This window comes from Phaeobacter inhibens DSM 16374 (assembly GCF_000473105.1).
Classification (GTDB): Bacteria; Pseudomonadota; Alphaproteobacteria; order Rhodobacterales; family Rhodobacteraceae; genus Phaeobacter; species Phaeobacter inhibens.
On the sequence record NZ_KI421498.1, the window covers coordinates 2682713 to 2740106 of the forward strand.

The window sequence follows — 57394 nt, forward strand, 5'->3', positions numbered from 1 at the left end:
TTCACCCTGGCCGAGATCGGCGGTGAAAGTCACCACTTCGCAACCGTATTCGGTCTGCAGCCATTTCAGAATGATTGACGTATCAAGACCGCCGGAGTAGGCGAGGACAACTTTCTTGGGCGCGGACATTGTATTTCCTCTTGATCAGAACGCCTGCGGCCTACCCGGTTTTTGTCAGAAGGGCAAGGTTTTCCCCGGATCGGAACCTGAACGCGCACATTATGGTCACGCGCGGCGATTGAGCAGTATTGGAGTATGAATAAATGATTGGCTGGAAGCTATTTCTACACTCGGTAAGCATGGTGCAGCGGAATGTCCCGCAGCTGATGCGGATCTTTCTTGTTCCGGCGTTGATCGTGTTGGCGATCGCCTATTTGGCCATCGGTGGCTTGCTTGGCGATATTGGGCTTCAGGCGCGCGGGTTTGACGGCAACATGTTCTTTTCAGTTCTCTGGCGCATCGTTGGACTGTGGCTGGTGATTGGCTTGATTGGCACGTGGACCGTGGTGGCCTGGCATCGCTACATTCTGCTGGAAGAGCATCCTCGCGGCTGGCTTCCAGCATTGCATAAAGCGGAGGTGGGCAACTATATCTTGGGTTTGATCAAGCTGCTTTTTATCGCCATTCTGTTCTACGGTGTCCTAGCATTTATCGGGTCTGCATTGGTTCAGAGTATCGGGATGGTTGGCCTGTACCTGTTGTTGGCCGTTGGCGCGCTGATCACGATATTCATGTACAGGTTTGCATTGATCCTACCGGCGGCGGCGCTTGGTAAACCCATTGGTGTGAGCGAGTCACTGGCACTGACAACCGGTGCATTCGGAACCTTGTTCGTCCTCGGCCTTTGTCTTTTTGGTCTGCAGCTCGTGGCTGAACTGATCCTGTTCCTTGTGGCTGATGCTGTGCTGATCGCGATAGTGCTTGATATAGCTTTCTCTGTCGTGCTTGCGATCCTGAATATCAGCGCTTTCACCACGCTTTATGGCTACTACGTGGAGAAACGGCCGATCTGATCGGCGGTATTCTTCAGTATGCTTTGACCTTGCCCCCTTGTCTTGGGGGCGGGGTTGGGTCACTCAAGTGACATGAGTGATTTTCAGACCCAGGCCCGGGCGGCCGAACAGGCCATGCGCGCGATTTTTCCTGCCACACCGCTGCAGCGCAGCGCGCTATTGTCAGAGCGGTTTGGCGCTGAGATTTACCTCAAGCGAGAAGACCTGAGCCCGGTACGGTCCTACAAGATCCGTGGCGCGTTCAACGCAATGCGTAAGCAGCTGGAACAATCACTGTTTGTTTGCGCGTCAGCGGGCAATCACGCGCAGGGCGTCGCCTATATGTGCCGCGAGTTGGGCAAGCGGGGCGTGATCTTTATGCCGGTGACCACACCACAGCAGAAGATCCAGAAAACCCGGATGTTTGGCGGCGATAGTGTCGAGATCCATCTGGTTGGCGATTATTTCGATGACACTTTGGCTGCGGCGCAGAAGTGGTGTGCGGATGAGGGTGGTCATTTCCTGTCACCGTTTGACGATGATGACGTGATTGAGGGGCAAAGTTCCATCGCGGTGGAGATTGAGGCTCAGCTGGGTGCGGCCCCGGACCATGTGATCCTGCCGGTTGGTGGCGGCGGCATGTCGTCAGGCGTTGCGCGTTGGTTCGGAGATCGGGTGCATTGCCTGTTTGCGGAACCGTCTGGCGGGGCATGCCTGCGGGCGGCGCTGGCTGCAGGACATCCCGTTGCATTGGATCATGTTGATACATTTGTCGACGGCGCCGCTGTTGGTCGTGTTGGCGCACGGCCGTTTGAGGTCCTGAAACAAGTCCCATTGCCCGATGTGCTGTCGATTGCCGAAGATCGCATCTGTACAACAATACTTGAGATGCTGAACGTCGAAGGTGTGGTGCTTGAACCTGCCGGGGCGCTGGCGATTGAGGCTCTGCGTGATGTACGTTCCTGGATCCGCGGCAAAACCGTGGTCTGCCTGACCTCCGGCGGCAATTTTGATTTCGAGCGCCTGCCGGAAGTGAAGGAACGCGCGCAGCGCTACATGGGGTTGAAGAAGTATTTTCTCCTACGCCTGCCGCAGCGGCCCGGCGCGCTGAAGGAGTTTCTGGGCATTCTGGGTCCTGAGGATGATATCGCCCGGTTCGAATATATGAAGAAATCGGCGCGCAACTTTGGCTCGGTGCTGATTGGGATTGAAACCAAGCGTCCTGAGAATTTCGCTGATCTCTATGCCCGGCTGGATGCTGCTGGATTTGCCTATACCGACATCACCAGCGACGAGACCTTGGCACAGTTTGTGATCTGAGCCGGTATCGGCTCAGAGTTGGCTGCTCATATCGCGCAGAAACTCTTCCTTGGAATTTTCATAGCTGGCAATGATGGCACCGGTGTCTACGTCTTTGGCCTCTCCTTGGGCAGAGCGGCGCTCGCCCTCTTGGCAGAGACGGGAAAACTGACGAAACCCGAGGTTTAATGCGCTGCCTTTCAGGAAGTGAAGGTCCTGTTCCAATGTTGCCAGATCGGGTGATCGCAGCTTTTCGATAACACCTTCGACCTCTTCCAGGAAAATTTCGACAACTTCGGAGAAGTCCTCAGCGCCGACTTCCTCGTGCAGCTCTTTAGCGCGTGACCAATCAATCATCTTTGCAAACCTTGTTTTGATATCGCATTTTACGATTGCTTTACTTATAAACTCGTAAATCACCGATTAACGCGAGGCTAGGCTGATAATTCGCAAACTTCACCTCCTGTTAAGCGAAGAGCGCGATAGTGACTTGCGTTTAAGGTATCTTGCGCCGTTTTTTGTGGGGTTCACTCGGTGTTGCCAGACAGTTCGATCGAAATAAACCAAGAGGTTGCGACCAATTCGATCCGCCGTGTTCTGGTGGTCGATGACAGCCGTCTGCAACGGCGAATCTTGGTCGCATCGCTGAAAAAATGGGGATTCGAGGTTGTCGAAGCCGAGAGCGGCGAGGCAGCGATGGAGATTTGCGAGAGTGATCCGCCGGATTTGATTCTCAGCGACTGGATGATGCCGGGGATGAACGGCCTGGAGTTCTGCCGGGCGTTTCGCACAAAGTCTCAGGACAACTACAGCTATTTTATCCTGCTAACCTCGAAGAGCGAAAAGAACGAGGTGGCACAGGGCCTGGATGCGGGTGCGGATGATTTCCTGACCAAGCCGGTCAGTTCGGACGAGTTGCGCGCCCGGATTTCTGCGGGGGAGCGCATTCTGCGGATGCAGCGCGAGCTTTCTGAGAAAAACCGGATTGTATCAGACACGCTTGATGAACTGCAGCGGGTCTATGACGCGATTGACAAGGATCTGATTCAGGCCCGGAAAATTCAGGAGTCCTTGGTCCCCGAACTCTCCCGCGATTTCGGGTCCTCCACCGTAAGCCTGCTGCTGAAACCCTGCGGCCACATCGGAGGCGATCTGGTCGGTATGTTCTCACCCGGTGTGAACCGGATCGGGTTCTATTCGGTCGATGTCTCCGGGCACGGCATCACATCTGCGATGATGACGGCGCGGCTCGGCGGGTATCTGTCGTCGACCTATTTTGATCAGAATGTCGGGATGGAGAAGCGGTTCAACCGCTTCTATGCTCTGCGTCAGCCGGAAGAGGTCGCCAGTCTGCTGAACGCGCGGCTGATCGCGGATACCGGGATCGAAGAATATTTTACCATGGCCTATTGCATCGTCGATCTGCGCAGCGGCGTGCTGAAGATGGTGCAGGCAGGTCATCCGCATCCGCTGTTGATCCGCAAAGATGGCAGCACCGAGTTTATTGGCAAGGGTGGCGTTCCAGTTGGTCTGGTGCCGGACATCACATATTCGCAGGAAGATGTGGTGATGGAGAAGGGCGACCGCCTGCTGCTGTATTCCGATGGCTTTACAGAGGCCCGTCTGGAAAATGGCGAGATGCTTGAGGCGGAAGGTCTGGTTGAGCTTATTGGAAAGTGCAATGCGGAGCAGACCGGTCAGGAATTCCTGGATGACCTTTATTGGAACCTGACACAGGTGATGTCCTCGCAATACGGACTGGAGGATGACGTCTCCGCAACCTTGTTTGAGTATGAAGGTCCATAAAGCGTCAGGGCGGGCACCACAGATGCTGGTTTTTGTACCATTACCTGACCGGTTAGCTCTGCCCCATCAATCGCGCAATAATGCTAGCGAAATGCCGATCTCCAGCATTGCCGAGGATTTCACATGCGACGTCCGCGCGCATCCACACCGCATCATGCAACGGCTCGGTGGGTGGGCAGACCTGACGCGCCGGACGCGCGATATAGATATGGCAGAGTTTCTCTGCCCAGAGATCATACTCTGGCATATAGGCAAATCGGCGAAACGTGCCCAGCTTGCGTGGCTGAGAGATGGTCCAACCGGTTTCTTCCATCACCTCACGGTGTAACGCCGGAATGGGCGATTCTCCCGGGTCAATGCCCCCTCCTGGCAGCTGAATATCCGGGCCGGGCTCACGCTGACAGGTCAGCAACAGCTTGCCAGTGCGCGGCAATAGCGCGTAGACCCCTGGCCGCCGTCGGTAGCTTTGCGATTTTTCCGGCGTATCGCCAAAACGTCTGATCACGGCGCTGACCTCTTCACTCTGATGATGTAAACCCTATATAGGCCCGATATGCCAATCCACGGCGCGTAAGGAAACCCCATGACACTTGTATCGAAAATCGCGTGGGACGATACCGTCCTGCCCTTCCAGCTTGATGTATCGGACATGCGCGGCCGCGTCGCGCGGTTGGATGGTGTGCTGGATGGCATTCTGAAGCAGCATAATTACCCGCCTGTTGTTGAAGCGCTGGTTGCTGAAATGGCGTTGCTGACGGCATTGATTGGCCAGACCATGAAACTGCAGTGGAAACTGTCGTTGCAGGTCCAGTCCAAAGGGGCGGTGCGCATGATTGCCACCGATTATTATGCGCCCGCAGCTGAGGGAGAGCCCGCACGTATTCGTGCCTATGCCAGCTTCGATGATTCACGGCTCACCAATGGTGCGCCGTTTGATCAGGTGGGCGAGGGATATTTCGCCATTCTCGTTGACCAGGGAGAGGGTATGAAGCCCTACCAGGGGATTACACCGCTTGCTGATGGCTCTCTGGCGTCCTGTGCCGAGGCGTATTTCGCGCAGTCGGAGCAGCTTCCGACACGTTTCTCGCTCAGCTTTGGGCGCTCGGCTGAACCTGGGGTTCCAGAACACTGGCGCGCTGGTGGCATCATGTTGCAGCAGATGCCAAAGGCCTCCCCGTTCGTTGCGGGTGGCGAAGGCACCGGTGCTACGCTTGCCGCAGAGGATCTGGTCAGTGGCGAAGAGGGGGAGAACTGGAACCGTGTGATGCACCTGCTGGCGACCGTAGAAGACATGGAGTTGATCGGCCCCTCGGTGACGCCGACAGATCTGCTTTTGCGATTGTTTCACGAGGAACAACCGCGAGTCTTTGATGCGCAGGCGGTCAAATTCGGCTGCACGTGTTCCACCGACCGGGTGCGCGAAAGCCTGTCGATCTATTCGGCAAAGGATATTGCGACCATGACAACAGATGAGGGGCGCGTGACAGCCGATTGCCAGTTTTGCGGTGCGCATTACGACCTTGATCCTGCGACGCTGGGATTTGAGGCAGATGCAGGCGATAGCGAACAGGGTGAGAGTGCCTGATCTTCGGGCACAGCTGACCGCCGCGCTCGGCGCAAAGGGGGAAGGTTCCTCAGATTTCGACCTGAACCCCGACGTCGTCCTTCCCGTTGATCGTAAACTGCGACCAGCCGGTGTCCTCGTGGCGATCAGCACTGCAGCGGGCGCGCCGCGTGTTATTCTGACCAAACGCTCATCTGCATTGAATCACCATCCGGGTCAGATCGCCTTCGCCGGCGGGAAACAGGACGCCGCAGATGCAAGCGTGACGGATGCCGCCCTGAGGGAAGCGTGGGAGGAGATCGGTCTGCCGCGCCACCTGCCGCAGATCGTCGGACAACTGCCGATACATGAAACCGTCACTGGGTTCACGGTGACGCCTGTAGTTGCCCTGATTGATCAACCGTTTGATATTCTGGCCGAAGCGGGCGAGGTGGCTGAAGTCTTCAGCGTGCCGCTCTCGCATCTTTGCGAACCGTCGAACTATCAGATCCAGTCCCGGCGTTGGCGGGGAATACGGCGGCACTACTTTGCAGTGCCCTACGGCCCCTATTACATCTGGGGCGCCACCGCACGCATGTTGCGCGGCCTTGCCGAACGGATGCAAGCATGACCCGTGTCAAAGCAAAATGGCTGGAAGATCCAGCTGTGCAGCACGTTTGCGAGGTCCTGACAAAGGGTGGGGCGGAGGTCTATTTTGTCGGCGGCTGTGTACGCAACGCGCTATTGGGGGTACCGGTTTCGGATCTTGATCTCTCGACCAATGTAGCTCCACAGCGTGTCATGGCCCTCGCCGAAGAGGCCGGGATCAAGGCCGTACCAACAGGCATTGACCATGGCACCGTGACATTGGTCTATCGCGGGACCCCTTATGAGATCACCACGTTTCGCCGTGATGTGGCTACCGATGGGCGGCGCGCCGTCGTCGCATTTGCCGACCGGATCGAGGAGGACGCTGCGCGGCGCGATTTCACAATGAATGCACTCTATGCCCGCCCCGATGGGGTGCTGGTGGACCCGCTGAATGGCCTGCCAGATTTGCATGCACGGGCGGTCCGGTTCATTGGCAGTGCCGCACAGCGGATCCGTGAGGATTACCTCCGCTCACTGCGCTATTTCAGATTTCATGCCTGGTATGGCAACTCAGATGCCGGATTCGACCCGGACGCATTATCGGCTATCGCCGAAAACCTGGATGGGATTGGTAGCCTCTCGCGCGAACGGGTGGGCAGTGAAGTGCTGAAGCTGCTCGCAGCGCCTGATCCGGCGCCGGCGATCGCGGTGATGCGGCAGGTTGGCCTGCTATCTCTGATTCTTCCGGGGAGTGATGATCGTGCGCTGGGGCCGCTCATCCATCTGGAGGGAGGCATATCTGCCGACCCGCTTTGCCGTCTGGCCGCGCTGGGCGGGGATGCGCCATGGGAGGCGCTGCGCCTGAGTAAATCCCAAGCTGCGGATGTGCGCCTGCTGCGTGCAGGTGCGGAAGGAACGGACGGACCGGCGACACTGGCCTACCATCACGGCGTGAGCACGGCGCGCAATGTGATGCTGTTGCGATCCGCCTTATTCGAGGCGCCGATAGCACCTGATGTAGAGACTGAAATTACCAAAGGAGCCGCAGCGGTATTTCCGCTCTCTGCCAAGGATTTGATGCCGGATCTGCAGGGACCAGCGCTGGGTGCGGCGCTCAAAACCCTGCAAAAGGACTGGATCAGATCTGGGTTCATGCTCGACCGCGATGCGTTGTTGAAACGGCTGCTCTAGTCTGCCCTTTTTGGCGCGCCCCACCAAAAAGGGGTGACAGAGCGGATTTTTTTTCCTACCCATAAGAGACCATCTTATGACGGGAGGAATACGCATGTACCACGGGATCTGGCACGACTGACGCCTGACCTGTCCGACATATGTCGGGAGGCCACGGCGATGGCCTCTATTCGCATGACTATTCCCTATGCTCAATTATTGGAGCACCCGTATGTTTCGTTTCTTCGAAAACCTTGTCGACCCTTATTGTGACTACCTGGAAACAGACACGCCGCCGCGGCAGCTGTGGCCGTTTCTGAAGGACTACTCACAGCCTTTCAAAAAAGTGTTCGCAGTCACCGCGCTTATGTCAGTGATTGTGGCTGGCGTGGAAATTGGCCTGATTCATTACATGGGGCGGGTGGTCGACCTGTTGTCTGGTGAACCAGCCAAGGTGTGGCAGGACCACGGCACGGAATTCATCCTGTTGGCGGTTTTCATTCTGACTGTGCGTCCACTGTTACAGCTGTTCGATGTGTTGTTGCTGAACAATGCGATCTTGCCGAATTTCGGCACGCTTATCCGCTGGAGGTCGCATAAACATGTTCTTCGGCAATCGGTTGGCTGGTTCGAGAATGATTTTGCGGGTCGGATCGCCAACCGGATTATGCAGACCCCGCCCGCCGCTGGCGAGGTGGTGTTTCAGGTTTTTGACGCGATCACCTTTGCGCTCGCTTATTTGGTGGGGGCCGCGCTGTTGTTGTGGCTTGCGGACGTCCGGTTGTTGCTGCCGCTCTTGGTTTGGTTCGCGCTCTATGCGGTGCTGATCCGCTGGACCGTGCGCCGGGTTGGACCAGCCAGCCAGGCGGCATCTGATGCGCGCTCTACCGTGACGGGCCGGGTTGTGGACAGCTATTCCAATATTCATTCGGTGAAGATGTTCGCTCATCACAATACCGAACTCACCTATGCCAAAGAGGCAATCGAGGGCACGCGCAAGACGTTCCAGGCGGAGATGAGGCTCTACACCATTATGGATGCCGCGCTGGTGACGTTGAATGGATTGTTGATTGTTGGTGTTGTCGGTTGGGCAATCCTGCTGTGGATGCAGGGTCTTGCCTCGGTCGGGGTGGTTGCGGCTGCGACTGCGCTGACGCTGCGCCTCAACGCGATGACGGGTTGGATTATGTGGGCGCTGACCACGTTTTTCCGACAGCTTGGTGTTGTGGCGGAGGGGATGGAAACCATCGCCCAGCCGATTGATCTGGTGGATGCGGCCAATGCAACACCGCTTGATCTGCGTGAAGGCGCGGTGGAGCTGCGTGAGCTTTCACATCACTACGGGCGCGGCTCTGGTGGTCTGGATCGGATTACCCTGAACATCCGCGCAGGTGAGAAGATCGGCCTGATCGGGCGTTCCGGCGCCGGAAAATCCACGCTGGTGAAGCTGTTGCTGCGGTTCTACGATCCTGAGGGCGGTGCGATCCTGATCGACGGTCAGGACATTCGCATGGCGACGCAGGATAGTCTGCGTAGTCAGATCGGCATGGTGCAGCAGGATAGCGCATTGCTGCACCGCTCAGTCCGCGACAATCTGCTTTATGGTCGGCCTGATGCCACTGAGGCGGAGATGATTGAGGCGGCAAAGCAAGCACGGGCGCATGAGTTCATTCTGGATCTGGAAGACCCCGAGGGACGTCGCGGCTACGACGCGCATGTCGGGGAGCGCGGGGTGAAATTGTCGGGTGGCCAGCGTCAGCGGGTCACTTTGGCCCGTGTTATTCTGAAAGATGCGCCCATTCTGATCCTGGATGAGGCCACATCTGCTCTGGATTCTGAGGTGGAGGCTGAAATTCAGCAAACGCTTTATGGGATGATGCAGGGCAAAACGGTGATCGCGATTGCGCATCGCCTGTCCACCATTGCTCAGATGGATCGCATCCTGGTGCTGGATGATGGGCGGATTGTTGAAGAGGGGACACACGACGTGCTTTTGCGCTCGGAGGGCCTATATGCCCAATTCTGGGCGCGCCAATCCGGCGGGTTCCTGAATATCGAGGCAGCAGAATGAAACTCGGCAATCTGATCGACGCATTTCAACCCGCCAAGGGCCCCCCGCCCAATCGGCTTGGGGGCTTCCTGCGCTGGTGCCTCTCTGGTGCCTGGCCGATGCTTGCACTTGCCGCGTTCTGTTCGGCGCTGGCTGGCGGGATGGAGGCGGGGACGGCCTATATATTGGGTCTGGTGATTGATACCGCGATTTCCAGCGGACCGGGGCAGTTCTTCTCTACCGGTAACCTTGTGATCATTGCCAGTGCGCTGGGGTTTTTCCTGCTGCTGCGGCCGATCTTGTTTGGCCTGTCTGCGGCATCCAATGCAATCATCGTGCAGCCAAACGTCAACCCGCTGGTTTTGTCGCGGCTCAATCGCTGGACCATGGGCCAATCGGTGCGCTTCTTCGACGATGATTTCGCGGGCCGTATCGCGCAGAAGCAGATGCAGACAGCCAATGCCGTCACTTCGGTTGCGGTTGAGATGATCAATGTGGTTGCCTTTGCGCTGGCTTCGCTTCTGGGGGCCCTGGCGCTCTTGGGGGCGATTGATTGGAGGATTACCGGTCTGTTTGTGGTTTGGCTGGTTGGCTATTTCGCTACAATCCGCTGGTTTCTGCCACGCGTTCGCAAACGCTCCGCTGCGCGCGCTGGGGCGCGGGCAATGGTGTCGGGGCAGGTGGTTGACACGATCACCAACATCAAAACGGTGAAGCTGTTTGCTCATGCTGATTTTGAGGAGCGTACCGCGCAGGACTCCATGGCGGATTTCCGCACCAAAGCACTGCATTTCGGGTATCTTTCGGCCAGCTTCCGGTTTTGTCTGATGACACTTGCGGGCGTCCTGCCAGTCTTTTTGATTGGTGCGACGCTGGTGCTGTGGCGCGACGGGATCGCAAGCGAAGGTGATATCGTCGCAGCTGGTGCGGTGTCCGTGCGCATTGCCCAGATGACTGGGTGGGTCAGTTTTACCCTCATGGCGATCTATTCCAATATTGGTGAGATTGAGAACGGCATGACGACCCTGACCCGTCCCGACCGTGTTGAGGATCAAACTGCCGCTGAGGTGCTGAGCGTTACCGATGGGCAGATTGAGTTTCGCGAGGTCGGTTTTGCCTATGGTCGCGATATCGGGGGCATCCAGGGTGTTTCGCTGACCATTGCATCGGGTGAAAAGCTTGGGATCGTTGGCGCCTCCGGGGCGGGGAAGTCGACACTCGTTTCGCTATTACTACGGCTCTATGATGGGGAATCTGGTCAGATCCTGATCGATGGGAAGGATATCGCAAAGGTCACCCAGAACTCGTTGCGCAGTCAGATCGGCATGGTCACGCAGGAAACTGCGATGTTCAATCGTTCGGCGCGAGACAACATCCTGTATGGTCGACCTGACGCCAGCGAACTGGAGCTGATCGCCGCCGCGCAAAAAGCCGAAGCGCATGAATTTATCCACGATCTTGAGGATGGTCAGGGCCGCACCGGCTATGACGCTCATCTCGGCGAACGCGGGGTGAAGCTTTCTGGTGGGCAGCGGCAGCGTATCGCGCTGGCGCGCGCGATCCTGAAAGATGCTCCTATTCTTGTACTGGATGAGGCGACCTCGGCCCTTGATTCAGAGGTGGAAGCAGCCATTCAGTCTGCGCTTGAGCGCGTAATGCAGGGAAAAACCGTTCTGGCGATTGCGCATCGTCTGTCCACGTTGAGTGAAATGGACCGGATCATCGTCATGGATCAAGGGCGCATCGCCGAGGCAGGCACGCATGACGCACTGCTGGAGCAGGGCGGTCTGTATGCGCAGTTCTGGGCGCGGCAGTCTGGCGGTTTCATCCGGACGGATGCCGATGATCAGGCGAGCAGTTCACTGCCGTCGCGGGATGCTGCGGAATAGGCGCGGTATGACCCATCGCAGCCGTCGTTCACGCGGGGGCTGCGCATTTTTCTTTTGCATGCGGCAGTCGCAGGGTATGCAGCGGCCATGACACATGCAGCTAGAACCACAGCCACAATCATTCGTCTGGGCCATCAGGGCGACGGGGTCGCCGAGGGCCCGCTTTTTGCACCGCGTATTCTGCCGGGAGAGACCGTCAGCGGCATTCGCGACGGGCACCAGCTCAGCGATATCCGCATCGAGAACCCGTCGGAGGCACGCGTCCAGGCGCCTTGTCGGCACTATAAATCCTGTGGTGGCTGTCAGCTGCAACATGCGACGGATGATTTTGTCGCGGGCTGGAAAATCGACATCGTTCGTAACGCGCTGGCGGCGCAGGGGCTTGAGACAGAGTTTCGCCCGATCCACACCTCACCGCCACAATCGCGCCGTCGCGCCACGCTGTCAGTGCGCCGCACCAAAAAGGGGGCGATGGCCGGGTTCCACGGGCGCGCCTCCGGGGTGATCACTGAAATTCCTGACTGCCAATTGCTGGCGCCGCAGCTGCTGTCCGCCATCCCCATGGCTGAGGCATTGGCCATGGTCGGCGCCAGTCGCAAGGCGCCGCTGTCGGTGACCGTGACCCTGTCGGAAGTCGGCGTGGACGTGCTGGTTACCAATGGCAAACCGCTGGACGGTCCGTTGCGTATTGCGCTGGCACAGGTTGTTGATGCCCATCATATCGCACGTCTGACCTGGGAGGACGAGTTGATCGGTATGGAGCAGGCGCCAACCCAACCGTTTGGACCGGCCCATGTCTGCCCGCCGCCTGGTGCGTTTCTGCAGGCCACGCGCGACGGTGAAGCGGCGCTTCTTGCGGCGGTTAAGGACTGTGTGGTCGGTGCGAAACGTATCGTTGATCTATTTGCCGGCTGCGGCACCTTCACTCTGCCACTTGCGAAAAATGCAGAGGTGCACGCGGTCGAGAGCGAAAGCAGCATGCTGCGGGCGCTTGACGCTGGCTGGCGACAGGCCAAGGGGCTGAAAAAGGTCACAACCGAAACCCGCGATCTGTTTCGCAATCCGCTGCTGGCAGAGGATCTCAATCCCTTTGGGGCGGCGTTTGATGTCGCCGTGATTGACCCGCCCCGTGCGGGTGCCGAAGCACAGGCAACGCAGCTGGTTACTGCACGGACCAAGCGGGTTGCCTATGTGTCCTGCAATCCCGTTACCTTTGCCCGTGATGCCAAGATTCTGACGGATGGCGGCTACCGTCTGGATTGGGTACAGGTGGTCGATCAATTCCGCTGGTCTTCGCATTGCGAACTGGCGGCCAGCTTTTCCTACGTGGGGTGAAACCGGTGAGCATCAGCGCAAAACAATCCCTGACCCAGCGGCTCGGGACTCTTATTTCCAGCGATGGCTTTGGCAACTTCATCACGGCTGTGATCCTGATCAATGCGGTCACTCTGGGGATGGAAACCTCGGATACGATCATGTCCCGGTTTGGGGCTGCTGTTCTCTTCATTGATCAGCTGTGCCTGGCGATTTTTGTAGTCGAGCTGTTGGCGAAAATTTGGGTGCAGCGGCTGCGGTTTTTCCTGCGCGGCTGGAATATCTTCGACTTTGTGATTGTCAGCATCGCCTTTCTGCCTGGTGCGCAGGGAATGTCGGTGCTGCGGGCGCTGCGCATCCTGCGGGTGCTGCGCGTCATCTCCGTCGCGCCGCGTCTGCGCCGCGTGGTTGAAGGTTTCATCACCGCATTGCCGGGCATGGGGTCGGTGTTCCTGCTTATGGCGATCATTTTCTACATCGGGTCAGTGATTGCGACGAAGCTCTTTGCAGAGAGTTTTCCTGACTGGTTCGGCAATCTTGCGCTAAGCGCCTATTCGCTGTTCCAGATCATGACCTTGGAAAGCTGGTCCATGGGGATCGTGCGCCCGGTGATGGAGATCTACCCCTATGCCTGGGCTTTCTTCGTGCCGTTCATCATGGTGACCACCTTTGCGGTTGTGAACCTGTTGGTTGGTCTGATCGTGAATTCCATGCAGGATGCCCATCACGAGGAAGAGGGTGAGCGCACCGATGCCTATCGCGATCTGGTTTTGGCCCGGTTAGAGGCAATTGAGCAGCAGATCTCGGCCTTGCAGCCGCCGCACGAGAAGAAGTGATTTTGATTTTTCCGACGAAGATAGTAGTTGGAAATTGAGGCAAATCAGGCAGAGACCTAATACAATGGACAGACGTACATTCGGACTGGGCGCCGCGGCGACCCTTGGGCTGGCGGGCTGCAGCTCCGGTCCAAGCAAATTTCGCAGCTACAACGGGCCCGAGGTGACCTCGGTCGTCGTGAACAAGGGCGCGCGTAAGGTCTATCTTCTGCATCATGAGGATGTTCTGCGCGAATATGATATGGAGCTGGGCTTTGCTCCACTTGGTCACAAGCAGATCGAAGGTGATGGTAAAACACCCGAGGGCACCTATCTGATTGACCGGCGCAATCCAAATAGCCGCTATCACCTCTCAATCGGGATCTCCTATCCCAACGGGCAGGACCGGGCAAAAGCTGCGGCAATGGGCAAAAAACCGGGAGGTGAGATTTTCATCCATGGTGAGCCCAATAATGCAAAAGAGCGTAAGCGTGCGGCGCGCGTGGACGACTGGACCGCGGGCTGCATTGCTGTCACCAATGATGAGATCGAAGAGATCTATGCGATGGTGCGCGATGGAACGGTGATCACCCTGCGCCCCTGATCACATGGGCAGCATCATCTTCAACGCTGACCGTAGTTTAATGAAGAAGGCCCGATTGCCTTATGGCAGATCGGGCCTTCTTCATTTTTGGCTAAGTGCGAAGACGCTGGATCAGCTGCCCATTACCAGGGTCCACCAGATCTTGCCGTTGGATTCTTGAAACCAGGAAAAGCCCATCGTGCGTGCTTTGGGGTCCATGATGACAGACCGGGTTGCTTCCTGTTCCATCCAAGCTGTCAGCGTCTGCAGCTCGGACTCATAGGTTTCCGAAATTGTCTCGCCAATCATGGTGCCGGCGAAGCCTGCGCGGGCCACGCGGTCCAGCGGCGAAGAGCCATCGGAGCCAAAATGCCAGGGTCGGTTCTGCACCGACATGTCGCGCGAATGGGTGGCCGCCGCAGCGGTCAGCTGCGGGTTCAGCTGAACGGTGGGACGACCTGCGGCTTCACGGAGGGCGTTGACCGAATCGAGCATCCGCAGCTGCACCTTGTCGGCGTTGCGGATCCGGTACACGTTGCCGCCTGTGCTGCCATCGGGTGCAGGGGCACAGGCCGCGACAAGGGTCATCAGCCCGGCGATAAGGATCAGAAATACACGTGTCATACTACACCTTGCTTCATTTGCTGGCTGCTCCAATACCCCGGCTGTGACATAGGCGCAAACCTGTCAGCGGTGAATTGATCATCGCTGGATTGTTTGATTTGCGACTGAGGCATTCGCGCCATAAGATACGGCATAACGAATGCATATCTCCGCAGTTTGGAAAAGTCATGACCCGCAGCCCCTTCGATACTCTCTCAAGACGGCAGTTTATTGCCGGTTCCGCGTTTGCCGGCGCCTCGCTGATTGGCGGTGGTGTTGCCAGCACAGGCTGGGCTCAGGATGCAGCGGATACCGTCGCGGAGGGGTTTGATCCCCTGCGTCCGCCGCCTGAGCCCGAACCGCCGGTGCAGCGCAATATCTCCGCCTTCCGATCCAAGGACTGGCGTCCCTACTTCGACAGCCTGCGCAACGGCGCGGTGCTGGTTGATATCGACAGTCGTGCCCTGCATTTCTGGTCTGAAGATCAAAGCGTCTATAAGTTGTTCCCATCGTCGGTACCGCTCTCTGATGATCTGACGCGGCGCGGCCGGACGAAGATCATTCGCAAGGTTGATGGACCAGGCTGGGCCCCCACACCGAACATGCGCAAACGTAATCCTGAGTGGCCGGCCTATATCCCACCGGGGCCGGACAATCCGCTCGGAACCCACGCTTTGTATCTCAGCTGGAAGTATTACCGAATCCACGGAACCCACGACACACGCAAGATCGGACGTAAGTCATCAAATGGCTGTATTGGCCTTTATAATGAGCATATTTCAGAGCTATTTGGGCTGACGAAAGTGGGCACTCAAGTGTTGCTAATTTGACGACATCGACCCATTCCGGGGGCCGAATCATGCAACAAGCAATTGCAATGCCGGGATTTTGCTGATTAGAAAAATATCACGAGGTAAGTCTTGGGCGCGTGGTTCAGGTGGACTGAACTGCGCATATTTTTGGAGGTTAACATGAAAAAACTCGTTATCGCTGCTGCTCTGACTGCTGCTGCTTCGACCGCTTCCGCGGGCAACCTGGCTGAGCCGATCGTTGAGGCGCCGGTTATCGTTGAGCAGACCGAAAGCTCCTCCAGCGGCATCCTTCTGCCGCTGCTGCTGCTGGTTGTTGTCGGCGCGGCTGTTGCAAGCAACTAATTGCTTGTATCAGAACGTTAAGAAAGGCGGTGGATTTCCACCGCCTTTTTTCGTGGCGACTGGTGCCATCCGCATCGGCTGGGGCCGATGCAGGCTGAGTGTGGCCTAGCTATCAGACAACTCTGACAAGATGCTGTCGAGTGTTTTCAGAATCATTTCGATCCCTTCTGCATCTATGGTCAGCGGCGGGCGGATTTTCAGAATATTGTCTTTGGGGCCTTCGCTGCCGATCAGGATGCGGTGGTCCCGCATCCGGTTTTTGACATAGGCGCAGATCTCGGAGGCCTCTGATCCGTCGGTACGGATCAACTCGACCCCGATGAATAGCCCCATGCCTCGTACATCGCCGATTGCCTGATGGCGCGACTGCAAGTCACGCAGACCGTTGAGCAAATCTGCTCCGCGCTGGCGGGCGTTTTCCTGCAGTCCTTCGTCGTCGACAATATTCAGCACTTCAGTACCAATCCGGCAGGACAGGGTAGAGCCGCCAAAGGTTGAGAAAAACTCCGGCCCCTGTGCAAAGCTATCGGCGATGGCACGGGTGGTGACCAGGACGCCAAGCGGATGACCATTGCCAATCGGCTTGCCCAGAACAACGATATCCGGTGCAGCCCCTTGATGTTCAAAGCCGAAGTAATAGTCGCCTAAGCGCCCAAGCCCTGTTTGCACCTCATCCGCGATACAAATCCCGCCCGCTGCCCGAATTTTCTCGTAGACGGCTGGAAGATACCCCTTGGGCGGAATGATCTGCCCGCCAACAGAGGGGAAGGTTTCGGCGATGAAACCAGCAACGCCGTGGCCGCTGGCCTGTAGCTTCGCAATAGCGGGATCAACCAGATCAGCGTATTTTTGTGCGCACTGCGGATCATCACGACCATAGGTGCCGCGATAGTCATCCGCGACCTCCACCAGTTCAACCCAGCCGGAGGGGCCGACGCCGCCCTTGGCATTGAACTTATAGGCCGAGATGTCGATCGCACCGGTTGTATTGCCGTGGTAGCCGTGATCGGGGGTCACCATTCCCTTGGCACCGGTGTGCGCCCGGGCAAGGCGCAGGGCCAGCTCATTTGCTTCGGTGCCGGAGTTGACGAAGAAGCAAACCTCCAAATGATCCGGCATTTTGGACAGTATTTTTTCCGCAAAAGCAGTCTGTGCCGGATGCAGATAGCGGGTGTTGGAGTTCATCCGTTTTAGCTGATCGGCAGCGGCGGCCTGAATGCGCGGATGGGCATGCCCGACATGTGGGACATTGTTATAGGCGTCCAGATAGGGGCGCCCCCACTCATCGAACAAATGATGTTTCCAGCCGCGCAACAACATCACCGGGTCGCGGTATGTCAGGCTGAGGTTGCCGCCAAAATGGGCGCGCCGCCCGGCCAGAACCGTTGATTTATCGGTTGGCTGATAGCTCACTTGAGCGGCGGGCAGGTTCAAGAGCGGCGCCGGATTGGGGCAGAGCGCGGTCCAGAGTGCGAGGTCATCCGGGTCCGCAACCCCGGGCCAGTCAGCTTCGATCCCCTCCGTTGACAGGGCGAGCTGGAAATGAACATGCGGCGCCCACCCACCGTTTTGATCGGCTGTGCCGAGCTGGCAAAATGGTGCGCCCTTGGCGATTTTGTCACCAACAGACAGACGCGTGCAGCATTCCGGGTCAAGGTGGCCATAGAGCGTATAAAATGCGTCGCCGCTATCTGTGTGGTGCTTCAGGATAACAACACCACCGTAGTCCAGATGATTGGCGCGATCTTCAACCACCTGAACTTCCCCGGCCAAGGGGGCATGAAGCGGTTGTCCGGCAGGTGCAAAGACATCCACCGCCAGATGCACGGTCCGGCGATCGCTTGCCAAATACTCTCCCTTGCGGAAGGCCGGCGCGGTGTAGACCAGACGGGGCTCGCGATAGTAGCCAAGCCACCAATTGGCCCCATTGGCGCCGGAGAACTCCTGCCCGACCTTAGCGGCCTCGGCCAGCGGCATGTCAAACGGGTTCTTTGGCCAAGTGGACTCTTCAACGGAGAGAGATCCCATCGGAAGACCCGTCAGATCCCGTCCCATCAGGGGGAAAAAATCACCTGAATGCGTCTCTAAATAGGCCAATACGCGGTCTGCGCCATCAACAACCGTCAGACCGCAGGTCGCTCGCAGTCGCGCTGTGATCAGGGCTGGATGTTCACTCGGCTGGCCCAGAAATCGCCAGGCCGGTTCCTGCGATATGGTTACATAGGGATCATCTGGGTTCTCTTTTGCTTCCAGAGTGGAGTTGACGACACTAACGGCGAGCCGCATCCGCAGCAGCGGCCAGAGAAGACCCAATTCTTCCTCCGCAAGCGGGGTTACAGCGTGATATCCCGACACCAGTGCCGCAAGCGCTCTCTGCGGTTGGGGGTGGTCGAGCACGACATAGGCGGCCGCAATGGCGAGATCACAGATCCGTGGCGCGGCGCACATATCGCCAAGATCAATCAGGCCGCTGACAACTCGAGGCTCCGACAGTTCGCCAGTGACGAGGATATTGTAGTCATTTGCATCATTGTGGATCGCCTGTCTTGGCAGGGCGTCGAGCTGTGATTTCAGGGATGAAAAATCGGCGCATATCTCGGCAATCACCTGCTGCCTGCTGTCATCCGCAATGCAGGTGATGTCATCCGTGATCCAGTCTGCAGTCATCAAATCCCATTTGAACCTACGCTCCAGGGCGGGGTGCACAAAATCTTTGAGCGCGCGGGTGGTACCGGCAAGGGTCGCGCCGATTTCGCGGATCAGCTCTGCGGATTTCGGCGCGCTTTTGGCATAGCAGCGGCCGGGCAGCAGGGTTTGCACCCACACCAGTCGGTCTTCGCCGGTGTCATCCTGCAGGCTGAGGCACAGCTCTCCGTTGGTTGCAGCAACGGTGCGGGGGACCGGCAGGCCGGGATCGGTGTTTTGAAGATGCGCCAGAGCCGCGATTTGCATATCGACAAGGTCGGAGACGCAGCCGGGGCGCATGGCTTTCAGGATATAGCCCTGGCCGTCAGGAGTGAGCGCGCGATAGTTAAGGTCATATTCCCCGTCCAACCGGGACAATTCGGCACGGATGCCCCAGTGGTCGTGCAGGACGGCGGCCCAGTGATCTTCTGCCAAATGGATTGCAGTCATGAAATGCCCCTGTTCAAAACTCCCAAGCCCCGTTGGCCGGGGCGTTTGGGCTATTTGGACCGGGGCGTGGCGATTAGTCCAGCCACCCTTTCAAATTGCGTTCGATCACACCGGAAAGCGCGTCGATATGCTCAGCATCGTCGTTCAGACAGGGGATATAGAGAAAGTCCTCGCCGCCTGCATGCTCAAAGCTCTCACGGATTTCCTCGTTGATTTCTTCAAGTGTTTCAATGCAATCAGCTGAGAAGGCCGGTGCGATCACCGCGATATTCTTCTTCCCGTCCTTTGCAAGGGTGGCGACGTGATCCACGGTGTAGGGTTTCAGCCACTCCTCAGGCCCGAAGACCGATTGGAACGTGGTCGTGATCTGGGTGTCGGTCCAGCCGAGACGCTCCTTCAGAAGGCGCGTCGTTTTCTGACACTGGCAGTGGTAAGGATCACCCTGCATCAGATAGCGTTTTGGCATGCCGTGATAGGAAACCACGAGAATCTCGGGCTTTTTCTCTGCGGCGGCGTAGGCTTTTTCGACCGAGCGGGCCAGCGCATCGATATAGGCAGGATCGTCGAAGTAGGGAGCCACTGTGCGCGCAGCCGGCTGCCAGGTCTCCTCCATCAGGGCGCGGAAAAACTGGTCATTGGCGGTCGCAGACGTCGCACCGGCGTATTGCGGATAGAGCGGCACGAAGAGGATTTTCTGGCAGCCTGCCTCAACCATTTCGCGGACTTTGGACTTTGTAGACGGATTGCCGTAGCGCATACAGAAATCCACCATAACCTCGCTGCCATACCGGTCCTGCAGGGCCTCGGACATCGCCGCAGTTTGTTCTTTGGTAATCGTCATCAAGGGGCTCTCGCCCTTATCGTGGTTCCAGATGGATTTATAGGCGGCTCCCGATGTGAAGGGCCGTTTGGCCAGAATGATCAGCTGGAGCAGTGGCTGCCATTTCCAGGCCGGATAATCGATCACCCGTTTATCAGAGAGAAACTCGCTGAGGTAGCGACGCATCGGCCAGTAACTGTAATCGTCAGGCGTGCCGAGATTGGCCAAGAGAACACCAACTTTCGCCGGGGCGATTTTTGGGTGATCTGCCGGAGCATGAGCAGGGCAGGTGGCGGGGGCAGTGGCGTCCAGCATCTATAGGGTCCTGTGCGGTAATCGGTCAGCGGATCAAGGTCCGCCCTAGCAATATGAAGATACGGCGGAAATAGCCAATTGGATCATTCCACCATAGCCATAGGATAGATCTATGACGGTGACTGTCTACTTGGGCAGTGGTGTTTCTGGCACCTTTAGCGCATCGGCCAGACGGGCCTTCGCCGATCCTGGGCGGAGCGGTTTCTGCTGGGTTTCCGATGGCGACCAACCGGTCAGGCAAATCAGTTCAAATGTTGCGGGCAAAAGACCGTCCGCAGTTGCGTAGGTGGCGCGGTAGATCTCTTCTGCTTCTGCAAAGAGACGGCGCGATGGTGTTACCTTCTGTCGTTCGGTCATCGCATTGGTTTCGCCCATGCCACGCAATTCATGCATCAAATGTTGCAGGTCGCGGTATTTTGCCGTCAGCGGCACCACATCAGCAACCGGCAGTGCAAATCCGGCCCGCTGCAACAAGGCACCCAGATCACGGACCTCGGCCATCGGGGCCACGCGCGGGGAGAGCCCGCCAAGAAGCCGTGTTTCGGCCGTTGCCAGGGCGCTGCGCAGTTCATGAAGGGTTTGGCCGCCCAGCATCACAACCAGCAGCAGCCCATCTTCGCTCAGGGCGCGGTGACACTGGATCAGCTGGCCCACAGGATCATTGGCCCAATGAAGCGACATCGCGTGCACAACAAGATCATGCGCACCCACTGCCAGATCCAAGGTCTCGTCATCCGCCACATGTTTGGCATCAGGCAGACAGCGCTCCCATCCTTCGGCAAAGGGCGCAACCAGTGCTGGGTTGGTAAAGCTTCTGTTAACCATGGATAGCCGATCCTCAATCTCATCGCGGGCGATGTCATGCAGGAACAGGGCCTGAGGCGTCAGTCGGCTGCGATGGGCGGCAATGGCGCGGCGGTCGAACAGCTGCGGGCGGGGCGTCGTGGCTTGGGTCATGAGGGCTATTTAGGATGTTGAAGGCACGGATACAAACGGCTGTTTCATTGATTTACCCACCGCGCTGTCTGGCCTGTGGAGATTGGGTGGACAGTGATTTCGGGCTTTGTGGTCCCTGTTGGCGCGACACCCCCTTCATCAGCGGAACCTGTTGTGACGGTTGCGGCGTCGCGCTGATGGGAGAGGGGGACGGTTTTCGGCTTGAGTGTGATGACTGTATGGCGCATCCGCGCCCTTGGCAGCAGGGGCGTGCGGCACTGTCTTACGAAGGCACCGCGCGGCGTTTGATTCTGGCGTTGAAGCATGGAGATCGCACAGAGATCGCGCGGCCTGCGGCGCGCTGGCTGACGCGGGCTGCGGCCACCTTGTTGGCAAATGCTCCGCTGGTGGCGCCAGTGCCGTTGCATTGGTCGCGGTTTTTGCGCCGTCGCTACAATCAGTCTGATCTACTGGCCAAGATCGTGGCACAAGACGCCGACTTGGATTATTGCCCGGATCTACTGCGCCGGACACGGCGTACCCCGTCGCTGGAGGGGCAAAATCGCCATCAGCGTTACACGACATTGGCGCAGTCGATTGCTGCCCACCCAAAACACGCCGAGCGGATCAATGGCAGAATTGTCCTGTTGGTGGATGATGTGATGACCAGCGGCGCAACGCTCAGCGCTTGCAGCGAGGCTTGCCTTGATGCTGGGGCGACGGGGGTGCGTGTTGCGGTGCTTGCACGGGTCACGCACTCGTGATCTGAACGCGCTGGGGCTGGCAATTTAATCATGGACTGCCCAAGTTCGTGCCAAGCCAACAGATATGTTCAAACGGAGACCCGAATGAAACCGGTCGAAATCTACACATCCCCGCTTTGCGGGTTCTGCCATGCTGCCAAACGCTTGCTGACGCAAAAAGGTGTAAGCTTTGACGAAATCGACGTTTTGGCAAACCCGGACCGCAAGGCTGAAATGATTGAGCGTGCCAATGGCGGGCGCACAGTGCCGCAGATTTTCGTGGGTGAAACTCATGTGGGCGGATGTGATGATCTTTATGCGCTGGACCGCTCCGGGAAGCTGGATCCGCTGCTCGCCGCCTGATCTGCGGTAAAATATGTGACAGCCTGAGGAGATGACAGATGCGTGCCGCTCTGCTTCAAATGACGTCAAGCGACCAACCAGCCGAAAATCTGGGAATAGTGCGGCAGATGATCGACGATGCTGTGGCGGGCGGCGCTGGGTTTGTGCTGACGCCGGAGGTGACCAATTGTCTGTCCGGCAGTCGCAGTCATCAGCAATCCGTCCTGCATCAGGAGGCTGATGATCCGACGTTGTCAGCGTTACGGGACACGGCGGCGCAACATGGAATCTGGTTGTCGCTGGGGTCACTGGCGCTGAAGACGACGGATACAGATGGGCGCTTTGCCAATCGCCAGTTTTTGATTGACCCGAAGGGTGAGATTGTCGCCCGCTATGATAAGATCCACATGTTTGACGTGGACGTCACACCTGAGGAAACCTACCGCGAGTCCGATGGATACCGGCCCGGTCACGAAGCGGTGGTTGCAGAAACCCCCTTTGCCGTGTTGGGGCTGACTATCTGCTATGATGTGCGCTTTCCCTATCTGCATCGGCGTCTGGCCAAGGCAGGGGCGCAGGTTCTCTTGGCGCCTGCGGCATTTTCCCATGTCACAGGAGCCGCCCATTGGCACGCCCTGCTACAGGCGCGGGCCATCGAAACGGGTTGCTATGTGTTGGCCGCGGCACAGACTGGCACCCATGCGGCTTCCCGTGGGCAGTCACGTCGCACCTATGGCCATTCGCTTGCCGTGTCGCCGTGGGGTGAGATCCTTGCGGATGGTGGTACGGATATCGGCATCACCTACATTGATCTTGACCTTGAAAAAGTGGCACAAGCGCGCAGACAGGTGCCTTCCCTGTCGCATGACCGAGAGTTCGACGGCCCCTGATGGATGATACAAATTCCCTTGCGGTTTCGCTGTTTAGCGAAATTCTGATGGCAGATCAGCTGGCGCGAACCCGGTTGGGACAGGTGCTGCCCAAGGGAATGGAACTGTCGCATTTCTCCGTGTTGAACCATCTGGCACGTACTGGCGTGGAACGCTCTCCCGCGCAGCTGGCGAAGGCGTTTCATGTGACCCGCGGCGCGATGACCAATACGCTGGGAAAGCTGGAGGCCGCCGGTTATGTCCATATTCGCCCTGATTGGGACGATGCGCGGCGTAAAATGGTTGCCATCAGCCCGGCTGGGCGGCAGGCGCGCGATGCTGCACTGGCGAGCATCGTGCCGATGATCTCCGAAGTGGTGGAGGAACTGGGCGGTGACCGGGTCAAATCCGCGCTGCCGATCCTGCGAGAATTTCGGATCAAGCTGGGCAGCCGCGACTAGATGGAGATGTCCGCGCTGGGCGTCTCTCCCCGACAACGGAAAAGGACGCCTGCGAACAGACGTCCTTGGTGCCCCCCGTCAGGCTGGTCCGTGAGTGGTAGGCTTAACGACAGGGCGGCCCGGAACAAGGGCCTCTGTGCATTCACTCGGTGACAGGTCAGAACATCTTGACCCTTGCTACCCTTTTACCACGGGCAGCGTATTGGCCAAACGGCGCAGAAGGATGATCACCTATCCTTAAGTATAGGAGCGGCCAATTTTCGACATGTTTTAGCGTGGTTTGGTGCTTGCGGTGACGTAGTTGACACTCAGGTCTCGCTCCGAGAGTGACCAGCTCCAGAACACAGGGTTGAAGACGAATCCCTTGCGATCAACCGGCGTCAATCCAGATTTTGTCAACAGGTCGAATAATTCATCGGGGGTGATGAACTTCGACCATTCATGGGTGCCGCGCGGCAGCCAGCGCATCACCACCTCTGCGCCAAAGATGGCCATGGCGTAGCTTTTGGGATTGCGGTTGATGGTAGAGCAGATCTGCAATCCGCCGGGTTTCAGCAATTGCCGTGTGGCGGTCAGATAGCTAAGCGGGTCGGCCACATGTTCGACCACTTCCATATTCAGGACCACATCGAACTGTTCGCCCGCTTCGGCCAGTGCCTCAGCTGTAGTATGGCGATAGTCGATATCCAGTCCGGATTGCTGCGCGTGGACCTGCGCAACCGGGATATTCCCGGCTGCAGCATCTGCACCGACGACGTCCGCTCCCAAGCGCGCCATGGGTTCGCTCAGCAGGCCGCCACCACAACCGACATCAAGCAAACGCAGACCTGAAAATGGCGCATCCGACGACAGGTCACGGTCGAATTCTGCTGCGATCTGCTGCGTGATGTAGTCCAGGCGACAGGGGTTCAACATATGCAGCGGTTTGAATTTTCCGGTCGGATCCCACCATTCAGCAGCCATGGCTTCGAATTTTGCGATCTCGGACGGATCTACCGTGGATTGAGGCGCTTGCATTCCTGTCTCCGTGTGTTCTTTTATCAGTCAGGACTAAGTTAGGTCAGTAATGGACAAATACCCGTATCAAAAGCGCGCAGTGCAGTATTTGTACCCGCCCATCGAACCCTTCGACCAGCGTATGATCGATGTTGGGCAGGGGCACCATATCTATATGGAGCAAAGCGGCAATCCGGATGGCACCCCTGTGGTGGTCTGTCACGGGGGGCCGGGTGGCGGATCCAGCCCCGCGATGCGGAGGTATTTTGATCCGGAGCGTTACAGGATTATCCTGTTCGATCAGCGGGGGTGCGGACGGTCGCGGCCACATGCCTCCTGCGAGGACAACACAACCTGGCATCTGGTCGCGGATATGGAGATCATTCGACGCCTGATCGGAGTGTCGCAATGGATGGTGTTCGGTGGCAGCTGGGGGGCGACGCTATCGTTGATCTATGCCCAGACCCATCCGGAGAGGGTGCGCCAGCTGATCCTGCGGGGCGTGTTCCTGATGACCAAGTCGGAGTTGGACTGGTTCTATGGGGGCGGCGCCGGTCGGTTCTGGCCGGAAACCTGGTCGCGATTTGTCTCGCTGATACCGGACGATGAGCGTAGCGACCTGATCGCGGCCTATAATCGGCGATTGTTTTCTGGCGATATGGCAGAAGAGATTCGGTTCGGTCGGGCTTGGTCGGCGTGGGAGAATGCACTGGCCTCTATCCATTCCAACGGCGTTTCAGGGGAAAGCCCCGGTGATTACGCCCGCGCCTTTGCCCGGTTGGAGAATCACTATTTCATCAATGGCGGATTTCTGGATTACGACGGTCAGATCTTCGCCAATATGGGTCGCATATCGCATATTCCGGGCGTAATCGTTCAGGGGCGGTATGACATGATCTGCCCACCGACCTCGGCCTGGCGGTTGAAGGAGCTGTGGCCAAATGCAGAGTTGAAGATGGTGCGTAATGCCGGCCATGCTCTCTCGGAACCGGGAATCAGCGCGGAACTGGTGCGCGCGATGGACCAGATTGCCGAGGAGCAGGAGCCATGACACGGATCGACAGACGTGCGTTGTTCACATCGGGTGCAGCTGCGGCGTTGCTGGCTGCCACCGGTGCGGCGCTTGCAGATGCCCCTCGGTCGGGGGGAATCCTGCGATTGGCTGTACCACGGGATGGCGATCTGATGGATCATGTGGCCCGTGGTGCTGTCTTTGATACGCTGACGGAAATCGGCCCGGATGGGTCATTGCGCCCTGAGTTGGCCACCCGTTGGAGCAGCAGCCCGGATGCGCGGATCTGGCGTTTTGATATCCGGTCCGATGTGACATTTCATAGTGGGGCGCAGCTGCAGGCTCAGGATGTGGCCGCCAGCCTGCGCAACAGCGTTATTGAAGCCGATCACGGGGCGCAGATTGAGGTGCTTGCTCAGGACAGTATCCAGATTGCGCTGGGCGCCTCGAACCCGCATCTTCCCTATCTGCTGGCAGATGGCCGTTTTTCGATCGCTGCGGGCGGAGAGGTTTCGTGTGATCTCTCTGTGGCAGATGGGACCGGGTGCTACCGGGTGGACCGCGCGCGCGCTGGCCGCGATTTTCGGGCGACTCGGGTGACGGATCACTACAAATCGGGTCAGGCAGGCTGGGTCGATACCGTTGAGCTGATTGTGATTCCTGATGCAGGGGTTCGGGCAGAGGCCTTGCGGGAGGGGTACGTTGATGTCGCCGCCTTACCTGCGCCTGACGGGTTGTTGTCGCGCGGCAGTTTTCACTATCATCCATCGGCGAGCGATATGGCCTTGGCGGCACGTCGGGATGTGGGCCTGCCGCGCAGGATAGGTGCCCGCTCAGCGCTGGATGATGGCCGTATCGCTGAGCGCTGGTGGCGTGTCTGATTGGTGAAACTATGAGGTCTTGCTTGCGGTGCGGAAGGTGACTGGAGGGCGACAGGGATCTGCCCCTTGCAGTTTGACCTGAGACGGCGTATATGCCTGTCGTAACAGCGGCGCGTCGGGTTTGCCCCTCAGCTCCACCGGAAAATTCAACGGGCCGCGCGCCCGTTTTTTTGTGCCCGAATCACTGATCTGGAATTCGTATGACCAATGACCTGATAGCCAAGGCAGCCATCGACCGGCGGCTTGCCGAGATCATCACTCCGGTGATCGAAGATCTCGGTTTTGAGCTGGTGCGTATTCGGCTGATGTCCGGCAAGACCACCACGCTGCAAATCATGGCAGACAAGCCTGACGGCGGCATTGAGGTTGATGGCTGCGCCGAAATCTCCAATGCGGTCAGCGCGACGCTGGACGTGGAGGATCCGATCCTCGACAGCTATGCACTGGAGGTCTCCAGCCCCGGTATTGACCGCCCTCTGACACGCCTCAAGGACTTCGAGATGTTCGAAGGCTATGAGGCCAAGATTGAAACCAGCGAGCTGATCGATGGCCGTCGCCGTTTCAAGGGCGAGCTGGCGGGTGTCGAGGATGATGAAGTTCTGATCAATATCGAAGAACATGGCGAGACTATCACCATCGGCTTGAAATTTGATTGGTTGAGCGACGCCAAACTGGTTCTGACCGACGATCTGATCAAAGAAATGCTGCGCCAGCGCAAAGCTGCGGGCACCCTGAACGAAGACGCATTCGACGAAATCGAGGCCGATGGGTCCGAAGAGGAGAAAAAGTAATGGCTATCACATCAGCAAACCAGTTGGAGCTTCTGCAGACCGCAGAAGCCGTGGCGCGCGAAAAGATGATCGACCCCGGTTTGGTTGTCGATGCGATGGAAGAGAGCCTGGCGCGGGCCGCCAAGAGCCGCTACGGCAGCGAAATGGATATCCGTGTATCCATCGACCGCAAGACTGGTCGTGCGACCTTTACCCGCGTCCGCACCGTGGTCGAAGATGACGCGCTGGAGAACTACCAGGCGGAATTGACTGTTGAGCAGGCCAAGCAATATATGGCCGATCCGTCGGTTGGCGATGTTTTCGTCGAGGAAGTGCCTCCGGTCGAAATGGGCCGTATTGCCGCCCAGTCCGCCAAGCAGGTGATCCTGCAAAAGGTGCGCGAAGCTGAGCGTGATCGTCAGTACGAAGAATTCAAGGATCGCGCCGGCACCATCATCAATGGTCTGGTTAAGCGCGAAGAATATGGCAATGTCATCGTCGATGTGGGCGCTGGCGAAGCCATCCTGCGCCGCAACGAGAAAATTGGCCGCGAGAGCTACCGCCCCAATGATCGGATCCGCTGCTTCATCAAGGATGTGCGCCGTGAGCCCCGTGGCCCGCAGATCTTCCTGTCGCGGACCGCGCCGGAATTCATGGCTGAGCTGTTCAAGATGGAAGTGCCGGAAATCTATGACGGTGTGATTGAAATCAAGGCCGTGGCCCGGGATCCGGGTTCGCGCGCGAAGATTGCTGTGATCAGCTATGATGGCTCCATCGACCCGGTTGGCGCCTGTGTCGGTATGCGCGGTTCGCGTGTGCAGGCTGTGGTCAATGAGCTGCAGGGTGAAAAGATCGACATCATCCCCTGGAATGAAGATCAGCCGACCTTCCTTGTGAACGCGTTGCAGCCTGCGGAAGTGTCCAAGGTTGTACTGGATGAAGAAGCCGGCAAGATCGAAGTTGTGGTCCCCGAAGAGCAGCTGTCGCTGGCCATCGGCCGTCGTGGCCAGAACGTGCGTCTGGCATCCCAGCTGACCGCGCTGGATATCGACATCATGACCGAGGAAGAAGAATCGGCCCGTCGCCAGAAGGAATTCGAGGCGCGCACCAAGCTGTTCATGGAAACACTGGATCTGGACGAGTTCTTCGCTCAGTTGCTGGTTTCCGAAGGCTTCACCAACCTCGAAGAGGTTGCCTATGTCGAGCTGGATGAATTGCTGGTCATCGACGGCGTTGACGAAGGCACCGCACAAGAGCTGCAGGCCCGTGCTGCTGACTATCTGGAAGCGCAGGCGAAGGCAGCAATTGATGCGGCCCGTGCCTTGGGTGTTGAGGATAGCCTGATTGACTTTGACGGTCTGACGCCCCAAATGGTTGAAGCGTTGGCCAAGGATGGCATCAAGACGCTGGAAGATTTCGCCACCTGCGCGGATTGGGAACTGGCCGGCGGCTGGACCACCAACAAAGGTGAGCGCGTCAAGGATGACGGCATTCTGGAACCATTTGATGTGTCGCTGGAAGACGCCCAGACCCTTGTCATGACTGCCCGCGTTTTGCTGGGTTGGGTGGATCCCACCGAACTGGAAGCGGACGCTGAAGAAGACGCCGACATCGAAGGCGGCGAAGCAGAAGAGGGCGAAGCCTGATATCAGGCCTCGCAGCGAGGGTAGCAATGGCACGCGGTGGCAGTGACAAAGACCGGTCCGATGGACCGGAGCGGAAATGTCTGGCAACAGGCGAGATTCAGCCCAAGGAAGGGCTGATCCGCTTCGTTGTTGGCCCCGAAGGTCAGGTGGTTCCTGACGTGATGGGTAAGTTGCCCGGGCGTGGGGTCTATGTGACTTCAACCGAGGTTGCGCTTCGCACCGCGATAAAGAAGAAACTCTTTGCGCGCGGTTTCAAGGCTCCGGTGACGGTGCCCGATGGGCTGGAAGATGAAATCAAAGGTCAGGTGCTGCGGCGCCTGATCGAACTGATCAGCCTGGCGCGCAAGTCGGGTGATGCGGTCTCTGGCTACGAGAAGGTCAAGGACTGGCTGGCCAAGGAACACGCTCGTGTCTTGATTCAGGCTTCGGATGGATCGGGACGGGGCAAATCAAAATTAAGCACGCCGCACCGTGGGAAATTCATCGGATGCCTCACTGCGGATGAGCTGGGCATGGCCTTTGGGCGCCAAACTGTGATACATGCGGCGCTGGCCTCTGGTGGACTCGGCAAACGTGTTGTAGAGGAAGCGCAACGACTACAAGGTTTGCGCGAAACGGTGGGCGGCAAGGGCCGCACGGAAGGATAAAGAGCTTTATGAGCGATAGTGACGGCAAAAAGACGTTGGGTCTTCGTGGTGGTGGGTCCCGGCCCGGGAATGTGAAACAGAGCTTCAGCCACGGTCGGACCAAGAATGTCGTGGTGGAAACCAAGCGCAAACGCGTTGTGGTCCCCAAGCCGACCGCGACAAAAGGGGGCTCCGGTGCGACGCCCTCCGGCGACGCATCGCGGCGTCCGGCTGGCATCAGCGATGCAGAGATGGCGCGCCGTCTGAAGGCGTTGCAGGCCGCCAAGGCCCGCGAAGTGGAAGAAGCGCAGCAGCGCGAAGCTGAGGAAAAGGCCCGCGCTGAAGAGCGTGAGCGCCGCCGGGCTGAGCAGGAAGCCAAGGAACGTGAACAGCGCGAAGCTGAAGAGCGTGCCCGTCAGAAGGCCGAAGACGAAGAGCGTAAGCGCGTCGAAGCCGAAACCGCTGCAAAACGCGCAGCCTCTGACGCTGAAAAGAAAAAATCTGAACCAGCCGCGGCACGCCCGGCACCCGGCCCGTCCTCGCAGCCCCGCAAGGGTGACCGCGATCGCGACGACCGGCAAAACCGCAATGCCAAGGGTCGCAATGATGGTGGCGGTCGCCGCTCCGGGAAGCTGACACTTGGTCAGGCCACCGGTGGCGAAGGCGGTCGTCAGCGCTCCATGGCGTCAATGAAGCGTAAGCAGGAGCGTGCGCGTCAGAAGGCGATGGGCTCGGTTGAGCGTGAAAAGGTGATCCGTGACGTCCAGCTGCCTGAGGCGATTGTTGTCTCTGAGCTGGCCAACCGGATGGCGGAACGCGTCGGCGAAGTAGTGAAATCTCTGATGAACATGGGCATGATGGTCACGCAGAACCAGACCATTGATGCCGATACTGCCGAGTTGATCATCGAAGAATTTGGCCACAAAGTTGTCCGGGTTTCTGATTCGGATGTCGAAGACGTCATCAAAGAGGTCGAGGACAAGGACGAAGATCTGCAGTCGCGTCCGCCAGTGATTACCATCATGGGTCACGTTGACCACGGCAAAACCTCGCTCTTGGACGCAATTCGCGATGCGCGGGTTGTTGCTGGCGAGGCCGGTGGCATCACCCAGCACATCGGTGCCTATCAGGTGAAAACCGAGGGTGGCGCTGTGCTGAGCTTCCTCGATACACCGGGTCACGCTGCCTTTACCTCCATGCGTTCGCGTGGGGCCCAGGTGACAGATATCGTGGTTCTGGTTGTTGCTGCTGACGATGCCGTGATGCCTCAGACGATTGAAGCGATCAACCACGCCAAGGCGGCGCAGGTTCCGATGATCGTTGCGATCAACAAGATCGACAAACCGGCAGCTGACCCGAACAAGGTCCGCACCGATCTGCTGCAGCACGAAGTGATCGTGGAAGCCATGTCTGGTGAAGTCCAGGATGTCGAAGTCTCTGCCGTTACAGGTCAGGGTCTCGACGAACTGCTGGAAGCGATTGCGCTGCAGGCGGAAATTCTGGAACTGAAAGCCAACCCTGATCGTGCCGCCCAAGGTGCCGTGATCGAGGCGCAGCTGGATGTGGGCCGTGGCCCTGTTGCCACCGTTCTGGTTCAGAACGGGACGCTGCGTCAGGGCGATATCTTTGTGGTGGGTGAGCAATACGGTAAGGTCCGTGCGCTGATCAACGACAAGGGTGAGCGCGTGCAGGAAGCAGGCCCCTCGGTTCCGGTTGAGGTTCTTGGCCTTAACGGGACACCCGAAGCGGGCGATGTTCTGAACGTGACCGACACCGAGGCGCAGGCCCGTGAGATCGCTGAGTATCGTGAGCAGGCCGCGAAGGATAAGCGAGCTGCTGCGGGTGCCGCGACCACGCTGGAACAGCTGATGCAGAAGGCCAAGGAAGACGAGAACGTCTCTGAGCTGCCAATTCTGGTCAAGGCCGATGTGCAAGGCTCTGCCGAGGCTATCGTTCAGGCGATGGAAAAAATCGGCAACAACGAGGTGCGCGTGCGCGTGCTGCACTCGGGTGTCGGTGCGATCACCGAGACCGATATCGGTCTGGCCGAAGCCTCCGGCGCGCCGGTTATGGGCTTCAACGTCCGTGCCAACACATCGGCGCGGAACTCTGCCAACCAGAAGGGTGTGGAGATCCGTTACTACTCGGTCATCTATGACCTTGTGGACGATGTGAAAGCTGCTGCATCGGGTCTGCTGTCCGCAGAAATCCGCGAGAACTTCATCGGCTACGCCGAGATCAAGGACGTCTTCAAAGTGTCCAACGTGGGCAAGGTTGCAGGTTGTCTGGTCACCGAAGGTGTGGCACGCCGCTCCGCCGGCGTCCGTCTGCTGCGCGACAACGTCGTGATCCACGAAGGCACGCTGAAGACTCTCAAACGCTTCAAGGACGAAGTGGCCGAGGTTCAGTCGGGTCAGGAATGCGGTATGGCGTTTGAAAACTACGATGATGTCCGCAAGGGTGATGTGATCGAGATTTTCGAGCGCGAGGAAGTGACCCGTACGCTCGATTGATCGGTAATTCGACAATGAAAATAAAAAACCCCGACCAATCTGGTCGGGGTTTTTTTGTAGCAGGTTTGGGGAGGACAAACCCGCCAAGGAGGGGCTGTGTTGGTGCCTGTCAGGCCGCGCGGCTGACCGGTTCACCTTCGTAGGTTTTGTTGCCGACACGGACTGAGATCTTCCCATTGGGCAGGCTGCGCACAAACGTGCCCTGTATAAAAATGAACGCGCCCTGTTTGATTGTTCGGATCATGATCGCTGCCACCTTTGGTCGCCAAGACTTCAATAAATTACTTCCGCTTGGCTCTCAGGGTTGACGAAAAAAGTTAACGATTGATTGATGGGCTGACCGCGACCCCGCCACAGAAGCTGGCGGAGCCATGCGATCGCACCGTAAAATAGGAAAATTCCCGGCTACAGCCAGTCTCGCAGGATCGGGATCAGCGGAATGTCAGCGGCTGGCATCGGGTAGTCGCGCAAGTTCTGCGCGCGCACCCACTTCAGGGTTTGCCCCTCTTTGGCTTGCGGGATGCCTTCCCATTTACGGCAGGCAAACAGAGGCATGAGCAGATGAAAATCATCATAGCTGTGGCTGGCAAATGTCAGTGGCGCAAGGCAGGATTCCCAGGTGTTGATGCCAAGCTCTTCCTCCAACTCCCGGATCAATGCGGCCTCAGGGGTTTCGCCTGATTCAACCTTGCCGCCTGGGAATTCCCACAGACCAGCCATCGCTTTGCCCTCAGGGCGCTGCGCGAGCAGCACACGACCTTCGACATCAATCAGGGCGACGGCGGACACAAGAACCATCTTCATGACCGGTAATCCGCGTTTATGGAAATATACTGATGGGTCAGGTCGCAGGTCCAGACGGTACTCTTCCCCTCTGCCAGCCCCAGATCAACCTTGATGACAATCTCTGGTTTCGCCATCTCGTCGGCGCCGTCGGCCTCTTTGTAGCCAGGCGAGACCCAGCCTTTTTCGGCGACCAATACCTCTCCGAAGGAGATCGACAGCTTGTCTCGGTCGGCAGCGGCGCCGGATTTACCGATGGCCATCACCACACGACCCCAGTTGGGATCCTCTCCCGCGATGGCGGTCTTCACCAGCGGTGAGTTGGCAATCGAGAGTCCATGAACCTTGGCGTCATGGTCATTCATCGCGCCTGTGACTTGGATTTCGACAAATTTGGTCGCGCCTTCGCCATCACGAACCACCTGATGTGACAAATCCAGCATTACGTTTTCCAGAGCCAGTGCAAAATCTGTGTTGCCGGTCACATCAATGCCAGAGGCGCCGGAGGCGCAGAGCATCAAACTGTCGGATGTCGAAGTATCGCTGTCCACAGTGATGCAGTTGAACGTGCGATCGCAGATCTGTGACAGGAGAGCTTGCAGGTCGTTCTGTGCGATCTGGGCATCAGTGAAAATATAAACAAGCATGGTGGCCATATCGGGCGCAATCATGCCGGAACCCTTGGCAATCCCCGCAATAGAGACTGTTTTTCTACCCACTTCAATCGTGGCACCTGCCCCCTTGGCGAAGGTGTCCGTTGTCATGATGGCTTCGGCAGCGTCTTCAATCGCTGTCGCGACCAGCCCGTCGTTCAGGGTCGCAATTTGCGACACGATCCGCTCATGGGGCAACGGTTCACCGATGACGCCGGTGGAGGCGGTGAACACCCGAGCTGCTGGAATGCCCGTGATATCCGCAACTGTGCGGGTGATCTCGGCGACGGAGGTTTGGCCATAGTGTCCGGTAAAGGCATTTGAATTGCCTGAGTTGACCAGAATGGCAGCGCCGTGTGCGGTGTGATTGTCGCTTGAGGCCAGTTTTGCCTGACAGTCCAGAACCGGTGCAGAGCGTGTCGCGGATCGAGTGAACACGCCAGCCACAGTACTGCCCGGATCCATCACGGCGAGCATCACGTCGGTGCGATTTTTGTATTTCACACCAGCCGCAGCTGAGGCAAATCGAACACCTGCGATCTGCGGCAGCTTTGGGAAGTGATCCGGCGCAAGCGGAGAACGGGGTAATGCCATTGTCAGTTCCTCACCAGATCGAGATTTTTCAGGATTGCGGGATCCAGATCTTCGATCTCAGGGCGTTCGATGGTTGCGGCGGTGGTCAGGGAGAGCACGCGGTCTTCTACTGCCTCCTGACGCATCTGCGTGGCCAGCTCTTCGCGGACCTCATCAAAGGTTGGTGCAGCGGAGGTCCGCCGATCGTTGAGCTTGATCACGTGCCAGCCAAATTGGGTCTGGACCGGATCGGAGACATCACCTGCGCCCATCACCAGAACCGCTTCTTCGAATTCCGGGACCATGCGGCCCTTGCTGAACCAGCCCAGCTCACCGCCGTTGGGACCGGACGGGCCGGTGGAGCGTTCGCGCGCCAGAGTGGCGAAATCTGCGCCGGCATCCAGTTCTGCGCGAATGTCGGCGGCATCTTCTTCGGTTTCGACCAGAATATGCGAGGCGTTGAATTCATCGCCGCCCGTGCCGTCCGTATATTTCTCATCATAGGCTGTGCGCAGATCCTCGTCCGAGGCCGCATTTTCCATGACCTTTTCGATGACGTCTGCTGCGAGCAGGGAGCGGGCCTCGTTTTCCAGCGACAGGGCCACGTATTTCGGCACCTCGCCATTCAGCTCCTGCTTCAGGCTGGTCTGCTGGATCAGCTGATCCAGGATCGCGTCATAGAGAACATCATCGGGTAGCTGTTGGTACTGCTGGGGCAATGTAGCGCGGGCAATGATCATGTGACCGATTGTGATCTCTTCGCCGTTTACCGTAGCCACCACCGTATTGGCATGGGGTTCTGCAGCTGTGGATATGGGCAGTGTCAAAGCGACTGTCAGGGCGAGCCCTGACAAATAAGTGAGACCTTTGCGCATTGAATTCTTCCTATTATCTGGCCACGGAGGGGCGTAGCGTTGACACTGTATTTGCGGGACCTTACATCGCCATGAGGCCTTTGGCAGGACCGCTGTTCCATCTTTGTTTATGGGTTGCGAGCGGGGCGGGCAAGCCTGCCAACGCCAGGGGCCAATGACAGGACGGTTGGAGAACACATGCTGGGTATCGGAACACTCGCCAAAAAGGTTTTCGGCACGCCGAATGACCGCAAAATCAAGGCGACACGGCCGCTGATTGCCAAGATCAACGCGCTGGAGCCCGAGTTCGAGAAACTCAGCGATCAGGATTTGCAGGACAAGACTGCCGAGCTGCGCAAACGCGCGCTGGACGGGGAAAGCCTGGATGACCTGCTGCCCGAGGCCTTTGCCAATGTGCGCGAAGCGGCGCGCCGGGCACTGGGTCTGCGGGCCTTTGACACCCAGCTTATGGGTGGCATTTTCCTGCATCAGGGCAATATTTCCGAGATGAAGACCGGCGAGGGTAAGACCCTCGTTGCGACCTTCCCGGCGTATCTCAATGCGCTGACGGGCAAGGGCGTGCATATTGTCACCGTCAACGAATATTTGGCCAAGCGCGACAGCGAATGGATGGGCAAGGTATTTGCGCAGCTAGGCATGACCACCGGTGTGATCTGGTCGGGTCAGCCAGACGCTGAGAAGATGGCTGCCTACCAGAGCGACGTCACCTATGCGACCAACAACGAGCTGGGCTTTGATTATCTGCGCGATAACATGAAGCCTTCGCTGGATCAGGTGTTCCAGAAGCATCATAACTTTGCGATTGTGGATGAGGTCGACTCCATCCTGATCGACGAGGCCCGCACGCCGTTGATCATCTCCGGTCCGGCGGAAGATCGGTCCGAACTCTATTCCACCATCGATAAGCTGATCCCGCTGCTGAGCGATGATCACTACGAGCTGGATGAGAAAACTCGCGGCGTTACCTTCACCGAGGATGGCAACGAATACCTCGAGCAGCAGCTGATCGCCCATGAGCTGCTTGAGGAGGGCGCATCGCTTTATGATCCCGAGAGCACAACAGTCGTGCATCACGTCAACCAGGCCCTGCGCGCGCACAAGCTGTTCCAGCGCGACAAGGACTACATCGTGCGTGACGGTGAAGTGGTACTGATCGATGAATTCACCGGACGGATGATGGCAGGTCGCCGTCTCTCCGAAGGTTTGCATCAGGCCATTGAGGCCAAGGAAGAGGTGAAGATCCAGCCAGAAAACACAACGCTGGCCTCTGTGACCTTCCAGAACTACTTTCGCCTTTATGGCAAGCTGTCGGGCATGACTGGTACCGCAATGACTGAAGCCGAGGAATTTGCCGAAATTTACGGCCTTGGCGTTGTCGAAGTGCCAACCAACCGTCCGATTGCGCGTAAGGATGAGGACGATCAGGTCTATCGTACTGCTATGGAAAAATATCAGGCGATGATCAATGAGACCAAGAAAGCCCATGAAAATGGGCAACCGGTTCTTCTGGGCACCACCTCCATTGAGAAATCTGAACTGCTGAGCCAGCTTCTTCAGAAGGAGGGCATCAAGCACAACGTGCTGAACGCCCGCCACCACGAGCAGGAAGCGCAGATTGTTGCCGATGCCGGTCGTCTGGGTGCGGTGACCATCGCCACCAATATGGCGGGCCGGGGAACCGATATCAAACTGGGCGGCAACGTCGAGTTTAAGGTGCTTGAGGCGATCGCAGAGACCCCTGATGGAGATCATGAGGCTATTCGCGCGCGCATCGAAGAGGCGCATGTCGCTGATGAGGAAGCCGTCAAACAAGCGGGTGGCCTGTTTGTGATGGCCTCTGAGCGTCACGAAAGCCGCCGCATCGACAACCAGCTGCGCGGCCGTTCCGGCCGTCAGGGTGACCCGGGCCGCACAGTGTTCTATCTCAGCCTTGAAGATGACCTGATGCGGATCTTCGGCTCCGAGCGGTTGGATAAGCTGTTGTCGACGCTGGGCATGAAGGAAGGCGAGGCGATCATTCACCCATGGGTGAACAAATCGCTGGAACGCGCACAGGCGAAGGTCGAAGGCCGCAACTTCGACATGCGCAAAAACGTACTGAAGTTTGACGATGTCATGAATGATCAGCGCAAGGTGATCTTCAATCAGCGTCGTGAAATCATGGCGGCTGAGGATCTCTCGGAAATTGTCGCTGATATGCGCCACGAGGTGATCGACGACTTGCTGGATGTACACATGCCAGCCAAGACCTACGTGGATCAGTGGGACAGCGAGGGGCTGCAGGAGCAGGTCCGTGAGAAGCTGGGTCTGGATGTTCCGGTTGTCGACTGGGCCGCGGAAGAGGGTGTCGACGACGAGCAAATTCGCGAACGTCTGGTGGAAGTCAGTGACGCGAAAATGGTTGAGAAAACTGAGGCCTTTGGTCCGGAAACCATGCGCAACATCGAAAAACAGGTTCTGCTGCAGACAATTGATGCGAAATGGCGCGAGCATCTGCTGACGCTGGAGCATCTGCGCTCCGTCGTGGGTTTCCGTGGCTACGCGCAGCGCGACCCGCTCAACGAGTATAAGAACGAGAGCTTCCAGCTGTTCGAGAATATGCTTGATACGCTGCGGGAAACCGTCACTCAGCAGCTGGCCCATGTGCGCCCGATCAGCGAAGACGAGCAGCGCCAGATGATGATGCAGATGGCCGCGCAACAGGCCGAGCTGCAGAAGGCTGCGGCGGGTGCCAATACATCAACCGCGTTGCAGGAGGCGCCAGCGGATGGTTTTGTCGAGGACGATCCCTCCACTTGGGGCAATCCATCGCGCAATGACAAATGCCCCTGTGGCTCTGGCAAGAAGTTCAAACACTGTCACGGCAGCCTCAGCTGAGGTTCCGAGGCGGAGTTATTTCGCGACAATACCCGGAGAAATCAGTGATAATTGCACGATTTCGCCAGATTCTCTGCAAGAGGCGGCCATCAATTGGCCGCCTTTCTACGTCACGGTTCCTTAACCTTTTTGGGTAAGGAGTCGGTAATGATCAGCAAACGCACAGCCCTGATGAGCGCGGCGACCCTTTGTAGCGCCCTGGCGATTGGTCTTGTCATGCAGCATACCGCTGGCAGTCCACAGACCAGTGTAGCCGCCCCTGTTGCGGAGCTGGCCGTCGTTGCGGAAGCAGCACCGCCCGATCTGTCTGCGGATGTCCCGCTTCAGATTGACGCCATCAGCCTGACGGCAGCAACACCCGAGGCAGGTGACAGCGACGCTCAGCAAGTCCTGCGTCAGAATCCCGAGACCTCCTGCGAGATGACCGCTGAGGCGGTTCCCGGCCCGATGGCTGAGGTCCGGCTGACCGTATTGTCCCTGTGCCGACCGGGTGAACGTTTGACCATTCACCACAACGGCATGATGTTTTCCGGCCGACTGGATGAGACCGGCGCGTTAACGGTGCAGATACCGGCTCTGTCCTCTTCGGCTGTGTTTATCGTGGAACCCAAAAGCGGTCGCGGGGCGGTTGCGACAACATCGGTACCGGATCTGGATCTTGTTAGTCGGGTCGTGTTGCAATGGGCAGGCAACAGTGGGTTTGAATTGCATGCGCGGGAATTTGGCGCGGGCTATGGCAGCGCGGGTCACGTTTGGCGTGGCGCCGATCTGACGGCAGGCCGTGGCTCTGTCGTACAGCTTGGCGACGCCACGCAGTTGGCCCCGCGGCTGGCGGAGGTCTATAGCGTCCCGCGCCTTGGCGGTGCTCAAAGCGGAGCGATTGATCTGACCGTGGAGGCCGAGGTGACAGCAATCAATTGTGGTCGTGATGTTTCGGCGCAGACGCTGGAATTGCGTGATGGCAGATTGCGGACCCGTGACCTGACGCTGGCAATGCCGGATTGTGCTGCAACAGGTGACTTTCTTGTGTTGAATAATCTTCTGGAAACCCTGAAAATCGCCGCAAATTAACTCGCGGTTTATTCAGGATTTCTCATGGCTTTGTTTCGTGCGGTGATATGCGCCGCACTCTTTCTTGTCACCTGGATCCTGCCGCTGAAGGCGCAGGACGTGACACTTTCGTCGCCGGATGGAGCTGTTGAGATCACCGGGAATATTCTGGGATTCGACGGCGAATTCTATCGCGTTGACACCAAGTTCGGCGAACTGACGGTCGACGGCTCTGGTGTCAGCTGTGAGGGACCGGGGTGCCCTAGCCTGTCTGATTTCGTTGCGGAGATCAGCCTGTCGGGATCGTCGACCATGGCAGAGGTCCTGTTACCGGCTCTGATCGAGGGGTTTGCGCTGCGAAACGGGTTTCAGACACGACGCGATCCTATGCCCGACAATAATTTCGACTATGTCCTGCTGCGCGATACTGGCCGCGTTGCGGCGAGGTTCAGTTTTTTTGTCAGCAACACGGACGAAGGATTTGCCGATCTTCTCGCGAATGAGGCCGATATCGTTATGGCCTTGCGTGAAATTCGAAGCGCCGAGCGTGAGCGGGCCCGTGAGGCGGGGATGGGCGACATGACTGGCGCACAGCGCAGCCGCGTTCTGGCGCTGGATGCGATGGTGCCCGTTGTGGCCCCAGGCAATCCCGTCCGCTCAATCTCAGTCGCAGATCTGGCGCGGGTGCTGTCTGGTGACCTTAGCAACTGGTCGGAACTGGGTGGACCGAATGCGCCGATTTCGCTCCATCTTCCGGTGGCCGGTTCCGGCCTGGCACAGGCGATATCGGATCGTTTGGAGACACCAAATATTGCGGGACTTGGGACCCGTTTGCGGCGCCATGATCGTGGCAGTACCTTGGTGCGCGTGGTTGCAACGGACCCCTTTGCGCTCGGATTAGCAAGTTTTGCCGAGACTTCGACCGCACGGGTCCTGACATTGCGCGGTGCCTGCGGGTTTTCGCTACGAGCCAACCGCCGTTCGATCAAGACCGAAGATTATCCGCTGACCGCGCCCATGTTTCTCTATCTGCCGTCCCGGCGGCTGCCCAAACTGGCGCGGGATTTCCTGAGCTATGTGCGTGGACCTGGTGCGCAAATCGTGATTCGCAGGGCTGGCTTCGTCGATCAGGCGCCCGAGCGTATTTCCATGAACGTACAGGGTGACCGGTTGGCTAATGCGATCACGGCGGCGGGGTCGGAAGTCCCGCTGGAGGAATTGCAGCGGCTTGTCAGTCGGTTGGATGGCCTACAGCGTTTGACCACGTCTTTCCGGTTTGAGCCGGGCTCGACCCGTCCGGACGCGCAATCGCGGAGCAATATAACACAACTGGCGCGCTCGCTTGAGGCGGGTGCCTATGATGCGCGGGAACTGGTTTTCGTCGGCTTCTCAGACGGGGATGGACCGGCGAGCGGCAATAGATCCATCGCTAAGAAACGTGCCGAAGCGGTGCGTGATGCGGTGATTGCAGCTGCTGAAACCGCGAATTTGGAGCGCACGGAAATTGAGATTGCAGCATTCGGTGAAGCGCTGCCAATGGCCTGTGAAGACCAGCGGTGGGGGCGTCAGGTGAATCGCCGGGTGGAAGTTTGGGTCCGTTAGCCAGCTATAGGTACCCCGCCGACCGAAAGCTGAGTTCGCTGGATTTTCCGATGATCAGGTGATCGTGTAGCACAATATCCAGCGCGGCGAGAGCACGGGCAACCCGGTCGGTCATTTCGATGTCGCTGGGCGAGGGCGTCGGATCGCCTGATGGATGATTATGCACCAATATCAGGGCGCTGGCGCTGATCTCCAAGGCACGCTTTGCGATTTCCCGTGGATAGACAGGTACATGGTCAACGGTGCCTTTGGCCTGTTCCTCATCCGCAATTAATGTGTTCTTACGATCAAGATATAACACCCGGAATTGCTCAGTTTCGCGGTGGGCCATGACCGTATGGCAATAATCCAGCAATGCGTCCCAAGAGGACAGGATGTGGCGTTGCAGTACCTTCGCGCGGGCCATGCGATGGGCGGCGGCTTCCAACACCTTGAGGTCGGTGATCACCGCCTCTCCAACTCCCGCAATCCGTGCGAGCTGTTCAGGAGGCGCAGTAATCACGCGATTGAAATCGCCAAAATTGTCGAGCAACTGGCGCGCCAGCGGTTTCACATCCCGGCGCGGGATGGAGCGGAACAGCACCAGTTCCAGCAGTTCGTAATCCGGCATCGCAGCAGCGCCCCCTGTCATGAACCGGTCCCGCAGCCGGGCGCGATGATCCTTGATATAGGAGGGTGGCGACGGTGGTTTTCGGGCGGGTGCAATGATCTTTGCGCTGTCTGGAAACAGCGGCAGAGAGACGTCCTCGAATGCGGGATCCTTGGGCATGGTGCAATGCTCGCGCCATCAGGGTTGCGAAAAGGTTAATCGGTCAGATCAAAGCTGCTACATGCCGCAAACCCATCAAAAAAAGCGCCCCGTTCGGGGGCGCTTTATCTTTTTATTTTGGTCGAACAGGCTGGTCTTAGCCCTTCATCCCGTCCCAGAAACTCTTGACCGAGGAGAAGAAACTCCGCGATTCCGGGTTGGTGTTGTCCTCGGATAGATCCTCGAATTCCCGCAGCAGCTCTTTCTGCCGGGAGGTGAGGTTCACCGGGGTTTCCACCGCCAGTTCGATAAACATGTCGCCGGTGGCACCACCGCGCAGAGCAGGCATCCCCTTACCACGCAGGCGCATCTGGCGACCAGATTGACTGCCTTCAGGGATCTGAACCCGCCCGCGACCACCGTCGATGGTGGGCACTTCGATCGCCCCGCCAAGGGCGGCCTTGGCCAAGGATACCGGGACGCGGCAATAAAGATTGTTGCCGTCGCGTTCAAACAGATCATGCGCGGCCACTTCTACGAAGATGTAGAGATCACCGGGAGGCCCTCCTCGCATACCCGCCTCACCTTCGCCAGCAAGGCGAATGCGGGTGCCGGTTTCTACGCCAGCAGGGATGTTCACCGACAGGGAGCGATCTTTCTCGACACGACCGTGGCCCTGGCAGGATTTGCAGGGATTCTTGATGATCTGGCCAAGGCCGGAGCAGGTGGGACAGGTGCGTTCCACCGTGAAAAAGCCCTGTTGCGCGCGCACTTTGCCCATGCCGGAGCAGGTCGGGCAGGTGGTTGGCTCCACGCCGCCCTCGGCGCCAGTGCCCTCGCAGGACCCACAGGCCACAGCAGTCGGCACGTTGATGGTTTTGTGCATCCCTGCAAAGGCATCCTCGAGCGAGATGCGCAGGTTGTAGCGCAGGTCGGAGCCGCGCGCGGCTCGTTGCCGTCCGCCACCCTGGCCGCCGCGTCCACCCATGAAGTCGCCGAACAGATCGTCGAATACATCAGAGAAGGCAGAGGAGAAGTCACCGCCGCCAAAGCCCTGGCCACCCTGGCCGCCGCGCTGACCGCCACCCATGCCGTTTTCAAAGGCCGCGTGGCCGTAGCGATCGTATGCGGCCTTTTTCTCCGGGTCTTTCAGAACATCATAGGCCTCATTGGCCTCTTTGAATTGCCCCTCGGATTCGGGATTGTCCTTGTTCCGATCGGGGTGCAGCTCTTTGGCCTTCTTGCGAAAGCCTTTCTTGATTTCATCGGCGGTGGCCCCTTTGGACACCCCGAGAACGTCATAGTAATCTCGTTTGGACATCGGAATACCCTTCTTGCCGCAACGAAAGCGGGCCGGCCCGGAGTTCGGACCGGCCCGCTCTGGCCAAAATCAGACCTTAACGCTTGTTGTCGTCCAGATCTTCGAATTCGGCATCGACAATGTCATCATCACCGGGGCCTGCCGCGTCATCTGCGGCGGTCGGCTCATCCGCAGCCTCTTCCTGGCTCGACTTGTAGATCGCCTCACCCAGCTTCATCGCAGCCTCGGTGACATTCTGAACGCCGGATTTGATCTTCTCGGCGGTGGACTTCTCATTCTCGAGATCGTCCTTCAGTGCGGCAATCGCCAGTTCGATGGCTTCGATGGTGGTCGGGTCGACCTTGTCGCCATGCTCTTCCATCGATTTCTCAGTGGAGTGAATCAGGCTTTCGGCCTGGTTCTTGGCTTCGATCAGCTCGCGGCGTTCCTTGTCCGCCTCGGCATTGTCCTCGGCATCCTTGACCATCTTTTCGATATCGTCATCGGACAGGCCACCGGAGGCCTGGATGGTGATATTCTGCTCTTTGCCAGTCGCCTTGTCCTTTGCGCCGACCGAGACGATGCCGTTGGCGTCGATGTCAAAAGTGACTTCGATCTGCGGCATACCACGCGGTGCGGGCGGGATGTCTTCGAGGTTGAACTGGCCGAGCATCTTGTTGTCGGCCGCCATCTCACGCTCACCCTGGAACACGCGAATGGTCACGGCGTTCTGGTTGTCTTCCGCAGTGGAGAAGACCTGGCTCTTCTTGGTCGGGATGGTGGTGTTACGGTCGATCAGACGCGTGAACACGCCACCTAGGGTTTCGATACCCAGCGACAGCGGCGTCACATCGAGCAGAACAACGTCTTTCACATCGCCCTGCAGAACGCCGGCCTGAATGGCGGCACCCATGGCAACAACCTCATCCGGGTTCACACCCTTGTGCGGTTCCTTACCGAAGAATTTGCTGACCTCTTCGATAACCTTGGGCATACGGGTCATACCACCGACCAGAACAACCTCGTCGACGTCAGATGCCGAGAGACCCGCATCTTTCAGCGCAGCGGCACAAGGCTTCATGGAAGCTTTGATCAGGTCGCCGACCAGGCTTTCCAGCTTGGCGCGGGTCAGCTTCATAACCATGTGCAGCGGTTGGCCCGAGGACGGATCCATCGAGATGAACGGCTGGTTGATTTCGGTCTGGCTGGAGGAGGACAGCTCAATCTTGGCTTTTTCAGCGGCTTCTTTCAGACGCTGCAGGGCCATTTTGTCCTTGGTCAGGTCGACGCCGTGCTCTTTCTTGAACTGATCTGCCAGGTAGTTGACGATCCGCATGTCGAAGTCTTCACCACCAAGGAACGTGTCACCGTTGGTGGACTTAACCTCGAACAGGCCGTCATCGATTTCCAGAATGGTCACGTCGAAAGTACCGCCGCCGAGGTCATAGACCGCGATGGTTTGGGTTTCTTCCTTGTCCAGACCGTAGGCCAAGGCCGCAGCTGTCGGTTCGTTGATGATGCGCAGCACTTCAAGGCCGGCAATCTTGCCCGCGTCCTTGGTCGCCTGACGCTGAGCGTCGTTGAAATAGGCAGGCACGGTGATGACGGCCTGGGTCACTTCTTCGCCGAGATAGGATTCGGCGGTCTCTTTCATCTTGCCCAGAATGAAGGCGGAGATCTGCGAAGGGGAGTATTTCTCACCCTTGGCTTCGACCCATGCGTCTCCGTTGCCGCCGTTGATCACGGCGAAGGGCAGATTTTTCTTGTCTTTGGCCAGATCGCTGTCATCAAACCGGCGACCGATCAGGCGCTTGACGCCAAAAACGGTATTGTCCGGGTTGGTCACGGCCTGACGTTTGGCCGGCTGGCCCACCAGACGTTCATCGTCGGTGAAGGCTACGATCGACGGCGTGGTACGGGCGCCCTCAGCGTTTTCGATAACGCGAGGCTGCGAGCCGTCCATGATGGCCACACAGGAGTTGGTGGTCCCGAGGTCGATTCCGATAACTTTGCTCATATTCGATCCCTTTTTACTTTCTAAGGCGATTACCCGAGGTCTGAACCCATTTTGGCATTCCGGCCCCGATTCAGTTGCGGTTTGGTCTGCACCTCACCGCTTCCCGGCGTATATAGGGAGCGCAAATGCCCCCTGCAACCGCCAGATCGCGTCCTGTTTCGCGAATTACAGCGGTTTTTGACAGGGGAGCGGTTAAGAACGGGCTAACAGTGATGATGAAGTTGCGATTGCGGGGGTTTGAGCTGACAAAACCCCTTCTGGATATGGATGGGCAGCAGCGGCTGATTGAGTGTCTGCGCCCCGTTCTGCGCGCAGCACCACTGTTTTCGCCTGAGGTGCCCGGTGGCGGTAAGATGTCAGTGCGGATGACATCAGCCGGGGCCTATGGCTGGTTCAGTGACCGGGATGGATACCGCTATGAAGAGCGCCACCCGACCGGGCGCCGCTGGCCTGAGATACCATCAGAGATTCTGGACATCTGGCGGGTCACCACTGGGTTGGAGCGACAACCGGATTGTTGCCTGATTAATTACTATGGTGAAGGGGCCCGGATGGGGCTGCATCAGGACAAGGATGAGGCGGATTTTTCCTACCCGGTGGTGTCAGTCTCTCTAGGCGATGACGGTTTGTTGCGGATTGGCAATCAATCGCGCGGGGGCAAGACCGATACTGTCTGGTTGAACTCGGGTGATGTGGTCGTGATGGGTGGGGATGCCCGGCTGACCTATCACGGGGTTGATCGCATTCGGTTCAAATCCTCACGCCTGCTGCCGAAGGGCGGGCGGATCAATCTGACGCTGCGTGTGGTGACCTAAATATCTGTCTGCCTGGTGGATCAGCGCTTTGCGCCCCAGCTGATCGAGGCACGGCGGCGCGTGTAAAACTCCCCCATCAAGCCAATCATGATCAGGACGAGTGCCACCCAACCGGCGTATTGCCAGTTGCTGAAATGGGGGTTGTAGTTGATGAACACAAACCCCCGTGCCTGATCAATGCAATGAAACAGCGGGTTCCAGTCGAACATCGACAGCATGAAGCTGGGCAGAGTGTTCGCTAGAAACATCTTTCCCGAGGCGATCATATTGGCCCTTTGGTAGATCGTGGAGATGATGCCAACAGTCCCCGGCGACCAAGGTTTCATGACCAGCAGGATCAAACCTACCGCAGCGCCGGTTATCCAAGAGAGCAGCACCATGCCAAAGGCCGCAATCGGTTCCTCAATTTCAATTGGGGTGAACGCCACGTGATAGACGAACAGGATGATCAGCATCGACAGCACCTGAATATACAGTGATCCCAGTGCCGCCGACAGAATGGCGACGATCGTGTTCATCGGAGCGTGCTGCATCATCGGGCTGCTTGGCCCCTCTGCTCCGGCGACGGCGGAAACGGCCTTGGTGTGGGTCAGGAACAAAAAGACGCCCGACATCACATAGAGCAGGAAATCGCCGCGAATGGCCGAACCACGCAGGCCGAGCAGGGAAAACATCACGTAAAACACGACGACAAACATCACGGCCTGCATGAGATTGGTCGCAAGAGCCATGAAAGCATTATTATGTTTGGAGCGCACACTGCGCGCCACGGAATGAAAGACAACCTCACCCATGGCGATGAGGCTGCTGAGACGAGACCGTTTGTGGCGTTGCTCGAACATGATGTCGCTTAGTCCGGACCTGCTTTAGGTGAAACTCTGCTTATCGTTACCACGGAAATCTTGCTGTTCCCTTTCCTCGCGACCATAAGGGGGACAACTGCTGTAATCAACCAAACCCGGTCAGGGAGAGCGTTTGTGACATATGATGACCTTATTCCGGTAATTCGCCGATTGGCGATCGAGGCCGGAGAGAAGATCATGGAGATCTACAACTCGGATGAATTCGAGGTGAAGGTGAAGTCGGACGAAAGCCCGGTCACTGCCGCCGATGAGGCCGCAGATGCGCTGATCTCTGCCGGGCTGCGGGCGGCATTTCCGGATGTGATGCTGGTGACCGAAGAGCAGGCCGATTCGCATAGCAAGAGCGGCGACACTTTTCTGATCGTTGACCCCTTGGATGGAACCAAGGAGTTTATTCATCGCCGCGGTGACTTCACCGTCAATATCGCGCTGGTTGAAAAAGGTGTGCCGACCCGTGGTGTGGTCTATGCGCCGGCGCGGTCGCGGATGTTCTTCACCTTGGCGGACGGATCAGCGGTTGAGGAAACCGGCGCTTTTGATCCCGCAGCCATGGGAGAGATCAAGCCCATTCGTGTTGCAGACAGCAATAATGATGCGCTGATGGTGGTTGCCTCCAAATCGCATCGCGATCAGGCGACTGATGACTACATCAATAAATATGCTGTGAAAGACAGTAAAAGTGCGGGATCCTCGTTGAAGTTCTGTCTGGTCGCCACCGGGGAAGCCGATCTTTATCCACGGGTTGGCCGCACCATGGAATGGGACACTGCGGCCGGTCATGCTGTTCTGGGTGGAGCAGGTGGCCAAGTGGTGCGTTTCGATGACCACGCCCCACTCACTTATGGCAAGGAGGGGTATGCCAACCCCTTCTTTATCGCCTACGCGCCGGGTGTGGAGTTGAAAAAAGCCTGATGTCTGTCCTGATTGTCATCCCTGCCCGCTATGCCTCCACACGCTATCCCGGCAAACCGCTTGTTGCGCTGACCGGTGCCAGCGGAGAAAGCCAGACCTTGATTGAACGGTCCTGGCGCGCTGCCATGGCCGTCAATGGTGTCGATCGTGTTGTGGTGGCCACCGATGATGAGCGGATTCGGGGGGCTGCCACAGGCTTTGGCGCTGAGGTGGTTATGACCTCCGAAAGCTGCGGCAACGGGACCGAGCGTTGTGCAGAAGCGCTGGCGACGCTTGAGGGCGGGTACGATATAGTCGTGAACCTGCAAGGTGACGCGCCGCTGACGCCACATTGGTTTGTTGAAGATCTGATCTCGGGTCTGCGCGATGCCCCTGACAAGGGGCTGGCAACACCGGTGTTGCGTTGCGACGGGGCGACGCTGAACAGTCTGCTGGCAGACCGTAAGGCCGGTCGCGTCGGCGGCACCACCGCCGTGTTCGGGCGGGATAACAACGCGCTCTACTTCTCAAAGGAAGTGGTGCCGTTCACTTCAACGGCCTATGAGGCGGATCAAGACACCCCGGTGTTTCATCACGTCGGAGTCTATGCCTACCGGCCAGACGCGCTCAGTGCTTATCCAGGGTGGCCTGTCGGTCCCCTGGAGACGCTGGAGGGGCTGGAGCAGCTGCGCTTCCTTGAAAATGGTCGCAAGATCCTCTGCGTTGAGGTTGAGGCGCGCGGACGTGAATTCTGGGAGCTGAACAACCCCGAAGACGTACCGCTGATTGAGGCGATGATGGAAAAGATGGGTCACAAATAGGCCTGAATTGTCGATAAAATGAAACATCTTAGGGAAGGTCGTGAGCGAAACGTGACTGGGGGTATATTTTCTGAATTGCCTGCGGAATACTTAAGCCGGCCTTTCAAGGCAGGTTTTGTCACCAAATCGGCCACCACTGACAAACCGCATCAGAACGGTTTGAGAAATAGACAATGAGAGTGCGAAATGCGTAGAAAAGTAACGAAGGCAATTTTTCCGGTGGCCGGTCTTGGAACGCGGTTCCTGCCGGCGACCAAATCTGTTCCCAAAGAAATCATGACGCTGGTGGACCGTCCGCTGGTCCAATACGCCATTGATGAGGCGCGTGAGGCCGGGATCAAGGAATTCATCTTTGTAACCTCGCGCGGCAAAGGCGCGCTTGAGGACTATTTTGACCACTCGCCCATGCTCGAACAGGAGCTGCGGAAGAAGGGCAAGGACGACCTTCTGGATATCCTGAAGGCGACCAATATGGATTCGGGCGCGATCGCCTATATTCGTCAGCATCAGGCGCTAGGCCTTGGCCACGCGGTTTGGTGCGCGCGCCGTCTGATCGCCAATGAACCCTTTGCCGTGATCCTGCCCGATGACGTCATCGCGGCGGAAACACCCTGTCTCAAGCAGATGGTGGAAGCCTATGAAGAAACCGGCGGCAATATGGTTGCGGCCATGGAGGTTCCCCCGGAGCAGACATCATCCTACGGGGTGCTGGATGTGCGCGATGATATGGGATCGGTGGTGTCTGTGAATGGCATGGTTGAGAAGCCCAAAGCCGAAGAGGCGCCATCTAATCTTGCGGTGATTGGCCGCTATATTCTGGCCCCTTCTGTGCTGCGGAATCTGAACAAGAAGAAACAGGGCGCTGGCGGTGAAATCCAACTGACGGATGCCATTGCGGAAGACATCGCCGCTGATGTGCCGGTTTATGGCTACCGGTTCCGTGGTCAGCGATTTGACTGCGGGTCCAAGGCGGGTTTCCTGCAGGCGACGGTTGCCTTCGCGCTGGCGCGTGAGGAACTCCGTGATGATCTGATGTGCTATATCAATCAGATTGCGCAGGTCGATAAGGCGGCGCAATAATACCTGCCACTTTGCTGCGATTGGCGAAGATTGGTGACATGTGAATTTTGGGTGGCCGGGCAGCAACGTCCGGCCTTTTGATCAGGAAAACGCTGCTTTGACACATATTCTGGTGACCGGTGGGGCTGGTTACATCGGCTCCCACGCTTGCAAGGCGCTGCGCGCGGCTGGGTTCACGCCCGTGACCTACGACAATCTGGTAACGGGCTGGCAGGACGCGGTGAAATTCGGCCCCTTCGAGAAGGGGGATCTGAGTGATCGCGCGCGACTGGACGAAGTTTTTGCCAAATATCAGCCGGCGGCGGTTATGCATTTTGCCGCGCTGAGTCAGGTCGGCGAAGCCATGAGCGAACCTGGCCGTTACTGGGCCAACAATGTAGGTGGCTCCCTAACACTGATTGAGGCTGCGGTTGCGGCCGATTGTCTTGATTTCGTGTTTTCTTCCACCTGCGCCACCTACGGGGAGCATGACAATGTGGTGCTGGACGAAAGCACGCCGCAGGTGCCTTTGAATGCCTATGGCGCCTCCAAACGTGCGGTGGAGGATATTTTGCGCGACTTTGGTGCGTCGCATGGGCTGCGATCGGTGATTTTCCGCTATTTCAACGTGGCGGGTGCGGATCCCGAGGCTGAGGTGGGTGAATTCCATCGTCCCGAGACCCATCTGGTGCCGCTGGTTCTGGATGCGATTGACGGCAAACGCGATGCGCTGACCATTTTCGGAACCGATTATGACACGCCGGATGGTACCTGTGTGCGCGACTACGTGCATGTTTGCGACCTGGTTGATGCCCATGTTCTGGGCCTCAACTGGCTGAAGGATGGCAAAGGCAGTCAGGTCTTCAATCTGGGGACAGGCACCGGGTTCTCGGTGCGCGAAGTGATGGACAAGGCCGAAGCGACTACCGGCAAATCGGTGCCGCATTCTATCGGGCCACGGCGCGCCGGGGATTGTACCAAATTGGTCTCGGGCTCTGTGCGTGCAGCGACACTGCTGGGCTGGGAACCAACGCGGTCCGACCTTGAGACGATGATTGCGGATGCCTGGGGCTGGCACAATGCCGGCGCATACGAGCGTTAGGGTGACGGGGCCTGTTTTGGCTCCGGGTTCTATGCCGCTGCCAGAGATTTCACTGGCGGCGGCCTATCGGTTGAGATGGCAGCGCCGTCAGCTGCTCTGGCGGGCATTTCGGGCGCGTCATCAACTGCGCAGGGTGACGGATCATACCGCCATCCTGGCAAAGGATGCTTTGATCGCCATCACCGTTCTGCGAAATGAGGCGACCCGGATCCCCTTTTTCCTGCAGTTCTACCGTGAGTTGGGTGTTGATCACTTTTTGATCGTCGACAATGGCAGTGATGATGGGTGCGCGGAATATCTTGCCACGCAGCCGGATGTTTCGCTCTGGCAGACTGGCGCCAGCTACCGCGTTGCGCGGTTCGGTCTGGATTGGGCGACCTGGCTGCAGATCCGCCATGGTCACCGCCGCTGGTGCCTAAGTGTTGATACAGACGAATTGCTGGTGTTCGGCGGCGATGCGCAACATGGTTTGCGTGGCCTGACCCATTGGCTGGACCGTCAGGGCAGGGTGGGCTTTGGCGCACTGATGCTGGATCTTTTCCCCAGGGGACCGCTGGGAAAGGTGAGCTATTCCCCCGGCGATGATCCCCGCACTGTGTTGCCGTGGTTCGATCCAGATCCTTATCGCAGCACGCGTCAGGCACCGCGCGGCAATCTGTGGGTGCAGGGCGGCACGCGGGAGCGGGTGTTTTTTGCTGCTGAACCGCAGCGAGCACCGACGTTGAACAAAATCCCTTTGATCAAATGGGATCGCCGCTACGCCTATACCAATTCTACCCATGCGGCGCTGCCGCGATGGCTGAATGCGCTGTACGATGGACCGGGTGGGGGGATGCCATCCGGAGTGCTTCTGCACAGCAAATTCCTGCCTGAGATCGCGGAAAAAGCGAGGATAGAAAAACAACGCGGTCAGCACTTCAGTCAGCCGCATCAATTCGAAAACTACTACGATCAGTTGGCGGCGGGGCCGGACCTATGGCACGATAAGGCACTGCGTTACGTGGGGCCAGATCAGCTTGAGGCGCTGGGGCTGGCCCGCGCCCCGGATTGGGACGCGGGCTAATGTTTAGCTGCGTTCGGCGTTTTGCTCGTCGCGGCGCTGGCGTACCAGTTGGCGTTTTGTGACCAGCGAGGCGGTGACCACGCCGAGCGTTACAATGGCGATCATAATCGTGGAAAGTGCGTTGATCTCTGGGCTGACGCCCAGACGCACGGCTGAAAAAATCTTGATCGGCAGAGTCGTTGCGGCCGGACCGGACGTGAATGACGCGATCACCAGATCGTCCAGCGATAGGGTAAAGGCCAAGAGCCAGCCGGAGATGACTGCAGGTGCGATGATCGGTAGCGTCACGAGGCGGAATGCCTCAGCCGCCGAGCAGCCAAGATCAAGCGCAGCCTCCTCCAGCGAGCGGTCAAAGGTCACCAGCCGCGAGGAAACGACAACCGAAACATAGCACATCGAAAAGGTCGTATGCGCCAGCACGATGGTCATCACTCCGCGATCCAGACCGATGCCGATGAATAGAAGCAGTAGCGACAGGCCGGTGATCACCTCTGGCATAACCAGCGGCGCATAGATCATCCCTGAAAATAGCGTGCGGCCTAGGAAACGCCCCCCGCGCACCAGGACATAGGCGGCCATGGTGCCCAGAACCGTTGCGATGGTTGAGGACATTACCGCCACCTTCAGCGTCACCCAGGCCGCATTCAGAAACGCCTCATTCTGCAGCAGTTCACCGTACCATTTGACGGAGAACCCCGCCCAGACGGTGACCAGTTTGCTCTCATTGAAGCTGAAGATGATCAGGATCACCATCGGGATATAAAGAAACGCAAACCCCAGTGTCAGCGAAACCGTGTTGAACCAGCTCAATCGGGTCATTGGTCCGCCTCCTGTTGTTTCTGCTGGTTGCGCTGGAACAGCACGATAGGCACGATCAGGATCAGAAGCAGCACAACCGCCACCGCTGAGGCCACTGGCCAGTCACGGTTTGAGAAGAACTCTTCCCACAGCACCTTGCCGATCATCAGCGTATCAGATCCACCCAGCAGTGATGGGATCACGAATTCGCCCAGCGTCGGAATGAAGACGAGGAAACAGCCCGCGATAATACCTGCGCGCGAAAGTGGAATGGTGACCAGCCAGAAGGCCTCCATACGCGAGCAACCCAGATCTTCGGCGGCCTCAATGAGCGAGCCATCCAGCCGTTCCAAAGCGGAGTAGATCGGCAGAATCATAAAGGGCAGATAGGTGTAGACGATGCCGATATAGACAGCTGTATTGGTGTTCAGGATTGTCAGCGGTGTATCAATCAGCCCAGCCCATATCAGGAACTGATTCAAAAGGCCTTCGTTCGACAGGATTCCCATCCACGCATAGACCCGGATCAGAAAGCTGGTCCAGAACGGCAGGATCACCAGCATCATCAGCGTTGGGCGCCATTCCGAAGGCGCGCGCGCCATGCCGTAGGCCATCGGATAGCCGACCAGCAACGTCAGAACTGTCGATACCACCGCAATGCGCAGCGAGCTGAGATAGGCTTTCCAGTAGAGATCATCTTCGGTCAACCAAGTGAAATTCTCAAAATCCAGATCCGAAAGGAAGGCGCCGATACCAGTGACCCAGTCGAACTGTGGCATATAGGGTGGGCGCGCAACGGCGGCATCCGACAGCGAGATTTTGAAGACGATGGCGAAAGGCACAAGAAACAGCGCCAATAGCCAGGCATAGGGGATAGCGATCAGGAAAAAGCGGCGCATCAGTTCGCCAGCAGAACACCGGCCGTGGCTGTCCAAGACAGCCAGACCGGGTCTTCCCAGGTAAAGGCGCGACGCGCAATGCGGCGGGTATTAGCGGCCTGCGCCTTGATCACCGCGCCGGAGGGCAGCTCAACGTGATAAGTGGAGATATTGCCAAGGTAGGCGATATCCAGAATGCGCCCCTGCACGGTGTTGTCAGCCTCCGCCGGGCGCTCGGCGCTGATCGTGACCTTCTCCGGGCGGATCGCCAGATGACACTCCTGCCCGTCGGAGAAGGATGCCTGGCTTTTGACTGTGAGCGGGGCGGCGCCGTCTTTCCAGTTGACTGCATATTGTTCGGGGCCGGTGGGGGTGGCGGTGCCGCCGATGATGTTCACATCGCCAATGAAATCCGCAACATATAGTGAATTTGGGGTCTCATAGATCCGGTCTGGTGTGGCCACTTGCACGATCCGGCCATTGTCCATCACCGCCACGCGGGAGGCGACAGTCATTGCTTCTTCCTGATCATGGGTGACAATCACAAAAGTGGTGCCGGTTTTTTCCTGAATATCCATCAGTTCAAACTGAGTATCCTGGCGCAGCTTCTTGTCGAGCGCGCCGAGTGGTTCATCCAGCAGAAGCAGTTTCGGAGCTTTGGCCAGCGACCGGGCCAAGGCAACCCGCTGGCGTTGGCCGCCAGAGATCTGGTGTGGTTTGCGGCGGGCGAATTTCTCAAGTCGGGTCAGTCGCAGCATTTCCTGCACCCGTTCGGCGATGTCATGCTTGGGCTTGTTTTCGCGCTTCAGCCCAAAGGCGATATTGTCCCAGACGCTCAGATGCGGAAACAGCGCGTAGGACTGGAACATCATATTCACCAGTCGCTTGTTCGGCGGCACCGGGGCAATGTCCTGACCTGACAGGAAAATCTTACCTTCGGTTGGGGTCTCAAACCCTGCAAGCATCCGCATCATTGTTGTTTTGCCACAGCCTGACGGGCCAAGCAGAGCAAAGAATTCTTTCTCATAAATCCCGAGCGTAAGATCGTCGATGGCGGTGAACTCACCAAAACGTTTGGTGACATTCTGGAATTGGATCAGGGGCTTGGCCTCTGGATCGTTCCAGGGTTCAAAAACAGGAATGGTCACGTGAGCCCCCAGTAATAGACGCAGGTTGTGGGACGGGCGTGGAACAGCTGCCGACGTCCCCAAAAGGTAAAACGCGGGGCAGATATCATGCCCCGCGTGATCAACAGTGTCGGATCAAGTCCCGGACTTGATCTTGGTCCACATGCGGGTGGCCTTACGCTGTACCTTGGGCGGATAGGCTTCTTTGATGTAGAGGTTTTTAAGGGTTTCCTCGCTTGGGTAGATCGCGGGATCGCCGATCACATCTTCCTCAAGGAACTCCTGGCTCGCCTTGTTGCCATTGGCATAATAAACGTAGTTGGAGGCCGCCGCCATATTCTCGGCTTCCATGATGAAGTTCAGGAACTTATGCGCGCCTTCCGGGTTTGGTGCATCAACCGGGATCGCCATCTGGTCGAACCACATCAGAGCGCCTTCCTTGGGGGCGTTGAAGACGATTTCCACACCGTTGTCGGCCTCGTCAGCACGGTCACGCGCCTGCAGGATGTCACCAGACCAGCCAAACGCCACGCAGATATCACCGTTTGCCAACGCGTTGATATATTCGGAGCTGTGGAATTTCTTCACATAAGGGCGGATGGCCATCAGCACTGGCTCAGCCTTGGCCACCACATCGGGGTCCATGCTGTTGGGATCTTCGCCAATATATTTCAAAGCCGCTGGAATCATCTCATCAGGAGCATCCAGGAAGTAGACGCCACAATTGGCCAGTTTCTCCATGTTGTCCGGGTTGAATACCAGTTCAAGCGAGTCGATCGGTGCATCGGCCCCCAGCGCTTCCTCCACCTTGGCCGTATTGGCGCCAATACCGGTGGTGCCCCACATGTAATTCACTGAATAGAGATTGTCGGGATCATAACGGGCGGTGCGATCCTCGATCACGTCCCACATGTTGCCTGCGTTCGACAGTTTGCTTGTATCCAGTTTCTGGAACGCGCCGGCCTGGATCTGTCGCGCCAGGAAGGACCCGGTTGGAACCACAACGTCATAACCGGACCCGCCGGCCAGCATTTTGGTTTCGAGCAACTCATTGCTGTCGAAAACGTCGTAGATCAGATCAATGCCGGTTTCGGTTTCGAATTTCTCCAGCAGATCTTCATCGATATAGTCGGACCAGTTGTAAACGCGAACTTCTTCGGCGACGGCGGCCGCACTGCTCAGCGCCACGATGGCGGTCAATGTCATCGTCTTGAGTGTCATGAGTATCTCCCTGTGCGTGCCGGTTTCCGTGCCCGGCTGGTAAGGATTTGATCAAGTTTTGCCTCATTCGGCAATACTGTTTATGTTTTCACCTGGGAAAACTTGGTGCAAGCTGCCCAAAATTTAGGAGGGATTCCGAAGGTGAACCTGAGCCAACCAGACGCATCATCCGTCAGTCAGCCGACCGCGAAACTGCCGGCGCATGAAACCGTCTATCAGACCTTGCGCGGGCAGATCCTGTTCGGCGATCTGGCGCCCGGCCAGGCGGTGACCATCCAGGGCCTGGTCGAGTCGCTGGGTGCCGGCATGACGCCTGTTCGAGAGGCGATCAGGCGGTTGATTTCTGATGGGGCGCTGGTGTTCCAGGGCAATCGCCGCGTGTCTGTCCCAATGCTGCGCGAGAGTGACCTGAGTGAGCTAATTTATGCAAGAAAAACAATTGAATGCCAACTTGCGAGATTGGCTACAGAACGGGTCTCCCCAGCGGATATCGCGGCCTTGGAGGTGATAGATACAGCCTTGGATCAGGCGATCTCGGCGGGAGATGTGGCGGGCTATCTGGTGCAGAATTACCAATTCCATACGCGGCTCTATGCGCATGCTGACGCGCCAATCCTCACAGATCTTGCGGATCGGCTCTGGCTGCGCTTTGGCCCGTCGCTGCGGGTGGTCTGCGGGCGGCTTGGTACCCAGAGCTTTCCTGATCGCCATAAGGATATCTTGGAGGCCCTGCATCGCAAGGACGCAGATCTGGCGGTGTTGGCGATGGAAAGGGATGTGGCCCAGGGTATGGATCAGGTGCGACAGGGTCTCACACAAGCCAGCTGATTCGATTGACATGATGGAATTTGATCATATTCTGGGGGCAATCTCTTCTTTCAGGAGTCTGCCTTATGACTGCGATTACAAATCACCTGCCCACAGCCGAGCTTCAGGCGCTGGACGCGGCCCATCACATGCATCCTTTTACCGCCAATGGCGAGTTGGCTGAAAAAGGCGCGCGGATCATCACCCGCGCCCGCGGGGTTACACTGACAGACAGTGAGGGCAATGAGATCCTGGATGCCATGGCCGGCCTCTGGTGTGTGAATATTGGCTACGGCCGTGACGAACTTGCGGATGTCGCGGCGCGCCAGATGCGTGAGCTGCCTTATTACAACACCTTCTTTCAGACCACCCATGCACCGGCTATCGCGCTGGCTGCGAAGATCGCTGAGCTGGCGCCGGACGGGCTCAACCATGTGTTTTTTGCCGGGTCAGGATCTGAAGCTAATGACACCAACATCCGGATGGTACGCCATTATTGGGCGATGAAGGGCAAGCCGACAAAATCGGTGATCATCAGCCGCAAAAATGGCTATCATGGGTCCTCTGTCGGCAGTGGTAGCCTCGGCGGCATGACCGCGATGCATGAGCAGGGTGGTCTGCCGATTCCGGATATCCATCATATCAATCAACCGAATTGGTGGGCCGAAGGCGGCGATATGTCGGCTGAAGATTTCGGTCTTGCACGGGCGCAAGAGCTGGAACAGGCGATTCTTGAGCTGGGCGAAGATCGCGTTGCGGCCTTTATTGCTGAACCTGTGCAGGGTGCTGGCGGTGTGATTGTACCACCCGCAACCTATTGGCCAGAAATCCAGCGTATCTGTGACAAATACGAGATCCTGCTGATTGCAGACGAGGTGATCTGCGGGTTTGGGCGGACTGGAAATTGGTTTGGTAGCCAGACTGTGGGTATTCGTCCCGACATCATGACAATCGCCAAGGGGCTGTCCTCCGGCTATGCGCCGATTGGCGGCTCGATTGTCAGTGATGAGATCGCGTCGGTGATCGGTTCCGGCGAATTCAATCACGGATACACCTATTCGGGCCATCCGGTGGCGGCTGCTGTCGCGCTTGAAAACCTGCGTATCCTGGAAGAGGAAAACATCATCGGCCATGTGCGCGATGTGGCCGCGCCCTATCTCAAGGAAAAATGGGAGGCGCTGGCAGATCATCCGCTGGTGGGGGAGGCCAAGATTGTCGGCATGATGGGGTCCATTGCCCTGACCCCGAACAAGGCGACACGTGCGGGCTTCGCCGCCGAGGGTGGCACCGTCGGCTATATCTGTCGCGAGCGTTGTTTCGCCAACAATCTGGTGATGCGCCATGTCGGCGACCGGATGATTATTTCGCCACCGCTGGTCATCACACCGGAGGAGATCGATACCCTTATTGCGCGGGCGCGTCAGTCCCTTGATGAATGCTATGCGGCCTTGCAGGATCAGGACATGCTGCGAAGCGCCTGACATCAGGCTTTCCGCTGACCAAAGAAGGCGCCAGTTCCAGCTCGGTACTGGCGTCTTTCTTGCGTTTGCGAATCCGTTTCGGGCGGTCAAATTCGCCTCTTGAAGTGTTTCCGGTA

54 protein-coding genes (1 of these 54 only partly in view) are annotated in these 57394 nt (G+C 57.9%); 34 read left to right on the forward strand and 20 right to left on the reverse strand.

What is annotated here, in order from left to right:
- Positions 1 to 129, reverse strand: partial view of an argininosuccinate synthase gene (locus INHI_RS0116605; RefSeq protein WP_027248336.1) — the beginning only. It extends 1098 nt beyond the left edge of the window; only the first 129 of its 1227 coding nucleotides appear in the window; its start codon is at positions 127 to 129; its stop codon lies off the left edge, out of view.
- Between the two features lie 134 nt (positions 130 to 263).
- Here INHI_RS0116605 and INHI_RS0116610 point away from each other — a divergent pair, with 134 nt between their 5' ends.
- A complete protein-coding gene (locus tag INHI_RS0116610) occupies positions 264 to 1013 on the forward strand; it encodes a hypothetical protein (protein WP_027248337.1) in 750 nt (249 codons plus the stop codon).
- Between the two features lie 72 nt (positions 1014 to 1085).
- Positions 1086 to 2312 (forward strand): threonine ammonia-lyase IlvA, encoded by a 1227-nt coding sequence (ilvA, locus tag INHI_RS0116615; RefSeq protein ID WP_014881518.1) that lies wholly within the window; start codon positions 1086 to 1088, stop codon positions 2310 to 2312.
- Between the two features lie 12 nt (positions 2313 to 2324).
- On the opposite strand, the gene INHI_RS0116620 is transcribed toward ilvA, so the two are convergent.
- The gene (locus INHI_RS0116620) at positions 2325 to 2648 is read right to left on the reverse strand and encodes an Hpt domain-containing protein (RefSeq protein ID WP_014876374.1); all 324 of its coding nucleotides are present in this window, start codon (positions 2646 to 2648) and stop codon (positions 2325 to 2327) included.
- 177 nt (positions 2649 to 2825) lie between these two features.
- Between INHI_RS0116620 and INHI_RS0116625 the strand changes: the two genes are divergently transcribed.
- Complete coding sequence (locus tag INHI_RS0116625) at positions 2826 to 4097, forward strand: PP2C family protein-serine/threonine phosphatase (RefSeq protein WP_014876373.1); 1272 nt, start codon at positions 2826 to 2828, stop codon at positions 4095 to 4097.
- Between the two features lie 52 nt (positions 4098 to 4149).
- Here INHI_RS0116625 and INHI_RS0116630 read toward each other — a convergent pair whose 3' ends face one another.
- Positions 4150 to 4602 (reverse strand): NUDIX hydrolase, encoded by a 453-nt coding sequence (locus tag INHI_RS0116630; protein WP_027248338.1) that lies wholly within the window; start codon positions 4600 to 4602, stop codon positions 4150 to 4152.
- A gap of 78 nt (positions 4603 to 4680) precedes the next feature.
- Between INHI_RS0116630 and hslO the strand changes: the two genes are divergently transcribed.
- From hslO to INHI_RS0116670, 8 genes are all read left to right on the forward strand, one after another.
- Complete coding sequence (hslO, locus tag INHI_RS0116635; protein WP_027248339.1) at positions 4681 to 5682, forward strand: Hsp33 family molecular chaperone HslO; 1002 nt, start codon at positions 4681 to 4683, stop codon at positions 5680 to 5682.
- A complete protein-coding gene (locus tag INHI_RS0116640; protein ID WP_027248340.1) occupies positions 5675 to 6271 on the forward strand; it encodes a CoA pyrophosphatase in 597 nt (198 codons plus the stop codon). The genes hslO and INHI_RS0116640 overlap by 8 nt, the downstream gene beginning before the upstream one ends.
- Positions 6268 to 7422 (forward strand): CCA tRNA nucleotidyltransferase, encoded by a 1155-nt coding sequence (locus INHI_RS0116645; RefSeq protein WP_027248341.1) that lies wholly within the window; start codon positions 6268 to 6270, stop codon positions 7420 to 7422. Before INHI_RS0116640 ends, INHI_RS0116645 begins: the two co-directional genes overlap by 4 nt.
- Before the next feature lie 211 nt (positions 7423 to 7633).
- Positions 7634 to 9472, forward strand: coding sequence for an ABC transporter ATP-binding protein (locus INHI_RS0116650; RefSeq protein WP_027248342.1), 1839 nt, complete (start codon positions 7634 to 7636; stop codon positions 9470 to 9472).
- The gene (locus tag INHI_RS0116655; protein WP_027248343.1) at positions 9469 to 11340 is read left to right on the forward strand and encodes an ABC transporter ATP-binding protein; all 1872 of its coding nucleotides are present in this window, start codon (positions 9469 to 9471) and stop codon (positions 11338 to 11340) included. The genes INHI_RS0116650 and INHI_RS0116655 overlap by 4 nt, the downstream gene beginning before the upstream one ends.
- An 87-nt stretch (positions 11341 to 11427) precedes the next feature.
- Positions 11428 to 12675: a class I SAM-dependent RNA methyltransferase gene (locus tag INHI_RS0116660; protein ID WP_027248344.1), complete on the forward strand. Its 1248-nt coding sequence runs from the start codon at positions 11428 to 11430 to the stop codon at positions 12673 to 12675.
- A gap of 5 nt (positions 12676 to 12680) precedes the next feature.
- Positions 12681 to 13490, forward strand: a complete 810-nt coding sequence (locus INHI_RS0116665) for an ion transporter (protein ID WP_027248345.1) — start codon at positions 12681 to 12683, stop codon at positions 13488 to 13490.
- Between the two features lie 64 nt (positions 13491 to 13554).
- Positions 13555 to 14073: a L,D-transpeptidase family protein gene (locus INHI_RS0116670; RefSeq protein WP_014876364.1), complete on the forward strand. Its 519-nt coding sequence runs from the start codon at positions 13555 to 13557 to the stop codon at positions 14071 to 14073.
- A 111-nt stretch (positions 14074 to 14184) separates the two neighbouring features.
- On the opposite strand, the gene dalA is transcribed toward INHI_RS0116670, so the two are convergent.
- Entirely contained in the window at positions 14185 to 14676 is a 492-nt protein-coding gene (gene dalA, locus INHI_RS0116675) for a divisome-associated lipoprotein DalA (RefSeq protein ID WP_014881508.1), read from the reverse strand.
- A gap of 167 nt (positions 14677 to 14843) precedes the next feature.
- Between dalA and INHI_RS0116685 the strand changes: the two genes are divergently transcribed.
- Positions 14844 to 15485, forward strand: a complete 642-nt coding sequence (locus tag INHI_RS0116685; RefSeq protein WP_014881507.1) for a L,D-transpeptidase — start codon at positions 14844 to 14846, stop codon at positions 15483 to 15485.
- Positions 15486 to 15626: 141 nt separating this feature from the next.
- A complete protein-coding gene (locus INHI_RS0116690) occupies positions 15627 to 15809 on the forward strand; it encodes a hypothetical protein (RefSeq protein WP_014876361.1) in 183 nt (60 codons plus the stop codon).
- A gap of 105 nt (positions 15810 to 15914) precedes the next feature.
- Here the strand turns inward: INHI_RS0116690 and INHI_RS0116695 are convergent, their stop codons facing one another.
- The 3 genes from INHI_RS0116695 to INHI_RS0116705 form a co-directional block, all read right to left on the reverse strand.
- Positions 15915 to 18944 carry an aminotransferase class III-fold pyridoxal phosphate-dependent enzyme gene (locus INHI_RS0116695; RefSeq protein ID WP_027248346.1) on the reverse strand — a complete coding sequence of 1010 codons (3030 nt, stop codon included), beginning with the start codon at positions 18942 to 18944 and terminating at the stop codon, positions 15915 to 15917.
- A 73-nt stretch (positions 18945 to 19017) separates the two neighbouring features.
- Positions 19018 to 20079, reverse strand: coding sequence for a ferrochelatase (hemH, locus tag INHI_RS0116700; protein ID WP_027248347.1), 1062 nt, complete (start codon positions 20077 to 20079; stop codon positions 19018 to 19020).
- A gap of 126 nt (positions 20080 to 20205) precedes the next feature.
- The gene (locus tag INHI_RS0116705) at positions 20206 to 21036 is read right to left on the reverse strand and encodes a methyltransferase domain-containing protein (protein ID WP_014881504.1); all 831 of its coding nucleotides are present in this window, start codon (positions 21034 to 21036) and stop codon (positions 20206 to 20208) included.
- Positions 21037 to 21050: 14 nt separating this feature from the next.
- Between INHI_RS0116705 and INHI_RS0116710 the strand changes: the two genes are divergently transcribed.
- The 4 genes from INHI_RS0116710 (at position 21051) to INHI_RS0116725 (ending at position 23430) form a co-directional block, all read left to right on the forward strand.
- The gene (locus INHI_RS0116710) at positions 21051 to 21779 is read left to right on the forward strand and encodes a ComF family protein (protein ID WP_014881503.1); all 729 of its coding nucleotides are present in this window, start codon (positions 21051 to 21053) and stop codon (positions 21777 to 21779) included.
- A gap of 84 nt (positions 21780 to 21863) precedes the next feature.
- A complete protein-coding gene (gene grxC / locus INHI_RS0116715; protein WP_014881502.1) occupies positions 21864 to 22121 on the forward strand; it encodes a glutaredoxin 3 in 258 nt (85 codons plus the stop codon).
- Positions 22122 to 22159: 38 nt separating this feature from the next.
- A complete protein-coding gene (locus tag INHI_RS0116720; protein WP_014876355.1) occupies positions 22160 to 22990 on the forward strand; it encodes a carbon-nitrogen hydrolase family protein in 831 nt (276 codons plus the stop codon).
- The gene (locus INHI_RS0116725; RefSeq protein ID WP_027248348.1) at positions 22990 to 23430 is read left to right on the forward strand and encodes a MarR family winged helix-turn-helix transcriptional regulator; all 441 of its coding nucleotides are present in this window, start codon (positions 22990 to 22992) and stop codon (positions 23428 to 23430) included. The genes INHI_RS0116720 and INHI_RS0116725 overlap by 1 nt, the downstream gene beginning before the upstream one ends.
- 270 nt (positions 23431 to 23700) lie before the next feature.
- On the opposite strand, the gene ubiG is transcribed toward INHI_RS0116725, so the two are convergent.
- Positions 23701 to 24447: a bifunctional 2-polyprenyl-6-hydroxyphenol methylase/3-demethylubiquinol 3-O-methyltransferase UbiG gene (gene ubiG, locus INHI_RS0116730; protein ID WP_014876353.1), complete on the reverse strand. Its 747-nt coding sequence runs from the start codon at positions 24445 to 24447 to the stop codon at positions 23701 to 23703.
- A gap of 49 nt (positions 24448 to 24496) precedes the next feature.
- Between ubiG and pip the strand changes: the two genes are divergently transcribed.
- The 6 genes from pip (at position 24497) to infB (ending at position 31874) form a co-directional block, all read left to right on the forward strand.
- A complete protein-coding gene (pip, locus tag INHI_RS0116735; RefSeq protein ID WP_014876352.1) occupies positions 24497 to 25477 on the forward strand; it encodes a prolyl aminopeptidase in 981 nt (326 codons plus the stop codon).
- On the forward strand, positions 25474 to 26319 hold the full coding sequence (locus INHI_RS0116740; protein ID WP_027248349.1) for an ABC transporter substrate-binding protein: 846 nt from the start codon (positions 25474 to 25476) through the stop codon (positions 26317 to 26319). Before pip ends, INHI_RS0116740 begins: the two co-directional genes overlap by 4 nt.
- Before the next feature lie 200 nt (positions 26320 to 26519).
- Positions 26520 to 27110 carry a ribosome maturation factor RimP gene (rimP, locus tag INHI_RS0116745; protein ID WP_014876350.1) on the forward strand — a complete coding sequence of 197 codons (591 nt, stop codon included), beginning with the start codon at positions 26520 to 26522 and terminating at the stop codon, positions 27108 to 27110.
- Positions 27110 to 28735 carry a transcription termination factor NusA gene (gene nusA / locus INHI_RS0116750; RefSeq protein WP_027248350.1) on the forward strand — a complete coding sequence of 542 codons (1626 nt, stop codon included), beginning with the start codon at positions 27110 to 27112 and terminating at the stop codon, positions 28733 to 28735. Before rimP ends, nusA begins: the two co-directional genes overlap by 1 nt.
- Positions 28736 to 28761: 26 nt before the next feature.
- Positions 28762 to 29382 (forward strand): RNA-binding protein, encoded by a 621-nt coding sequence (locus tag INHI_RS0116755; protein ID WP_027248351.1) that lies wholly within the window; start codon positions 28762 to 28764, stop codon positions 29380 to 29382.
- A gap of 8 nt (positions 29383 to 29390) precedes the next feature.
- A complete protein-coding gene (gene infB / locus INHI_RS0116760) occupies positions 29391 to 31874 on the forward strand; it encodes a translation initiation factor IF-2 (RefSeq protein ID WP_027248352.1) in 2484 nt (827 codons plus the stop codon).
- A 109-nt stretch (positions 31875 to 31983) separates the two neighbouring features.
- On the opposite strand, the gene INHI_RS21395 is transcribed toward infB, so the two are convergent.
- The 4 genes from INHI_RS21395 to INHI_RS0116780 all read right to left on the reverse strand — a co-directional run bounded on the left by INHI_RS21395 (position 31984) and on the right by INHI_RS0116780 (position 34758).
- Positions 31984 to 32118, reverse strand: coding sequence for a hypothetical protein (locus INHI_RS21395; RefSeq protein ID WP_024098841.1), 135 nt, complete (start codon positions 32116 to 32118; stop codon positions 31984 to 31986).
- A gap of 161 nt (positions 32119 to 32279) precedes the next feature.
- Entirely contained in the window at positions 32280 to 32678 is a 399-nt protein-coding gene (gene mutT / locus INHI_RS0116770; protein ID WP_014876346.1) for an 8-oxo-dGTP diphosphatase MutT, read from the reverse strand.
- Positions 32675 to 33904 carry a bifunctional glutamate N-acetyltransferase/amino-acid acetyltransferase ArgJ gene (argJ, locus tag INHI_RS0116775; RefSeq protein ID WP_027248353.1) on the reverse strand — a complete coding sequence of 410 codons (1230 nt, stop codon included), beginning with the start codon at positions 33902 to 33904 and terminating at the stop codon, positions 32675 to 32677. Before argJ ends, mutT begins: the two co-directional genes overlap by 4 nt.
- Positions 33905 to 33906: 2 nt before the next feature.
- A complete protein-coding gene (locus INHI_RS0116780; protein WP_027248354.1) occupies positions 33907 to 34758 on the reverse strand; it encodes a peptidylprolyl isomerase in 852 nt (283 codons plus the stop codon).
- Between the two features lie 177 nt (positions 34759 to 34935).
- Between INHI_RS0116780 and secA the strand changes: the two genes are divergently transcribed.
- The 3 genes from secA (at position 34936) to INHI_RS0116795 (ending at position 40287) form a co-directional block, all read left to right on the forward strand.
- On the forward strand, positions 34936 to 37635 hold the full coding sequence (gene secA, locus INHI_RS0116785; protein WP_027248355.1) for a preprotein translocase subunit SecA: 2700 nt from the start codon (positions 34936 to 34938) through the stop codon (positions 37633 to 37635).
- A 147-nt stretch (positions 37636 to 37782) separates the two neighbouring features.
- Positions 37783 to 38706 (forward strand): hypothetical protein, encoded by a 924-nt coding sequence (locus tag INHI_RS0116790; protein WP_027248356.1) that lies wholly within the window; start codon positions 37783 to 37785, stop codon positions 38704 to 38706.
- 24 nt (positions 38707 to 38730) lie between these two features.
- Positions 38731 to 40287: a substrate-binding domain-containing protein gene (locus tag INHI_RS0116795; protein WP_027248357.1), complete on the forward strand. Its 1557-nt coding sequence runs from the start codon at positions 38731 to 38733 to the stop codon at positions 40285 to 40287.
- Positions 40288 to 40291: 4 nt separating this feature from the next.
- Here the strand turns inward: INHI_RS0116795 and radC are convergent, their stop codons facing one another.
- The 3 genes from radC to dnaK form a co-directional block, all read right to left on the reverse strand.
- Positions 40292 to 41056 (reverse strand): RadC family protein, encoded by a 765-nt coding sequence (radC, locus tag INHI_RS0116800; RefSeq protein ID WP_027248358.1) that lies wholly within the window; start codon positions 41054 to 41056, stop codon positions 40292 to 40294.
- A gap of 136 nt (positions 41057 to 41192) precedes the next feature.
- A complete protein-coding gene (gene dnaJ, locus INHI_RS0116805; protein WP_014876339.1) occupies positions 41193 to 42356 on the reverse strand; it encodes a molecular chaperone DnaJ in 1164 nt (387 codons plus the stop codon).
- A 76-nt stretch (positions 42357 to 42432) separates the two neighbouring features.
- Positions 42433 to 44352 carry a molecular chaperone DnaK gene (gene dnaK / locus INHI_RS0116810; RefSeq protein WP_014876338.1) on the reverse strand — a complete coding sequence of 640 codons (1920 nt, stop codon included), beginning with the start codon at positions 44350 to 44352 and terminating at the stop codon, positions 42433 to 42435.
- Between the two features lie 212 nt (positions 44353 to 44564).
- On the opposite strand from dnaK, the gene INHI_RS0116815 reads away from it, so the two are divergent.
- Positions 44565 to 45167: an alpha-ketoglutarate-dependent dioxygenase AlkB family protein gene (locus tag INHI_RS0116815; protein WP_027248359.1), complete on the forward strand. Its 603-nt coding sequence runs from the start codon at positions 44565 to 44567 to the stop codon at positions 45165 to 45167.
- Between the two features lie 20 nt (positions 45168 to 45187).
- Here the strand turns inward: INHI_RS0116815 and INHI_RS0116820 are convergent, their stop codons facing one another.
- Positions 45188 to 46009: an ABC transporter permease gene (locus INHI_RS0116820; RefSeq protein ID WP_014876336.1), complete on the reverse strand. Its 822-nt coding sequence runs from the start codon at positions 46007 to 46009 to the stop codon at positions 45188 to 45190.
- Between the two features lie 135 nt (positions 46010 to 46144).
- Here INHI_RS0116820 and cysQ point away from each other — a divergent pair, with 135 nt between their 5' ends.
- From cysQ to INHI_RS0116845, 5 genes are all read left to right on the forward strand, one after another.
- Positions 46145 to 46942, forward strand: a complete 798-nt coding sequence (cysQ, locus tag INHI_RS0116825) for a 3'(2'),5'-bisphosphate nucleotidase CysQ (protein ID WP_014881489.1) — start codon at positions 46145 to 46147, stop codon at positions 46940 to 46942.
- Positions 46942 to 47742, forward strand: a complete 801-nt coding sequence (locus tag INHI_RS0116830) for a 3-deoxy-manno-octulosonate cytidylyltransferase (RefSeq protein WP_014881488.1) — start codon at positions 46942 to 46944, stop codon at positions 47740 to 47742. Before cysQ ends, INHI_RS0116830 begins: the two co-directional genes overlap by 1 nt.
- 186 nt (positions 47743 to 47928) lie before the next feature.
- Positions 47929 to 48822, forward strand: a complete 894-nt coding sequence (gene galU, locus INHI_RS0116835) for a UTP--glucose-1-phosphate uridylyltransferase GalU (RefSeq protein ID WP_014876333.1) — start codon at positions 47929 to 47931, stop codon at positions 48820 to 48822.
- A 97-nt stretch (positions 48823 to 48919) separates the two neighbouring features.
- Complete coding sequence (gene galE, locus INHI_RS0116840) at positions 48920 to 49903, forward strand: UDP-glucose 4-epimerase GalE (protein ID WP_027248360.1); 984 nt, start codon at positions 48920 to 48922, stop codon at positions 49901 to 49903.
- A 31-nt stretch (positions 49904 to 49934) separates the two neighbouring features.
- Positions 49935 to 50966, forward strand: a complete 1032-nt coding sequence (locus INHI_RS0116845) for a glycosyltransferase family 2 protein (protein ID WP_036767140.1) — start codon at positions 49935 to 49937, stop codon at positions 50964 to 50966.
- A gap of 3 nt (positions 50967 to 50969) precedes the next feature.
- Here INHI_RS0116845 and INHI_RS0116850 read toward each other — a convergent pair whose 3' ends face one another.
- The 4 genes from INHI_RS0116850 to INHI_RS0116865 all read right to left on the reverse strand — a co-directional run bounded on the left by INHI_RS0116850 (position 50970) and on the right by INHI_RS0116865 (position 54990).
- A complete protein-coding gene (locus INHI_RS0116850) occupies positions 50970 to 51785 on the reverse strand; it encodes an ABC transporter permease (protein WP_014881485.1) in 816 nt (271 codons plus the stop codon).
- Positions 51782 to 52663 carry an ABC transporter permease subunit gene (locus tag INHI_RS0116855; protein WP_027248362.1) on the reverse strand — a complete coding sequence of 294 codons (882 nt, stop codon included), beginning with the start codon at positions 52661 to 52663 and terminating at the stop codon, positions 51782 to 51784. Before INHI_RS0116855 ends, INHI_RS0116850 begins: the two co-directional genes overlap by 4 nt.
- Entirely contained in the window at positions 52663 to 53790 is a 1128-nt protein-coding gene (locus tag INHI_RS0116860; protein WP_014881483.1) for an ABC transporter ATP-binding protein, read from the reverse strand. The genes INHI_RS0116855 and INHI_RS0116860 overlap by 1 nt, the downstream gene beginning before the upstream one ends.
- Positions 53791 to 53904: 114 nt before the next feature.
- Entirely contained in the window at positions 53905 to 54990 is a 1086-nt protein-coding gene (locus tag INHI_RS0116865) for a polyamine ABC transporter substrate-binding protein (RefSeq protein ID WP_014876327.1), read from the reverse strand.
- Positions 54991 to 55131: 141 nt separating this feature from the next.
- On the opposite strand from INHI_RS0116865, the gene INHI_RS0116870 reads away from it, so the two are divergent.
- Both INHI_RS0116870 and INHI_RS0116875 read left to right on the forward strand, forming a co-directional pair.
- Positions 55132 to 55818, forward strand: coding sequence for a GntR family transcriptional regulator (locus INHI_RS0116870; RefSeq protein ID WP_197422376.1), 687 nt, complete (start codon positions 55132 to 55134; stop codon positions 55816 to 55818).
- Between the two features lie 65 nt (positions 55819 to 55883).
- The gene (locus INHI_RS0116875; RefSeq protein WP_027248364.1) at positions 55884 to 57278 is read left to right on the forward strand and encodes an aspartate aminotransferase family protein; all 1395 of its coding nucleotides are present in this window, start codon (positions 55884 to 55886) and stop codon (positions 57276 to 57278) included.
- Positions 57279 to 57394 lie beyond the last annotated feature (116 nt).

Bases quoted from the DNA above. Each gene is read 5' to 3' on its own strand.
- INHI_RS0116610 (WP_027248337.1), top strand. From the start codon at position 264: ATGATTGGCTGGAAGCTATTTCTACACTCGGTAAGCATGGTGCAGCGG.
- ilvA (WP_014881518.1), top strand. From the start codon at position 1,086: ATGAGTGATTTTCAGACCCAGGCCCGGGCGGCCGAACAGGCCATGCGC.
- INHI_RS0116620 (WP_014876374.1), bottom strand. From the start codon at position 2,648: ATGATTGATTGGTCACGCGCTAAAGAGCTGCACGAGGAAGTCGGCGCT.
- hslO (WP_027248339.1), top strand. From the start codon at position 4,681: ATGACACTTGTATCGAAAATCGCGTGGGACGATACCGTCCTGCCCTTC.
- INHI_RS0116645 (WP_027248341.1), top strand. From the start codon at position 6,268: ATGACCCGTGTCAAAGCAAAATGGCTGGAAGATCCAGCTGTGCAGCAC.
- INHI_RS0116650 (WP_027248342.1), top strand. From the start codon at position 7,634: ATGTTTCGTTTCTTCGAAAACCTTGTCGACCCTTATTGTGACTACCTG.
- INHI_RS0116655 (WP_027248343.1), top strand. From the start codon at position 9,469: ATGAAACTCGGCAATCTGATCGACGCATTTCAACCCGCCAAGGGCCCC.
- INHI_RS0116660 (WP_027248344.1), top strand. From the start codon at position 11,428: ATGACACATGCAGCTAGAACCACAGCCACAATCATTCGTCTGGGCCAT.
- INHI_RS0116670 (WP_014876364.1), top strand. From the start codon at position 13,555: ATGGACAGACGTACATTCGGACTGGGCGCCGCGGCGACCCTTGGGCTG.
- dalA (WP_014881508.1), bottom strand. From the start codon at position 14,676: ATGACACGTGTATTTCTGATCCTTATCGCCGGGCTGATGACCCTTGTC.
- INHI_RS0116685 (WP_014881507.1), top strand. From the start codon at position 14,844: ATGACCCGCAGCCCCTTCGATACTCTCTCAAGACGGCAGTTTATTGCC.
- INHI_RS0116690 (WP_014876361.1), top strand. From the start codon at position 15,627: ATGAAAAAACTCGTTATCGCTGCTGCTCTGACTGCTGCTGCTTCGACC.
- INHI_RS0116695 (WP_027248346.1), bottom strand. From the start codon at position 18,944: ATGACTGCAATCCATTTGGCAGAAGATCACTGGGCCGCCGTCCTGCAC.
- hemH (WP_027248347.1), bottom strand. From the start codon at position 20,079: ATGCTGGACGCCACTGCCCCCGCCACCTGCCCTGCTCATGCTCCGGCA.
- INHI_RS0116705 (WP_014881504.1), bottom strand. From the start codon at position 21,036: ATGACCCAAGCCACGACGCCCCGCCCGCAGCTGTTCGACCGCCGCGCC.
- INHI_RS0116710 (WP_014881503.1), top strand. From the start codon at position 21,051: ATGTTGAAGGCACGGATACAAACGGCTGTTTCATTGATTTACCCACCG.
- grxC (WP_014881502.1), top strand. From the start codon at position 21,864: ATGAAACCGGTCGAAATCTACACATCCCCGCTTTGCGGGTTCTGCCAT.
- INHI_RS0116720 (WP_014876355.1), top strand. From the start codon at position 22,160: ATGCGTGCCGCTCTGCTTCAAATGACGTCAAGCGACCAACCAGCCGAA.
- INHI_RS0116725 (WP_027248348.1), top strand. From the start codon at position 22,990: ATGGATGATACAAATTCCCTTGCGGTTTCGCTGTTTAGCGAAATTCTG.
- ubiG (WP_014876353.1), bottom strand. From the start codon at position 24,447: ATGCAAGCGCCTCAATCCACGGTAGATCCGTCCGAGATCGCAAAATTC.
- pip (WP_014876352.1), top strand. From the start codon at position 24,497: ATGGACAAATACCCGTATCAAAAGCGCGCAGTGCAGTATTTGTACCCG.
- INHI_RS0116740 (WP_027248349.1), top strand. From the start codon at position 25,474: ATGACACGGATCGACAGACGTGCGTTGTTCACATCGGGTGCAGCTGCG.
- rimP (WP_014876350.1), top strand. From the start codon at position 26,520: ATGACCAATGACCTGATAGCCAAGGCAGCCATCGACCGGCGGCTTGCC.
- nusA (WP_027248350.1), top strand. From the start codon at position 27,110: ATGGCTATCACATCAGCAAACCAGTTGGAGCTTCTGCAGACCGCAGAA.
- INHI_RS0116755 (WP_027248351.1), top strand. From the start codon at position 28,762: ATGGCACGCGGTGGCAGTGACAAAGACCGGTCCGATGGACCGGAGCGG.
- infB (WP_027248352.1), top strand. From the start codon at position 29,391: ATGAGCGATAGTGACGGCAAAAAGACGTTGGGTCTTCGTGGTGGTGGG.
- INHI_RS21395 (WP_024098841.1), bottom strand. From the start codon at position 32,118: ATGATCCGAACAATCAAACAGGGCGCGTTCATTTTTATACAGGGCACG.
- mutT (WP_014876346.1), bottom strand. From the start codon at position 32,678: ATGAAGATGGTTCTTGTGTCCGCCGTCGCCCTGATTGATGTCGAAGGT.
- argJ (WP_027248353.1), bottom strand. From the start codon at position 33,904: ATGGCATTACCCCGTTCTCCGCTTGCGCCGGATCACTTCCCAAAGCTG.
- INHI_RS0116780 (WP_027248354.1), bottom strand. From the start codon at position 34,758: ATGCGCAAAGGTCTCACTTATTTGTCAGGGCTCGCCCTGACAGTCGCT.
- secA (WP_027248355.1), top strand. From the start codon at position 34,936: ATGCTGGGTATCGGAACACTCGCCAAAAAGGTTTTCGGCACGCCGAAT.
- INHI_RS0116790 (WP_027248356.1), top strand. From the start codon at position 37,783: ATGATCAGCAAACGCACAGCCCTGATGAGCGCGGCGACCCTTTGTAGC.
- INHI_RS0116795 (WP_027248357.1), top strand. From the start codon at position 38,731: ATGGCTTTGTTTCGTGCGGTGATATGCGCCGCACTCTTTCTTGTCACC.
- radC (WP_027248358.1), bottom strand. From the start codon at position 41,056: ATGCCCAAGGATCCCGCATTCGAGGACGTCTCTCTGCCGCTGTTTCCA.
- dnaJ (WP_014876339.1), bottom strand. From the start codon at position 42,356: ATGTCCAAACGAGATTACTATGACGTTCTCGGGGTGTCCAAAGGGGCC.
- dnaK (WP_014876338.1), bottom strand. From the start codon at position 44,352: ATGAGCAAAGTTATCGGAATCGACCTCGGGACCACCAACTCCTGTGTG.
- INHI_RS0116815 (WP_027248359.1), top strand. From the start codon at position 44,565: ATGATGAAGTTGCGATTGCGGGGGTTTGAGCTGACAAAACCCCTTCTG.
- INHI_RS0116820 (WP_014876336.1), bottom strand. From the start codon at position 46,009: ATGTTCGAGCAACGCCACAAACGGTCTCGTCTCAGCAGCCTCATCGCC.
- INHI_RS0116830 (WP_014881488.1), top strand. From the start codon at position 46,942: ATGTCTGTCCTGATTGTCATCCCTGCCCGCTATGCCTCCACACGCTAT.
- galU (WP_014876333.1), top strand. From the start codon at position 47,929: ATGCGTAGAAAAGTAACGAAGGCAATTTTTCCGGTGGCCGGTCTTGGA.
- INHI_RS0116845 (WP_036767140.1), top strand. From the start codon at position 49,935: ATGCCGCTGCCAGAGATTTCACTGGCGGCGGCCTATCGGTTGAGATGG.
- INHI_RS0116850 (WP_014881485.1), bottom strand. From the start codon at position 51,785: ATGACCCGATTGAGCTGGTTCAACACGGTTTCGCTGACACTGGGGTTT.
- INHI_RS0116855 (WP_027248362.1), bottom strand. From the start codon at position 52,663: ATGCGCCGCTTTTTCCTGATCGCTATCCCCTATGCCTGGCTATTGGCG.
- INHI_RS0116865 (WP_014876327.1), bottom strand. From the start codon at position 54,990: ATGACACTCAAGACGATGACATTGACCGCCATCGTGGCGCTGAGCAGT.
- INHI_RS0116875 (WP_027248364.1), top strand. From the start codon at position 55,884: ATGACTGCGATTACAAATCACCTGCCCACAGCCGAGCTTCAGGCGCTG.